The organism is Arthrobacter sp. P1_B4 (assembly GCF_056406555.1).
The window spans coordinates 111,509-168,129 of record NZ_JBFTZW010000003.1 but is presented as its reverse complement, the minus strand read 5'-3'; the positions used below and the strand labels follow the sequence as shown (position 1 = coordinate 168,129).

General features: G+C 66.2%; 52 protein-coding genes (2 of these 52 running past the window's edge). 20 read left to right on the top strand and 32 right to left on the bottom strand.

Annotated features, from left to right (window positions below):
- From AC1D1W_RS03075 to AC1D1W_RS03050, 6 genes are all read left to right on the top strand, one after another.
- Positions 1–167 carry the 3' end of a Gfo/Idh/MocA family protein gene (locus AC1D1W_RS03075; RefSeq protein WP_476942904.1) on the top strand. The gene continues 874 nt to the left of window position 1, outside the view, so 167 of the gene's 1,041 nt are visible here — the last part of the coding sequence; the start codon falls outside the window, past its left edge; the stop codon is at positions 165–167.
- On the top strand, positions 164–961 hold the full coding sequence (locus tag AC1D1W_RS03070) for a hypothetical protein (protein WP_476942903.1): 798 nt from the start codon (positions 164–166) through the stop codon (positions 959–961). The genes AC1D1W_RS03075 and AC1D1W_RS03070 overlap by 4 nt, the downstream gene beginning before the upstream one ends.
- Positions 962–1,147: 186 nt before the next feature.
- Complete coding sequence (locus tag AC1D1W_RS03065) at positions 1,148–2,629, top strand: MFS transporter (protein WP_253906699.1); 1,482 nt, start codon at positions 1,148–1,150, stop codon at positions 2,627–2,629.
- Positions 2,630–2,645: 16 nt separating this feature from the next.
- The gene (locus AC1D1W_RS03060; RefSeq protein ID WP_476942902.1) at positions 2,646–4,223 is read left to right on the top strand and encodes a GMC oxidoreductase; all 1,578 of its coding nucleotides are present in this window, start codon (positions 2,646–2,648) and stop codon (positions 4,221–4,223) included.
- A gap of 75 nt (positions 4,224–4,298) precedes the next feature.
- Positions 4,299–5,261, top strand: a complete 963-nt coding sequence (locus AC1D1W_RS03055; RefSeq protein ID WP_243180843.1) for a LysR family transcriptional regulator — start codon at positions 4,299–4,301, stop codon at positions 5,259–5,261.
- A 72-nt stretch (positions 5,262–5,333) separates the two neighbouring features.
- Positions 5,334–6,116, top strand: coding sequence for an SDR family NAD(P)-dependent oxidoreductase (locus AC1D1W_RS03050; RefSeq protein WP_243180845.1), 783 nt, complete (start codon positions 5,334–5,336; stop codon positions 6,114–6,116).
- Positions 6,117–6,134: 18 nt separating this feature from the next.
- Here the strand turns inward: AC1D1W_RS03050 and AC1D1W_RS03045 are convergent, their stop codons facing one another.
- The 13 genes from AC1D1W_RS03045 to AC1D1W_RS02985 all read right to left on the bottom strand — a co-directional run bounded on the left by AC1D1W_RS03045 (position 6,135) and on the right by AC1D1W_RS02985 (position 20,157).
- Positions 6,135–6,911, bottom strand: coding sequence for an SDR family NAD(P)-dependent oxidoreductase (locus AC1D1W_RS03045; protein WP_476942901.1), 777 nt, complete (start codon positions 6,909–6,911; stop codon positions 6,135–6,137).
- A 1-nt stretch (position 6,912) separates the two neighbouring features.
- Entirely contained in the window at positions 6,913–7,911 is a 999-nt protein-coding gene (locus AC1D1W_RS03040) for a fumarylacetoacetate hydrolase family protein (RefSeq protein WP_476942900.1), read from the bottom strand.
- An 11-nt stretch (positions 7,912–7,922) separates the two neighbouring features.
- Positions 7,923–8,996 carry an amidohydrolase family protein gene (locus tag AC1D1W_RS03035; protein WP_476942899.1) on the bottom strand — a complete coding sequence of 358 codons (1,074 nt, stop codon included), beginning with the start codon at positions 8,994–8,996 and terminating at the stop codon, positions 7,923–7,925.
- Positions 8,993–10,117 (bottom strand): FAD-dependent monooxygenase, encoded by a 1,125-nt coding sequence (locus tag AC1D1W_RS03030; protein ID WP_476942898.1) that lies wholly within the window; start codon positions 10,115–10,117, stop codon positions 8,993–8,995. The genes AC1D1W_RS03035 and AC1D1W_RS03030 overlap by 4 nt, the downstream gene beginning before the upstream one ends.
- An 87-nt stretch (positions 10,118–10,204) precedes the next feature.
- Positions 10,205–11,248, bottom strand: coding sequence for a cyclase family protein (locus tag AC1D1W_RS03025; RefSeq protein ID WP_476942897.1), 1,044 nt, complete (start codon positions 11,246–11,248; stop codon positions 10,205–10,207).
- Positions 11,245–12,207, bottom strand: a complete 963-nt coding sequence (locus tag AC1D1W_RS03020; RefSeq protein WP_476942896.1) for a fumarylacetoacetate hydrolase family protein — start codon at positions 12,205–12,207, stop codon at positions 11,245–11,247. Before AC1D1W_RS03020 ends, AC1D1W_RS03025 begins: the two co-directional genes overlap by 4 nt.
- Positions 12,208–12,213: 6 nt before the next feature.
- Complete coding sequence (locus tag AC1D1W_RS03015) at positions 12,214–13,233, bottom strand: VOC family protein (protein ID WP_476942895.1); 1,020 nt, start codon at positions 13,231–13,233, stop codon at positions 12,214–12,216.
- Between the two features lie 326 nt (positions 13,234–13,559).
- Positions 13,560–14,399, bottom strand: coding sequence for a hypothetical protein (locus AC1D1W_RS03010; protein WP_476942894.1), 840 nt, complete (start codon positions 14,397–14,399; stop codon positions 13,560–13,562).
- A 214-nt stretch (positions 14,400–14,613) separates the two neighbouring features.
- Positions 14,614–15,924 (bottom strand): MFS transporter, encoded by a 1,311-nt coding sequence (locus AC1D1W_RS03005; protein WP_476942893.1) that lies wholly within the window; start codon positions 15,922–15,924, stop codon positions 14,614–14,616.
- Positions 15,921–17,006, bottom strand: a complete 1,086-nt coding sequence (locus AC1D1W_RS03000; RefSeq protein ID WP_476942892.1) for a sugar phosphate isomerase/epimerase family protein — start codon at positions 17,004–17,006, stop codon at positions 15,921–15,923. Before AC1D1W_RS03000 ends, AC1D1W_RS03005 begins: the two co-directional genes overlap by 4 nt.
- Positions 17,007–17,117: 111 nt before the next feature.
- The gene (gene pdxR / locus AC1D1W_RS02995) at positions 17,118–18,608 is read right to left on the bottom strand and encodes a MocR-like pyridoxine biosynthesis transcription factor PdxR (RefSeq protein ID WP_476942891.1); all 1,491 of its coding nucleotides are present in this window, start codon (positions 18,606–18,608) and stop codon (positions 17,118–17,120) included.
- Positions 18,609–18,758: 150 nt separating this feature from the next.
- Positions 18,759–19,460 (bottom strand): SCO1664 family protein, encoded by a 702-nt coding sequence (locus tag AC1D1W_RS02990; protein WP_243180918.1) that lies wholly within the window; start codon positions 19,458–19,460, stop codon positions 18,759–18,761.
- A gap of 13 nt (positions 19,461–19,473) precedes the next feature.
- Positions 19,474–20,157, bottom strand: coding sequence for an MSMEG_4193 family putative phosphomutase (locus AC1D1W_RS02985; RefSeq protein ID WP_476942890.1), 684 nt, complete (start codon positions 20,155–20,157; stop codon positions 19,474–19,476).
- Between the two features lie 139 nt (positions 20,158–20,296).
- On the opposite strand from AC1D1W_RS02985, the gene AC1D1W_RS02980 reads away from it, so the two are divergent.
- From AC1D1W_RS02980 to AC1D1W_RS02970, 3 genes are read left to right on the top strand one after another with little or no spacing between them, the layout of a single operon-like run.
- A complete protein-coding gene (locus tag AC1D1W_RS02980; RefSeq protein ID WP_476942889.1) occupies positions 20,297–21,685 on the top strand; it encodes a sigma 54-interacting transcriptional regulator in 1,389 nt (462 codons plus the stop codon).
- Positions 21,686–21,710: 25 nt separating this feature from the next.
- On the top strand, positions 21,711–23,714 hold the full coding sequence (locus AC1D1W_RS02975) for a vWA domain-containing protein (RefSeq protein WP_476942888.1): 2,004 nt from the start codon (positions 21,711–21,713) through the stop codon (positions 23,712–23,714).
- A 32-nt stretch (positions 23,715–23,746) separates the two neighbouring features.
- Complete coding sequence (locus AC1D1W_RS02970) at positions 23,747–25,204, top strand: MFS transporter (RefSeq protein ID WP_279294212.1); 1,458 nt, start codon at positions 23,747–23,749, stop codon at positions 25,202–25,204.
- Positions 25,205–25,244: 40 nt separating this feature from the next.
- Here the strand turns inward: AC1D1W_RS02970 and AC1D1W_RS02965 are convergent, their stop codons facing one another.
- From AC1D1W_RS02965 to AC1D1W_RS02920, 10 genes are all read right to left on the bottom strand, one after another.
- A complete protein-coding gene (locus AC1D1W_RS02965) occupies positions 25,245–25,850 on the bottom strand; it encodes a hypothetical protein (protein WP_476942887.1) in 606 nt (201 codons plus the stop codon).
- Positions 25,847–26,242, bottom strand: a complete 396-nt coding sequence (locus AC1D1W_RS02960) for a PEP-utilizing enzyme (RefSeq protein WP_476942886.1) — start codon at positions 26,240–26,242, stop codon at positions 25,847–25,849. The genes AC1D1W_RS02965 and AC1D1W_RS02960 overlap by 4 nt, the downstream gene beginning before the upstream one ends.
- Before the next feature lies 1 nt (position 26,243).
- The gene (locus AC1D1W_RS02955; RefSeq protein WP_476942885.1) at positions 26,244–26,657 is read right to left on the bottom strand and encodes a hypothetical protein; all 414 of its coding nucleotides are present in this window, start codon (positions 26,655–26,657) and stop codon (positions 26,244–26,246) included.
- Positions 26,658–26,864: 207 nt separating this feature from the next.
- Positions 26,865–28,568: a phospholipase C gene (locus AC1D1W_RS02950; protein WP_476942884.1), complete on the bottom strand. Its 1,704-nt coding sequence runs from the start codon at positions 28,566–28,568 to the stop codon at positions 26,865–26,867.
- Positions 28,569–28,648: 80 nt separating this feature from the next.
- Positions 28,649–29,656: a DUF6454 family protein gene (locus tag AC1D1W_RS02945; protein WP_476942883.1), complete on the bottom strand. Its 1,008-nt coding sequence runs from the start codon at positions 29,654–29,656 to the stop codon at positions 28,649–28,651.
- A gap of 172 nt (positions 29,657–29,828) precedes the next feature.
- Positions 29,829–31,376: a glycoside hydrolase family 32 protein gene (locus tag AC1D1W_RS02940; RefSeq protein ID WP_476942882.1), complete on the bottom strand. Its 1,548-nt coding sequence runs from the start codon at positions 31,374–31,376 to the stop codon at positions 29,829–29,831.
- 36 nt (positions 31,377–31,412) lie between these two features.
- On the bottom strand, positions 31,413–32,300 hold the full coding sequence (locus AC1D1W_RS02935; protein ID WP_028275775.1) for a carbohydrate ABC transporter permease: 888 nt from the start codon (positions 32,298–32,300) through the stop codon (positions 31,413–31,415).
- Position 32,301: 1 nt separating this feature from the next.
- A complete protein-coding gene (locus AC1D1W_RS02930; protein ID WP_476942881.1) occupies positions 32,302–33,261 on the bottom strand; it encodes a carbohydrate ABC transporter permease in 960 nt (319 codons plus the stop codon).
- Between the two features lie 83 nt (positions 33,262–33,344).
- A complete protein-coding gene (locus AC1D1W_RS02925) occupies positions 33,345–34,640 on the bottom strand; it encodes a sugar ABC transporter substrate-binding protein (RefSeq protein ID WP_243180885.1) in 1,296 nt (431 codons plus the stop codon).
- Between the two features lie 163 nt (positions 34,641–34,803).
- Positions 34,804–35,826, bottom strand: a complete 1,023-nt coding sequence (locus AC1D1W_RS02920; protein WP_476931932.1) for a LacI family DNA-binding transcriptional regulator — start codon at positions 35,824–35,826, stop codon at positions 34,804–34,806.
- A 225-nt stretch (positions 35,827–36,051) separates the two neighbouring features.
- Here AC1D1W_RS02920 and AC1D1W_RS02915 point away from each other — a divergent pair, with 225 nt between their 5' ends.
- Genes AC1D1W_RS02915 through AC1D1W_RS02905 form a run of 3 tightly spaced genes read left to right on the top strand, consistent with a single transcriptional unit; the run spans position 36,052 to position 39,496 of the window.
- On the top strand, positions 36,052–36,828 hold the full coding sequence (locus tag AC1D1W_RS02915; RefSeq protein WP_243180888.1) for an electron transfer flavoprotein subunit beta/FixA family protein: 777 nt from the start codon (positions 36,052–36,054) through the stop codon (positions 36,826–36,828).
- An 11-nt stretch (positions 36,829–36,839) separates the two neighbouring features.
- Positions 36,840–37,823, top strand: a complete 984-nt coding sequence (locus AC1D1W_RS02910) for an electron transfer flavoprotein subunit alpha/FixB family protein (protein WP_476942880.1) — start codon at positions 36,840–36,842, stop codon at positions 37,821–37,823.
- Positions 37,824–37,825: 2 nt separating this feature from the next.
- The gene (locus AC1D1W_RS02905) at positions 37,826–39,496 is read left to right on the top strand and encodes a cytochrome b/b6 domain-containing protein (protein ID WP_476942879.1); all 1,671 of its coding nucleotides are present in this window, start codon (positions 37,826–37,828) and stop codon (positions 39,494–39,496) included.
- Between the two features lie 16 nt (positions 39,497–39,512).
- Here the strand turns inward: AC1D1W_RS02905 and AC1D1W_RS02900 are convergent, their stop codons facing one another.
- Together AC1D1W_RS02900 and AC1D1W_RS02895 are read right to left on the bottom strand one after the other, a co-directional pair.
- Positions 39,513–40,181: an alpha/beta fold hydrolase gene (locus tag AC1D1W_RS02900; RefSeq protein WP_476942878.1), complete on the bottom strand. Its 669-nt coding sequence runs from the start codon at positions 40,179–40,181 to the stop codon at positions 39,513–39,515.
- A gap of 102 nt (positions 40,182–40,283) precedes the next feature.
- Complete coding sequence (locus AC1D1W_RS02895) at positions 40,284–40,898, bottom strand: TetR family transcriptional regulator (protein ID WP_476942877.1); 615 nt, start codon at positions 40,896–40,898, stop codon at positions 40,284–40,286.
- Positions 40,899–40,981: 83 nt separating this feature from the next.
- On the opposite strand from AC1D1W_RS02895, the gene AC1D1W_RS02890 reads away from it, so the two are divergent.
- Positions 40,982–41,761 (top strand): SDR family NAD(P)-dependent oxidoreductase, encoded by a 780-nt coding sequence (locus tag AC1D1W_RS02890; RefSeq protein WP_476942918.1) that lies wholly within the window; start codon positions 40,982–40,984, stop codon positions 41,759–41,761.
- A 177-nt stretch (positions 41,762–41,938) separates the two neighbouring features.
- A complete protein-coding gene (locus AC1D1W_RS02885; protein ID WP_476942876.1) occupies positions 41,939–42,421 on the top strand; it encodes a hypothetical protein in 483 nt (160 codons plus the stop codon).
- Positions 42,422–42,750: 329 nt separating this feature from the next.
- Here AC1D1W_RS02885 and AC1D1W_RS02880 read toward each other — a convergent pair whose 3' ends face one another.
- Entirely contained in the window at positions 42,751–44,094 is a 1,344-nt protein-coding gene (locus tag AC1D1W_RS02880) for an MFS transporter (protein ID WP_476942875.1), read from the bottom strand.
- Between the two features lie 267 nt (positions 44,095–44,361).
- Between AC1D1W_RS02880 and AC1D1W_RS02875 the strand changes: the two genes are divergently transcribed.
- The 3 genes from AC1D1W_RS02875 to AC1D1W_RS02865 all read left to right on the top strand — a co-directional run bounded on the left by AC1D1W_RS02875 (position 44,362) and on the right by AC1D1W_RS02865 (position 47,254).
- Positions 44,362–44,943 carry a PadR family transcriptional regulator gene (locus AC1D1W_RS02875; protein ID WP_459385646.1) on the top strand — a complete coding sequence of 194 codons (582 nt, stop codon included), beginning with the start codon at positions 44,362–44,364 and terminating at the stop codon, positions 44,941–44,943.
- A 173-nt stretch (positions 44,944–45,116) separates the two neighbouring features.
- Positions 45,117–46,214 (top strand): aromatic ring-hydroxylating oxygenase subunit alpha, encoded by a 1,098-nt coding sequence (locus AC1D1W_RS02870; protein ID WP_476942874.1) that lies wholly within the window; start codon positions 45,117–45,119, stop codon positions 46,212–46,214.
- A gap of 35 nt (positions 46,215–46,249) precedes the next feature.
- Positions 46,250–47,254 (top strand): PDR/VanB family oxidoreductase, encoded by a 1,005-nt coding sequence (locus AC1D1W_RS02865; RefSeq protein WP_476942873.1) that lies wholly within the window; start codon positions 46,250–46,252, stop codon positions 47,252–47,254.
- A gap of 67 nt (positions 47,255–47,321) precedes the next feature.
- Here the strand turns inward: AC1D1W_RS02865 and AC1D1W_RS02860 are convergent, their stop codons facing one another.
- Together AC1D1W_RS02860 and AC1D1W_RS02855 are read right to left on the bottom strand one after the other, a co-directional pair.
- Positions 47,322–47,798 (bottom strand): hypothetical protein, encoded by a 477-nt coding sequence (locus AC1D1W_RS02860; protein WP_052355105.1) that lies wholly within the window; start codon positions 47,796–47,798, stop codon positions 47,322–47,324.
- A 134-nt stretch (positions 47,799–47,932) separates the two neighbouring features.
- Positions 47,933–50,143 (bottom strand): hypothetical protein, encoded by a 2,211-nt coding sequence (locus AC1D1W_RS02855; RefSeq protein ID WP_476942872.1) that lies wholly within the window; start codon positions 50,141–50,143, stop codon positions 47,933–47,935.
- 355 nt (positions 50,144–50,498) lie between these two features.
- Here AC1D1W_RS02855 and AC1D1W_RS02850 point away from each other — a divergent pair, with 355 nt between their 5' ends.
- Both AC1D1W_RS02850 and AC1D1W_RS02845 read left to right on the top strand, forming a co-directional pair.
- Complete coding sequence (locus tag AC1D1W_RS02850; protein ID WP_476942871.1) at positions 50,499–50,891, top strand: hypothetical protein; 393 nt, start codon at positions 50,499–50,501, stop codon at positions 50,889–50,891.
- A 303-nt stretch (positions 50,892–51,194) separates the two neighbouring features.
- Complete coding sequence (locus AC1D1W_RS02845) at positions 51,195–52,370, top strand: zinc-dependent alcohol dehydrogenase (protein WP_459385641.1); 1,176 nt, start codon at positions 51,195–51,197, stop codon at positions 52,368–52,370.
- A gap of 152 nt (positions 52,371–52,522) precedes the next feature.
- On the opposite strand, the gene AC1D1W_RS02840 is transcribed toward AC1D1W_RS02845, so the two are convergent.
- Together AC1D1W_RS02840 and AC1D1W_RS02835 are read right to left on the bottom strand one after the other, a co-directional pair.
- On the bottom strand, positions 52,523–52,915 hold the full coding sequence (locus AC1D1W_RS02840; RefSeq protein WP_476942870.1) for a VOC family protein: 393 nt from the start codon (positions 52,913–52,915) through the stop codon (positions 52,523–52,525).
- Between the two features lie 97 nt (positions 52,916–53,012).
- Entirely contained in the window at positions 53,013–54,272 is a 1,260-nt protein-coding gene (locus AC1D1W_RS02835) for an NYN domain-containing protein (RefSeq protein ID WP_476942869.1), read from the bottom strand.
- A gap of 105 nt (positions 54,273–54,377) precedes the next feature.
- Between AC1D1W_RS02835 and AC1D1W_RS02830 the strand changes: the two genes are divergently transcribed.
- A complete protein-coding gene (locus tag AC1D1W_RS02830) occupies positions 54,378–54,686 on the top strand; it encodes a hypothetical protein (protein ID WP_476942868.1) in 309 nt (102 codons plus the stop codon).
- An 83-nt stretch (positions 54,687–54,769) separates the two neighbouring features.
- On the opposite strand, the gene AC1D1W_RS02825 is transcribed toward AC1D1W_RS02830, so the two are convergent.
- Together AC1D1W_RS02825 and AC1D1W_RS02820 are read right to left on the bottom strand one after the other, a co-directional pair.
- Positions 54,770–54,949, bottom strand: a complete 180-nt coding sequence (locus AC1D1W_RS02825; protein ID WP_018775517.1) for a hypothetical protein — start codon at positions 54,947–54,949, stop codon at positions 54,770–54,772.
- Positions 54,950–55,314: 365 nt separating this feature from the next.
- Positions 55,315–56,621: the 3' portion of a cation:proton antiporter gene (locus tag AC1D1W_RS02820; RefSeq protein WP_243181650.1), read on the bottom strand. The gene runs 34 nt beyond the window's last position; only the last 1,307 of its 1,341 coding nucleotides appear in the window; its start codon lies beyond the right edge, outside the window; it ends in the stop codon at positions 55,315–55,317.

Below are 56,621 nucleotides of genomic sequence, written 5' to 3'. Positions count from 1 at the left end.
ACAGGCGGGATCCGGAAGACGGCTATATGGCGCAGTGGCGCCTGCTTGCCTCACTCCTTGAAGGCGGGGTCCCAGTCGAGTACGACGAACTGCTGGCTGACTCGCACTTTGCAATCGACCTGGCCGATGCTGCCGCAGCGAAGGTTCTGGAAGGGGTGCCGCAATGAGTTCAGCAAATCCAGGGCTCGGCATCTTCACCGTGTTGCCTTCCTATGTCGCGGCTGTCGCCGAGCTTGCCGTCAGTGCTGCACTCACCAGAGACGTCAGTGGGGCGGTGGCTGTGGTGCCTGGATCCGGCGATTGGTGGCAGGGCATGCTGGACGCCCGGGCCAGGGGAGCGGCAGCGGTGGTGATTGCGGACCCTGCTGCGCTCCCGCAGAAAGGACTCCGAGCCTGTCCATGGCCCGGTGACATCCCGGTCATCGTTGAGCGTCCCCGGCTGCGCCCGGATGTGGTTGCCGACGCGGTCCGGGCAGGACGAGGCAGGCCGGCCCGGATCGTCACCGTTGAGTGCGCCGCCCCCGCGGCAGGTCTTGAAGCGGTAATCCGCGACGGCTTGGGCTGGGCGCGGTCACTGGTCCGGGGCCCGTTGACGCTCCAGGTGTGCAGTGCCACGGCGCAAGCCAGGATTGCTCTGCTGGATTCAGGGGGATCCGCGGGCGGGGCAATGCCCGTCACCCTGGGGGCGACGGCGGCAGCGGGCCTTCACGCCGACGGCCTGCTCCAGGTGCTGGCCCTCGGCGAGGTGCGAACCGAAGTCACCGTGGACCAGCGGGCCGGGCTGACGCGGCTGGAGACGTCCACCGAGGACGGGACACTAAGGGCTCCGGAGCGCTATGAATCATCAGCCCGTCTGGCGCTGCGCCGGGCCATCGAGGCGCAGTCTTCGGGTCAGCCCGGAACGGACCTGGATGAGCTGCTCGAGGACATGTCCCTCACGCGCGCCGTACTTGCTACATAAGGGATGCCCGCCACAGGTGTCTAATTCACGCATTCTTTTGTTGCTTTCAAACTAAAGTGGGGTAGCATGAGTTTCGGCGCCGGGGTTCCTTCCGAACCCGTTCTCCGTCGTGATGGTGCGCCGGAGGCACAACACGTCGCGTCGACGGCCCGATCGTTCGGGTAGATCACTATGCCACTTTCACCTTTGAGACTCCGTCTCCTTGTTATCTCCCTGCTCACGGTTTCGTTCCTCGGGGCCCTGGACCACACCGTGGTGTCCACATCCCTGGCCACGGTTGCGGGTGAGCTGGGCGCGCTGAAGCTCATGAGCTGGGTTGTTGTGGGATACACCCTCGCGAGCACTGTGCTGCTGCCGGTGCTCGGCAAACTAGGTGATGTCCTGGGAGCCCGCCGGATCTTCCTCAGTTCGCTGGTAATGTTCCTGGCGGCCTCCCTGGCCTGCGGCTTTTCGCAGGACATGGCATGGCTTATCGCCGCGCGCGTCCTGCAGGGGATGAGCTCCGCGGGCCTGCAGCTGATGTCGCAAACCATCATCGCCAGGGTCACCTCGCAGCGGGAACGTCCGCGCTACATGGCCATCATTGGCGCAGCTTTCCCCATCGCGGTCCTGGTTGGCCCCGTTCTCGGCGGCGCCATCACCGATTACTGGGGCTGGCAGTGGGTTTTCTGGATCAACATCCCGGTGGGCGCTGCAGCCCTGGCCCTTGCCCTGGTTGCCGTTCCCCACCTGGAGCCCGGCCCCATGCCCCGCCACTTCGATGTTGCCGGGGCGGCTGTATTTACCGCGGCACTGGTGGCCCTTGTCCTCGCCGCCACCTGGGCCGCAGAACGCAGCGCGGGCCCCGCCACCGCTGCCGCGCTCGCGGTCAGCATGCTGGGCTTTGTTGCCTTCTACTTTGTTGAGCGCCGCGCACCCGAACCCATCGTCCCCCTGCATTTCTTCGCCAACCGGACCATCGCGGCAGGCACCGCACTCTCGGCGATTATCGGCGTCGGCCTCTTCTCCATCACCGCCTATTTGCCGACGTACGTCCAAATGGCGTACCAGACAACCGCCACCGTGTCCGGGCTCGTGCCGATCGCAACCGTGTTCGGCATGCTGACCAGCAACCTGCTGACCGGATGGCTGGCCAGCAGGACGGGGCGGTACCGGATCTTCCCCATCCTGGGAACATCATTGGGGGCCGCCGGACTGTTTGTGATGGCGGTGTTGCCCGCCGGGCTTCCGCTGTGGGTTCCCATGATCGTTATGGCCGTTGTTGGGATGGGCACCGGCGCGTTCATGAGCCTGATCGTCACTGTGGTCCAGGGAGCTGCTCCGGCCAGCCAGACCGGCACCATCACCGCGACGATCAACCTGGTGCGGCAGGTGGGGTCAACAGTGGCGACGGCGATTATCGGCGGGGTGATCGGCTTCGGCGTGGCGGCCCTTTTGCCGGCGGGCCTGGATGCTTCCACCCTGACCCCGCAACTGGTCAAAGGGGCCGCCCCGGCAGTACAGGCCAGCGTGGCTCAGATCTACGCCTCAGTCTTCACCCCCATCTTTATTGCCTTGGCGGCCACGTACGCAGTGGGAATAGTCGCGGCGGTCCTGCTTCCGCACGGGCGCCTCTCCGACGAACCCGTTCCCGCCCCCCAAACAACTTCCGAATCCCTTTCGGCCTGATTTCAAAGGAGACATCATGTCCAACCCAACCATCGCCATCGTCGGCAGCGGGCCCATCGGCTCCACCTATGCCCGGGTGCTCCTCGAGCAGGTCCCGAACGCGCGGGTGGTGATGTTCGAAGCCGGCCCGCAGGTGACGGAGGTTCCCGGCGCGAGCGTCCGCAACATTGCCGACCCTGGCGAAAAGGCTCGTGCGCGCGAAATGTCGCAGGGGCCGCAGGCCGGTGCCTACCGGGAGTCGCTCGGCATCCCGGCAGCCACGGTCACCGAGGGAATGTTCACCGCCCGCCAGGGCACCCACCTTCTCGACTTCGGCGGCGCGGGCTCCGCCCACGCCTCGAGTTTTCCCGCGGCGGCTGCGGCCACCAACGTCGGCGGCCAGGGTGCGCACTGGACCTGCGCGACGCCGTCGCCCGCCTTCAGTGAAAAAATCCCCTTCATAGCGGACGACGAATGGGACGGGCTGATTGAGGACGCGAAGCAGCTGCTGCACGTCCACAGCGCAGCGTTTGCCGACTCCGCCGTTGGTGAGGCCATTCGGACCCTCCTCGATGAAGAGTTCGGCGCGGAGCTGCCGGATGGGTACGGCGTGGGCACCCTTCCGGTTGCCGGGGACCCGCAGCCCGACGGCTCCGTGCGCTGGGCGGGGGCCGACGTCGTCCTCGGCCCGCTGGTCGACAAGGACAGTCCGGTCTCGAAGCAGTTCGAACTCCGTGACCTCACCCTGGTCCGCCGCGTGGAACTGGACGGACACCGGGTCACCGGTGTCACCGTCGAGGACCTCCGCACCGGGGAGAAGTCATTCGTGGCAGCGGACATCGTGGTGGTGGCCGCCGATGCCTTCCGCTCCCCGCAGCTTCTCTGGGCATCCGGTGTGCGGCCGCAGGCCCTCGGCCACTACCTGACCGAGCATCCCGTGGTCATCTCCACGGTGGCGCTGGACGCCGAAAGGATGGGGCGGTACGCCACCGAAGAGGACCTTAAGGCCGAGCTGGCCCGGCGCGCACTGAACCTGGCAGACCCCGTCGCGGCGGTCAACCGCATCCCGTTCTCAGAGCCGGAACACCCCTTCTCCGTCCAGGTGATGTACACCGAGACCACGCCGTTCCCGATGGAGCCGGGAACCCCGTACTCCGAGAACCGCTGGGGCTACGTCAACATGGGCTACGGCATGCGCAAGCACCCGCGTTACGAGGATGCCGTCACGTTCGACGACAATGAGCCGGACTACCGGGGATTCCCCAACATGAGCATCGAGTACGCGCTCACAGAACGGGAAAACGCGGAAATCGCAGAGGCAACCGAGCGGCTGCGGCGTGCCGGCAAGGCCCTTGGCGCCTTCGTGGCCGAGCCCAGGCTCATGCCGAACGGCTCGAGCCTGCACTACCAGGGCACCATGCGCATGGGTGAAACCGACGACGGCACCTCGGTGGCGGATCCGTGGTCACGCGTGTGGGGCTACAACAACCTGGTGGTGGGCGGAAATGCGCTCATTCCGACGGCAACGGCCATGAATCCCACGCTGATGAGCGTGGCCATCGCTGTCCGCGGCGCCCGGAAGGTTGCTGAGGAGCTTAGTTCGCAGAGTGCCTAGGTCAACTGTTCATAGGGGCGCAGACGCCCGCCAGCTGTGGCTGGGCTGACGTCGAGGCACGGATAACCTGTGGGTATGAAGAACCTGGACCTCAACCTGCTGCCCCAGCTGCAGGTCCTGTTGGAACTGCGGAACATCTCCCGGGCAGCCGAGAGGCTCCAGCTCAGCCAGCCGGCCACCAGCGCCGCGATGGCCAGGCTCCGGCGCCATTTCGACGACGAACTCCTGGTGCGGAACGGCCGCACCTATGACCTCACGCCCTTCGCACAGTCCCTGGTCCCGCTGGTTGATGAAGCCATGCTTCACATCCAGCGGGCCACGCGCGTGCGGTCCGGCTTCGACGCCGCCACGAGCGAGCGGGAGTTCATTATCGCCGCCTCGGACTACGCGGCGGCCCTGATCGTGGGGCCGCTGCGGGGGATCCTGCGCGAGGAGGCCCCCGGAGTGTCGGTGGATTTCGTTCCCACCGCCAAGTCCGGGATCCAGGGCCAGATGGCCGACTACTCAAAAATCGACCTGCTCGTCGGGCCCACGGGGTACCAGATGCAGGGAGCAAGCAAGCAGCTGTTCCGGGACAGCTTTGTTGCTGTGGCTGACACCGGAAATCCCCTGCTCCAGCAGCCCCGGCTCACTGTGGAGGACCTGGCCACCGTTCCCCACGCCGTCGGCTATTTCGGCGAGGGGATCAGCACCCCGGCGGACAAGCTGTTCGAATCGCGAGGTATTCAGCGCCGCGTGGCGGCTGTGGTGGCCGGGTTCCTGTCCCTGCCGCTCCTGGTGGAAGGGACAGACCTCGTGGCGCTCGTCCCCGGGATGCTGGCAGCACGGGCCCAGCGCGGCGCGGATATCGTTGTGCTGGCGTTCTCCGAAGACGCTGAAGCGTCCCTCGTGGAAGCGATGTACTGGCACCCGTCCCAGGCGGAGGACCCCGCCAGCGTCTGGCTGCGTTCCGTGGTCCAGCGGGCCTGTTCGCGGCTGCACGAACTCTTCCCCATCACCGCCCACCCGGTAACTATCCACGCGGCAGATACCACCTAGAACCAAAGCGCCGTTCCCGATCCGGACCATCCCTGCGAAAGTCGAAGAAACGCACTTCGAAAGGGATCCCCCATGCCTGTCTCCAGCCTGCGCCTGGCCGGCAAAACCGCCGTCATCACCGGAACGGCCAGCGGCCAAGGCAGGGCGGCGGCGCTCGCCTTCGCCGAGGCGGGCGCCGTGGTGGTGGGCTGTGACATGGACGACGACGGCGCCGCGGCCACCGTCCGCCAGGTCACCGCAGCCGGGGGCCGGATCAGCAGCAGCCGGGTCGACCTCACGGACGAGGCCGCTGTGGCGGCATGGGCGCAGGACGTAGCCGCAAACCACGGCCAGGTGCACATCCTGTATGCCAACGCGGCGGTCACCCGCTTCGCCCCGGTGGAGCAGCTCACGTTTGCCGACTGGAAGTGGAATGTCGAACACGAGATGGACGTGGTGTTCCTGCCGGTCAAATACTTCTGGCCACAACTGATCCAGGTGCGGGACGCCGCCATCGTGTTGGTGGGATCCACGGCAGGAGTTACCGGTTCCATGACCAACGGCCGGCTGGCCCACACCGCCACGAAAGGGGCCGTGGTGGCAATGACCAGGCAGCTCGCGGCCGAAGGGGCTCCGCATGGACTCCGCGTCAATACTGTCAGCCCCGGAATGATCCGCACCGCAGCGACCGAGGGCAACCTCCTGGCCGCCGACCACCCCATGCGGTCCATCGCCGGCAGCATCCCGTTGGGCCGGATCGGCACGCCGGAAGAAGTGGCCAAATGCGCGCTGTTCCTGGCCTCCGACGAAGCGTCATACGTGACGGGCGCCAACCTGATGGTCGACGGCGGCTGGTCGGCCGTGCTGCCGGGCTAGTTGGAATCGTGCACCGCGTCAGCGCATGGCGTCGGAGACAGACTTTGCTCCGCCGTGGCCCGACTGGCCGCCGTCCACCGGGATCTCGGCACCGGTCACGAAGGACGAGAGCGGGCTGAGGAGGAACAGCACGACGCCGGCCACTTCCTCCACGCTTCCAGTGCGGCCCAGCGGGGTCTCGGCCAGGGTGGCCTGCCTGAATTCGGGCTTAGCGCTCGCCGTCATGGGCGTTTCGATGAAGCCCGGATGGACAGTATTAACCCTTATCCCCCGGGGGCCGAGTTCCATGGCGGCCACCTGGGAAAGGCCCCGCAGTGCCCACTTGCTGGCGGTGTAGGCCACGGGGTAGTGCGCGTTGAGGCCTGCGACGGAACCGACATTGACGATGGATGCGGCACTGCCCATCAGCGGTGCGAGGGCCTGGATCCCCAGCAGGCTTCCGGCGACATTGACTTCATAGACGCGCTGCAGGTCAGCCACGGAGGCATCCAGCAACCGGCTCCGCTGGGTGATGCCTGCATTGTTGACCAACCCGTCCACCTGCCACCCCTTGGTCTGAATCCAGTGCGCGAGATCGGACCAGCCGGAGGCATCGCAGACGTCCAGTTGGCGGTACACCAGCGCACCGGCCGAAGACGATGACACGGCGGCCAGCCCGGCTGGCATGTCCACTGCGAGGTCTGTGGCAATGACGCGGGCCCCGGCCTCCACCAGCATGCGCGCTTCGGCAGCGCCCTGGCCCTGGCCAGCGCCGGTGACCACCACGGTCCGGCCATCGAGCTGAAGGGAGACCACCCTACGTCCCGGAAGGAACCGTAGAGGCCACCCGGTTGCGCGGACGCTGTCGGGCACGCACGCGGGTCCCAGCGTTGCGGCGTTCACCAACCGTATTCACGATTGTCCCGATGCCTTCCACCGTCATGCGGACCACGTCTCCCGTCTTCAGCGGCGGGGGAGTCTTCGCGCCGTTCCGTCCCCAGAGCTCCGCGAGGCAACCGCTGCCGCAGGTGCCGGAGCCCAGCACATCGCCGGGCCGGACCACGGAGTCTTGCGAGGCGTAGGCGACGAGCTCGGCGAACGGCCAGCCCATGTTGGACAGCAGGTCCTGGCCGATGGCTTTCCCGTTGACTTCCACGGCCATGGAGATCGGCAGGAACCCCTCGGCGTCGTGCAGGTCCTCGAACTCATCCGCGGTGACAATCCAGGGCCCCAGGGTATTGGCGAAATCCTTTCCCTTGCACGGGCCGAGACTGACCTTCATCTCCCGGCGCTGCAGGTCCCGCGCCGACCAGTCGTTGAGAACGGTGTAGCCGAGGATGTGCCGGTGCGCCTCCGCTGCAGTCAGGTTCCGGCCGTCGCTTCCGGGGACGCGCCCGACGACGGCGGCGACTTCGGTTTCAAAGTCCAGATCCTCGCAGCCCGCCGGAATACCAATCACCTCACCGGTGCCGGTCACCGTATGCGGGTTGGTGAAGTAAAAGGTGGGCGCCTCGTACCATTCGGGCACCACGCCGGCCACGCCGTCGATGCTCTTCCGTACGCCTTCGACGTGTTCCTCGAATGCGACAAAATCCCGAATGGTGGCGGGCGCCAGTGGGGCGAGCAGCTGCACGTCCGCCAGCGGAACGGCCGGGCCAGACCCGATGATCCGCCGGGCCAAACCCAGCGTCTCTTCGAGCCCGGCATCCAAAAGGGTCTGGGCACTCTGGCCTGCGGGCAGCGCGTAGCAGTTACCGCCGTCGACGAAGCCGGACTGCGTCCCGCCGTCGTGGTTCCAGCGAGCAATCTTGACCATGAAAGGGTTCCTTAGGCTGTGCGGCGGGCAGTGAGGATGGAAGCGGGCGTGATGCCCAGGGCAGCGGCGTTGCCGGCCAGCACCCTGGCCTCGTCCTCGGCGGAAAGCTGTGCCTCGATGACCTCGGCCACGGGGCGGTCGGAGCCCATGTCGAACGGGTAGTCGGTACCGACCAGCACCTGCCCCGGGCCAGCGGCGGCCACGAGCGCCCGCAGTTCAGCCGGGCTGTGGACCAGGGAGTCGAAGAACAGCTTCTTCACATACGACGACGGCGGCTGGGCGCAGCCGTGTGCCTCCGGCCGGACCCGCCAGGCGTGATCGGAGCGGCCAAGGCTGGTGGGCAGGTAGCCGCCGCCGTGCGCGGCCAGAACCCTCAGGTCCGGGTGCCGGTCCAGGACACCGCTGAAGATCAGGTGGGACAGGGCCACCGCATTTTCCGCGGGCTGGGAGACGGTGTTGGCGAGGTAGAAGCGGTCCAGCCGCTCGTCCAGCGAGCATCCGAAGGGGTGCAGGAAGACCAGGGCACCAAGCTCCTCGGCCCGGCTCCAGAACGGTTCCAGCCTGGGGTCGGAGAGCTCAACGGTGCTGCGCTCCGGGTCGGTGGGGGTGGCGGCGAACGAGCCGATTTCCACGCCGAGCAACCCGCACTCCAGCATGGCGTGTTCCAGGGCTTCGACCATCAAGGAAGGGTGCTGCAGCGGGACCAGGCCCAGGCCGTTCAGCCGTTCCGGGGCGCGGTCCACGAACTCCCGCACCGCCTGGTTGGCGGCCTTGGCAACCTGCAGGGCCAGTTCTTCCGCGGCGAAATAGTAGAAGTGCGACGGCGACGGCGAGACGAGCTGCACGTCCACGCCTTGGGCGTCCATGTCCGCAAGACGGCGGTCCAGGTCCGTCAGTTGCGGCCAGCGCTCCTTGATCATTTTTCCCGAAGCGGCCATCGACGCTGGTCCGTTGCGCCGGACTTCCAGAGCCTGTTGAGCGCCGAAGCCCTCGGGATCAGCTTCGGCCACCAATTGCTGCAGGGCCGGAAGCAGGATGTGGGCGTGAACGTCCACGGTCGGTTTTTCAGCAGGGCCGGTGCTCATACGGGCTCACTGACCAAGCTGGAAACTGAATGCATGAGGCCCGGCACGTTGGCGTCCCGGACGCCGTCGAGCATCCACTGGCCCAGCTGGACGGAGGCGTCGACCACTGCTTTTGCCCGGTCCAGTCGGCGGTCGGTGAACTCTTTCCAGAGTGTCTCGGTGATGTCGTCGGCGCCTATCAGGAGATCGGCCAGCACGGCTGCGTCTTCCATTGCCATGGCAGCACCTTGCGCGATGGTTGGCGGGCAGCTGTGGGCGGCGTCGCCGATGATGACGGTGCGGCCGCGGTTCCACGGCCCGTCCACCAGGTGGGTAGTGAACCAGGTGTAGTTGATACGGGCGCTCTGGTCCAGGTTGGCGCGGATCTCATTCCATGGGCCGCCGTAGGCAGCGGCGAGGTCGGCCATAATGCGGGGGCCGTCCTCGTGTTTGCGCTCCTGGGCCCTTTCCACAAGGTAGGCATAGATGGTGTCAGGGCCGGTGGGGCAGTAGCCGGCGATAAAGCAAGGCCCGCCGTACGTCAGGTCGGTGCGGACCACGTCCTGCGGCCGTTCCACGAACGCGCGCCAGATGCCCATGCCCGTGGACCGGGGTTCACTATCGATGCCGATGGCCTTGCGGACAGCTGAGTGCAGGCCGTCGGCGCCGATCAGGAGGTCGTAGCGGGCGGTGCCGCCGTCGGCGGTGCTCACGGTGACGGAACCGCCGTCGTCCGTTATTTCGGTGACCGTCTTGCCGTAGCTGATCCGTGCGCCCGCCTGCCCGGCACGCTCGCGGAGGATGGCGGTGAGGTCGGGGCGGTACATGCCCAGGGTGGCTGGGAGGTCGTCACCGCCGGTCCGCATGTCATCCAACACGGCGATGACGGTGCCGGCGGGGTCCGGGGCGCGCAGGCCGAGGGTGCTGAACGCGTAGCCCTTCGCCTCGATTTGCTCCCAGACGCCCAGCTGGCGGAGGATCCGCAGGGCGTTCCCCTGCAATGTGATTCCAGAGCCAAGGGTTTGCGGGGCGTCGGCCTTCTCCAGGATTTCAACCTGGATTCCCGCGTCGGCCAGCAGGATGGCGGCGGTCAGTCCCGCGGCTCCCGCCCCGACGATTCCGACGTTCTGTACTGCTGCCATCGCTGACTCCTTTGTATTGACGGCGTGACTGATGATGGTTGTGGTGCTGTTGTATCTATCTTGCCGCTGGCGATTACCGGACGGTTATTACCGGAGGGCGATCGGGTTGACGGGCGATCCGACGGCGCCGGTAATGGGCAGGGGCGCCGCGGTGAGCAGGAAGTCGTACCTGCCGTCTGCCGCGCAAGCCTCCGCGAGGCCGTCCGGATCCCACATTTCGCCGAGGAACAGCCCGAGGTTGGGGATGGCGATCTGGTGGAGGGGCTGGAAGGCGCCGTCGAACTCGTTGGGCCGGACCTCGAAACCCCAGGTGTCCGTGGCGATCCCCGCGATTTCACTGCGGTGAAGCCAGGGTGCGGTGCTGAAGGACAGCCCCGGGGCCGAGCCGCCGGCGTAGTCGCCCCAGCCGTCGCGGCGCACCCGGGTGTGCTGTCCGGTGCGGATCACCAGGATGTCGCCCCGGCCAACCTTTGAGCTGGGGCCCTGCAGGTCGATGGTCCGCTGGAGGTGTTCGGGGGTGATGGCGAAACCGTCCGGCAGCTCGCCGTCGTTCCTTCCCAGGTCGGGTCCGAGCGCGCGGCCGACGTCCAGCAGGACGCCGCGGGTGACGATCTTGGCCGCGGCGGTTTCGATGCCGGTGACCAGGTCGCCTTCGGAGGTGACCACGTCCCCTGCGGCACGGCCGTTCCAGGCCTTGCCCTGGTCGAAGATGTGGCCGAGGCCGTCCCACTGGGTGGAGCACTGCAGCGGCATGGCAATGACGTCGTCCGCGCCGCCGAAGCCGTGCGGGAAGCCCTGGTTGCCGCGTTCGGCGTCCACGCCGGTGTCGGTCATGGTGTGGACAGGGTTGGTGCGTCGCCGCCAGCCTTTCTGCGGCCCGTTGGTGTCGAACGGCTGGGACAGCGAGAAGGCCTCGCCCGTCGTTACCAGGGCTGCGGCTTCAATGCGCTTGTCCGCGTCGATGAAGTTCAGGGTCCCAAGGACGTCGTCCTGGCCCCAGCGGCCCCAGTTGTTGTGGGATTCGGCCATGGCGCGGATGCTGCCGAGCGGATCGTCACGCCGGATGACCGGGGAAGCGGTGGCTGATTCGCCGGTGCCGGTGGTGATGGGTGCTGTGTCCTGGCTGGTCACTGCTGGCTGCCTTCAGTGACAACTTCGTCCTTGCAGTGGATGAGCTGGGTGCCCAGACCCGTAATGGTGCCCTCCATGACGTCGCCGTCCTGGAGCAGCCTGCCCCAGTGCTGGCCGTTGCCGGCGGGGCTTCCGCTGAGCACCAGGTCTCCCGGGCGCAGCGGCATGATCTGGGAGGCCTCGCTGATCAGCTTGGCGACACCGAAGATCATGTCTGAGGTGGACTCGTCCTGCATGGCCTTGCCGTTGAGCTTCAGCGTGACCTGGACGTCCTGCGGGTCGCCGAAGAACTTGGCGGGTACCAGCAGCGGTCCGGTGGGCAGGAAGCCGGGGGCGTTCTTGGCGCGGTACCAGTCCGAGCCGATCGCCGGCATGTCCTTGCGGAACACGTACTCACGGGTGGTGATGTCGTTGACCATGGTGTAGCCGAAGACGTAGTCCAGGGCTTCCTCGGGGGTGACCCGGAACGCCGTCCTGCCGATCACCGCGGCCAGTTCAAGTTCCCAGTCGTGGGACTTGGAATAGGCAGGCAGGGTGAGGTCGTCCGTGGCGGACGCGATCGCCGTCGGGAGCCCGATGAAGAAGTACGGCGTTCCCTGGCCCGCGCGCTTGTCCATCATCGCGGCGGTCCGGTCCCGGACTTCGTCCTCGTCCTCGCCGGGTTCGCGGTGGGCTGCAGCGAGGTCGATGACGTGCTTGCGGTAGTTGGCGCCGGTCTGAAGGACCTGGACAGGCTCTACCGGGGCGAGGACCTCGATGTCGGCCATCGCCAGGCCGGTGTCCTCGCCGGCCGATGCGGCGATGGCGTCCAGCTGGTTTTCGGTGGTGTCCCAGTGCTCGATTAGGGCGTTGATCTCCCCATCCAGCGGCAGGACGCGGTCGCCGACCAGCAGGCCCGCGCGGGCCTTGCTGTCACCGGTCTCCTGGAACCGGATGAGTGCATATTGTGTTTCGGCCATGGTGTCCTAGCCCCGTCCCTGCTTGGCGTAGGGGTTCAGGAGGGCTTCCTTCATTTCGGGGGAGGCGCCTTCTTCGGTGGCGGTGAAGCCTTCGGCGGGAGGGAAGGATTCGGTCATGGAGTGCGGCATGGCGCCGTTCTTGTAGAAGTTGTTGGAGCCTTCGGAGGGCTTCCAGGTGTTGGCTTCCCAGTCCGGGACGTAGTTGCGGTATCCGCCGGAGTTGAGTTCGACGCGCAGGCCTGACGGGTCGCGGAAGTAGAGGAAGTTTTGCTCGCCCACGCCGTGGATGGAGGGGCCGTATTCCATGGCGGTGCCGTTTTCCATCATGACGTCGGCGGTGCGGAGCAGGTCTTCGGTGGCGTCCACCCAGAAGGCGATGTGGTTGACGCGTCCGGCGCGGCTGGAGGTGTCCAGGACCACGCCCAGGTCGTGGGACTTTTCGTTGGTCGTGAGCACGGAGAAGACGGTGATGGGTGCCTCGTCCAGGTCCACGAAGGCCATGACGCGGAAGCCCAGGGCCTCGTTGTACCACTTGGCGAAGCCTCGGACATCGGAGGAGGCCACGGTGACGTGGTCCAGGAAGCGGGGCGCTGCGGCGTGGCTGCTGCGGCGCTCCGGCCGGTCCGGGTAGGTGGATTCAAAACCGGGCTCAGCCACGAACTTCTCAACGTCGAAGAAGAGGCGCATGGGGTGGCCATAGGGGCCGGTGAATTCGTAGGCCTTTCCGTAGCCGTGGCCGCCGGCGGTCCAGCTCCCCTGGACACCGGTTGCTTCGACGCGCTGGGCTGCGGCTTCCAGGGCAGCCTGGGAGTTGGCGCGCCAGGCCATCCGGCCCAGGGAAGCTTCCGGACCTTCGGTGAGGACCAGGCTGTAGCGGTAGTAGTCACCCCAGCAGCGCAGGTAGACGTTGCCGTCCACCCGGTCGATGATGCGCATGCCGAACTTTTCCTCGTAGAACCGTGCCGAGGCTTCGACGTCAGGGGTGGTGATCTCGAGGTGGGCAAGATGGGAGAGGGGAGTTTCCACGTTGAATTCCTTCTAAGTACTGATTGCCGTGAGTGGGTCGCTGCAGGTCTAGTAACCAGACTGAGGCAAAAGAAGTATTCGGTGAAGAGGCGTTTACTGATGCCACCTATTTGTATGGCAGATACCTGGCCTGAGTGCAGGCCCAACGTAACGAGCTGTCCGATCAGCGTCCGGCCACCGTGCAGCCGAGGGAAAGGAACGACGATGTTCACCCTGCAAATTAGCTATCCGGTCCGGGATTCCGATGCCTTTAAGAACGTCTTTGACAGCGATCCCGCAGGCCGCGCTGACAGGTTCCTATCGGTCCCTGATCCCCATCATCGCCATTACGGTGCGGGCTGCTCGGCCGATCCCGAATCCGAGGACACCTCGGGCTGCGGGGTCGGTTCGGTTGCGGGGGCGGGCTCCGGGCTCTGGCCGGTTTCGGGGGCGACGTCCGCTGGCGTGCTGTCGCTTGGTGCGCCGGCTCCCGGCACTGCGGTTCCGGCCGAGCCGCTGTCCGCGCCACTGGGGCTACCGTCCGTGGTCTGGCCATCTACTTTGTTGGCGCCTTCCTCGACCTTCGCAGGCAATTGCTCAACTTGCCCAGGTCCTTCCTTCACGTCCTTGGTGGATGCGTCCGTTTTGTCCGGGGCAGTCGGGGTGCCGCTCAGTGCTGTGCCCAGCGTCGTCGTGGGTCCGGTCGCACCGCCCTCGATGCTCGACGCCGACGAGACAAGGCTGGAGATGGGCTTGTTGGTTCCGAATTCGACCGCAGTGACACCGACCATCGCGATAACGAATGCGGCAGCGCTGACTGCCCCGATCTTGATCCAGGTCTTTGGGGTGAACTGCCTCTTCAGCCGTTTGGCTCGAGGTTCGTCGCTCTCGGCCGGAGCGTTGGCGGCCAGTACTTCGCCGTCGTCAGCGGGCAGTCCGCCCCTGCGTCGCTTTGGGATTTTCGTCAATGCCACGTTGGCGGCCGAACTGAGTGTTCGGGCATAGAGAGCGGCGCCCACCGTGGCAACGATAGAACCGAGTGCGGCGCCGATAAGGGTCCCGGCTACGCCTAGAAAGGACCCCACCAAGGCAGAGGTCACCGCGGCCAACGCCGAGCCAATAGTCTGGGCGCCACTTAGCCCCAGGAGCTGTTTCGGCTTGTCTTCGATAGTCGAGTCTGCAGGCATCTTCAAACACATTTCAGTCAGATAATGTTACGAACTGATAACTTTACCTGCCCTGACTGGCTCCCGGCTGTCGCCGTAATAATTTGAGACGCTTCTCACGGTAGATGTTCGGCGCCACCCATGCCTCCGACGGCGGCTGGCCCGCGCTGTCCAGCACCTCACCAAAACGGAAGCGGACGACGGCGGGAAGTCCCCGCCGTCGTCCGGTAAACGATCAGACCTCGGCCGCAGCCCGTCGGGCCCGGACGGCTCGCACGAGCCCGCTGGACACGGCCGCTCCCACGAGGGCGAGGGCCGCGAGCACGAGGAACACGATGTGGTAACCGGCGGCTCCCGGATTTGCGTCGAGGATTGTCCCGTAGACGATGAAAGCGAACATCCCTGGTGCATAGCCGACCAGGCATGCGATTCCGAAAGCCGTGCCGCTGGTCTCCTCCGGAATCCCGACCTCGTCCATCGGCGCCCAGAACACACCCCGCATGGTGAAGACGATAAGCGAGAACAGCAGGGTCACGATCATCGCCGGGATCTGGCTGCCCGGATCGGCCGGGAGGAGCAGCAGCACCGCCACCACCGGGATCAGGCACAGGAACGCCAGCCGGATGTACCGGCTCGCACCCTTGACCACCTTGTCCGCGAGGACTCCGCCGATCGGGCCACCGATGATTTTCAGGCCGTACTGGTTGATGATGCCGTAGGCGCCGACCAGCGCGACAGGCAGCCCGTACACGTAGGTCAAATACGGGATGAAATAGGTGAGGCCGCAGTACACGACGTACACCATGAACACGGTGAAGCTCACCCACCACAGCTGCGGCTGCTTCGCGGCACGCCAGATTTCGCCGAGGCCGGCCTTCTGCTTCTTCGCCACGGGCTGCTCGCCCGCCGGCTCGCTTGTCTGATTGCTTGGCTGACTGCGAAGCAGCAGGAACAACAGCAYGCCGACGACGACGTCAATGATGGCGTAGAAGGCAATGGCCGCACGGAATCCGCCGGTACCCGAACCGAGCAGGACGAAAATTCCCAGCGCGGAGAACGCCACGGCAGTATCGACGACACCGCGACCGCCCTCGAGGAGGCCAAAGAGCCGCCCCTGTTCCTTCGAGCCGCCAAGCTGACGGATGCTCTTCAGCAACGCGGGCCAGACCAGGCAGTCCGAGCACACGGCGAGCAGCGCGAACAGGAGCAGGAGTGTGCTGAAGCCGGGGAACGTGCTGAGGAACAGTCCCAGCGCTCCGGTGCCCACGAGTCCGAGCGGGATGAGGATCCGCGTGGAGAAACGATCGGCGAGGTAGCCGCCGACGATGAAGAGCGCCGTCGCGACCATCGAGTTGACGCTCAGGAGGGTGCCGATCTCAGTGTGGCTGAGGCCCATTGCCTCCTGCATGGGGACGTAGAACGCGTCCTTGAGGTTGGCGAGCTTGTAGATGGTGCCGCCCGCCATGACGAGCAGAGCGAAGCGGATCCACTTGCTCCAGTCGACGCGGTTCGTAGACTTCCCGGGGGTCTGAGTCAATGTGGTCATCGTGCACCTGCCAGGGAGTTCGTTGTGTCGAGCTGTGCGACGGCGATGTCGCGCAGCGAGGCGAGCAGCTCCTTCACGTAGGCCACCTGGTGGTCGGCCCAGCCGGGTTCTGCAGCGAGCAGTTCATCCCGGGTCCATCCGGGCGGGATGCCGGTAGTGCTCAGATCGCGGTACGGGATGAAAGGGTCCGCGCCTTCGCCGGCGTGGCGGAAGGCGGGAGCGTAGTAAAGATTTTCCTGTTCGAGGGCCAGGGCGATGACCTGGGGCTCGTCCTCGCCGAGCATCAGGAGCTCGAAGAGCATCCGCGCACCGGGCAAGTCGTCCTCAGGGCTTCCCTGCAGCACACCGCGGTGACCGTAGCCGTCCCCCTCGGGAAGAACATGGACCCCTTTCAGGTGCACCTGCAGGATGTGCGGCGCGAGCGCGGAGAGGGCATCCATGGGACGTTCGCAGGCATTGATCATGTTCCCGAAATCGAACATGGCGTGCAGGCGCGGATGGGAGACCCGGCGGAGCAACTCGGCGATCTCGGTGGAGCGCAGTTCCTCGTGCTGCTCGAAGGAGAAGTGCAGATCGTGCGCGTCTGCGAGCACGGCGAGCCGGCGCAGGTCCTGCTCGATCAGTGTCATCACCTGCGAGAGCGTGCCCTCGAAGCGCGAGTAGACGCGGATGTGCCGGACGCCGAGGACCCCCGCGATGCGGACTACCTCGTCCACGTCCGCGCGCAGGGTGGTGCTGATTTCGAGGTGGATCCCCAGACTCAGGTGGCGCGCGCGGTCGGCGAACTCGCGAAGCCTGTTCTCGCTCATCCGGCCCAGGCTCCGCTCCTCGCCGTCGAGGAGGTGGATGCAGGCGCCGGCCAGGCCGTGCCGATGCGCGAAGTCGAGCACATCATCGGGCCCGTACCCGCCGTAGGTCAGGTTGCCAAGGAGGGCGTAGGCGTGGGCGAACAGAGGGGCGCGGTCGATCCGTTCGATCAGGGTCCGGGCCAGCTCGTCGGTCAGGCGGGGCAGGGACTCGATCTCCTCTTGGTTGAGGCGGGATCTTAGGAGCGCCTGAAATTGGGCATCGGCAGGGGGCATCGTTGGCTCCTCGGGAGGCGGGTCAGGGGTGGTGGCGAATGTCACTCATCATTTGTACGCCGGTAATGGATCGCAAAAAAGGTCCATTAAGGCCACAGTTGTTAAGTCCATTCAGGAACCTGGGGCGATGCGCTCCCATCGGTTCCACGCGGCGGCCATCCTGCCGACAGCCTGCGGCATGTGCTCCTCCGCGGTGCCTGCGAACCCGATCAGCAGCGCCGGGGGGAGCTGCCGGGTGAGTCGGTACTCGCCGAGGGGGTAGGTGTACACCCGGCCCGCGGCCAGTCCCCTGGCTACCTCGATATCGTCGACCGGTTCACGGAGCCAACCCATGACGTGCAGGCCAGCGTCTACCGGGGCGGCTTCAATCCTGTGGCTCAACCGGTGATCGATCGCTTCGAGCAAGGCGTCCTGCCGTGCCGCGTAGAGACGCCGGGTGCGGCGAAGGTGGGCGTGCAGATGCCCTTCCGACAGGAAGTCCGTGAGGGCMATCTGGAGCACCATCGCGGGCGGGCGCCCAATGACCGATGATGCGGATGCGAACGGCTTCACCAGGTCCTCCGGCAGCACGCAGTATCCGAGGCGGATCGACGGCGCGAGCACCTTGCTGAAGGAGCCCACAGTGATCACCTGCCTGCTCAAATCGAGCCCGAACAGGGTTGGGAGGAATTTCCCGCGGTAGCGCAGCTCGCTGTCGCAGTCGTCCTCGACGATCCAGCTCCCGTTTCGTTGCGCCCACGCGATCCACTCCGCCCTTCGCCCCGGGCTCATCGCAATGCCGAGCGGATGCTGCCGCGCGGGGGTCAGACAGGCCAGGCGTGCCGGAGCCGCGTCGTCGTCCGGGAGGACTGCTCCCTCGTCGTCGACGGGGACGCCTCGGACAGGACAGCCCTGGGACTGGAAGGCGAGCCGTCCGGAGATGTGCCCCGGGTCCTCGACGACGACGGGGTCGCCGGCGTCGAGCAGGAGAACCGCCAGCACGTTGAAGGCCTGCTGCGCACCGGAGGTGACGACCACCTGGTCCGCCGTGCACCCCAGGGCTCTCACGTCGTTGACGTATTCCGCGATCGCTTCCCGCAGTGGGCGGTAGCCGTGGGGATCGCTGTACCCGATCGCAAGCGGATCGGTGCGCCCGGCATGGCGCCCCAACAGGCGCTTCCAGGTCGCCGCGGGGAAAGCCGAGGACGCAACCTGGCTGGCAACGAACGATTCGGTCTCTGCCGGCGCCCACGTGTGCGGCGCCTCGCTGAACAGGTCGGTGCCCCGCGAAGAGGTGGCGGCTCCGCGTTCGGACAGCGGCGGCCGGGACATCGGCCTGTGCGGGGCGGCATCGCTCCACAGGGTGTCGACGTACGTGCCGTCACCCGCACGTGAGCGCAGGAAGCCCTCAGCAGTGAGTTGCTCGAACGCAGACACGACAGTGATCCGCGATACTCCCAGCTCGGTGACGAGCGTGCGGGTCGAGGGCAAGCGGGTTCCGCTCGGCATTGAACCCGTCAGGATCTGGGTGCGCAACTGCGCATACAGCTGCTGGTGCAAAGGCTCAGCCGCTGCGCGGTCGAGCTCAAGTCCGGCCAGCAGTCGGCCGCCAGCGCTCTTCATCCCGCGAACCGCGGAGCTGATTTCACCATGGCCCCATTTTACGGGCCCGATTCCAGCTGCCGTCGGTCCGGACGTTGCGCCAGATGGCGGGATCGTTGGACAGGCCGCGGTTCCCGGCGGCATATCCGAGCCACCCGGACGGGCGGGTGCCTAAACCAGCGGCCACGGGTAGCGCATGCCGGTGCGGTCAACCGGCAGGACCCGTGCGTGCAGCAGGCGCTGGACGCGGCGCTGCAGGGCGGTGACCTCGTCGTCGTCGAGGAGCTCGGCCACCTCGGGAGGAGCGGCCTCGGCGAGCGGGGCGATGTCCTCGAGCAGGGCATCGGGGATGGGGTCGCCGGCGAAGTCCCAGATCACGGTGCGGAGTTTGAAACTCGCGGAGAAGCAGAGCCCGTGGTCGATGCCCCAGACCCGTCCGTCGTCGCCGCGCAGCACGTGCCCGCTTTTGCGGTCCGTGTTGTTGGCGACGTAATCGAACAGGGCGATGCGGGCCAGGTCGCGGTGCGTCTCTGGGGCGTCTTCGAACAGCGTGAAGTAGTGCTCGCCGAAGTCGCACTCGATGAACCACTGCAGCGACCCGACCCCCAACGGGGCTTCCTCGCGGATCACGGTCGGCGGCACGAGGCCCCACGACAGGGACTCGCTGAGCAGGTAGGCGGCGCGTTCGCGCTTGTAGAGTCCGGGCTCGAAATCGGACAACGGCCGTTCGCCGGCCTCCGGCTTGTAGACCGCGTACCCCTCGTCTTCGCCGCAGGAGACCTGGACCAGGAACGTCTCGTTGCTGCTGCGCGGGATGCGCCCGAGCAACTCGACGCGGCCCTCGGCGAGCAGGGTCAGCTCCCGGCCGGACACCGGCTGCCCCAATTCATGACGCCCTCAGCCCGCTGAGCGGTTCCGACGTCGAATTCACCATCAACACGGCCGGGTCCTGCCCCTCCACAAACGAGATGGCCGACACCGAGCCCGGGCTGATAACGATCCTTTGGAAAAGGTCCAGCGGCGTCCCCAGAGCGTGGGCGACGGCGGCCTTGATGGGATCGGCGTGGGAGAAGCAGACCACTACACCCCCGGCGTGGGCCGCGCACAGGGGCTCTAGTGCTCCGATGATCCGCGCCTGCATCTCCAGAAAGCTCTCACCGTTCGGGAAACGGAAGGCGGATGGGCTGTGCTGCACGGTCTGCCACTCGGGCAGGGCCGCCAGGTCCGCGATCGCGGCACCGGTCCATTCGCCGAAATCGCACTCCAGCAGCCCGTCGTCGTGCGCCACCGCCAGTCCCGTGCGGGCCGCCGTCGGCTCTGCCGTTTCGCAGGCGCGCTCCAGCGGGGAGGAATAGAGGGCGTCGACGGACAAGCCCGCGAGCCGTTCTGCGACCCGTTCCGCCTGGGCCCGGCCCCGGTCGGACAGATGCAGTCCGGGGGCGTGCCCTGGGAGCACCATGCCCGTGGTCGGCGTTTCCCCGTGGCGCACCAGAAGCAGGAGCGTGCCCTGCCGCTCGGGTGAGGTCGCGGGGGCCGGAGGTGCCGGCGCGGTTGATGCAGTCATCAGCATTAAGCGTAGCGGCAGGGGTCCCCGCCCGAGCTTGCGAGGGTGGGGGAGCTGCAGAGCGGTATTCCGCACTTCACGCCAACGCGCAGGAATCTGCAAGAATCCCTCGATTCCCTGCACGGGAGAGGTCTACGGTGGAGGAGTGAGTGATCGCCCCGATATCTTCACTGTTGGTGAACTGCGTGCCGCCGGCCACGTCCACAAAGACCTGCGCCGCGAAATCCGCGACAACCTGCTCGCGGCCCTTGCTGCCGGTCTGGATCCCTGGCCCGGGATGTTCGGGTTCAGCCGGACCGTCCTGCCCCAGCTCGAGCGGGCCCTGCTCGCCGGCCACGACGTCGTCCTGCTCGGCGAACGCGGACAGGGCAAGACGCGGCTCCTGCGCACCCTGGCCGGGCTGCTGGACGAGTGGTCGCCGGTGATCGAGGACTCGGAACTGAACGAACACCCGTACGAACCCATCACGGAGCACTCCCGCGCCCTGGCCCTCACCGAGGGGGACCGGCTGCGGGTGGCGTGGAGGCACCGCTCGGAACGGTACGTCGAAAAACTCGCGACGCCGGACACCTCCGTCGCGGACCTGATCGGCGACGTCGACCCGATGCGGGTTGCCGAGGGACGCCGTCTCGGGGACCCGGAAACCATCCACTACGGCCTGGTCCCGCGCTCCAACCGCGGAATCATCGCCATCAACGAGCTGCCCGACCTGGCCGAGCGGATCCAGGTCTCGATGCTCAACGTGATGGAGGAACGCGACATCCAGATCCGCGGCTACGTGCTGCGGCTGCCGCTGGACGTCCTGGTGGTCGCGTCCGCCAACCCGGAGGACTACACGAACCGCGGGCGCATCATCACGCCCCTGCGGGACCGCTTCGGCGCCGAGATCCGCACCCACTACCCGATCGAGCTCGACGACGAGGTCGCCGTCATCCGGCAGGAGGGGCAGCTGGTGGCCGGCGTCCCGCCCGTCATCCTCGAGATTCTGGCCCGCTACACCCGGGCGCTGCGGCAGTCGCCGGCGGTGAACCAGACCTCCGGGGTTTCCGCCAGGTTCGCCATCGCCGGCGCCGAAACCGTCGCCGCGGCGGCCCTGCGCCGGGCCAGCGTGCGCGGCGAGGACGAGGCCGTCGCCCGGATCATCGACCTGGACGCCGCCGTGGACGTCCTCGCCGGAAAGATCGAGTTCGAATCCGGTGAGGAAGGCCGGGAACAGGACGTCCTGGACCACCTCCTGCGCATGGCCACCGCGGAAGCCGTCCGGGCCCACTTCCACGGCCTGGACATGGGCCCGCTCGTGGCCGCGCTCGACGGCCACGCCACGGTCACCACAGGGGAACTGGTCACCGCGCGGGAGTTCCTCCACAACCTCCCGTCCCTCAACGGATCCAGCCTCTATGACGACATCAGTGAGCGCCTGGGCGCGACAAACGACGGGCAGCGCGCCGCCGCCGTCGAACTTGCGCTGGAAGGGCTCTACCTCGCCCGGCGGATCTCCAAGGAGTCCGACGACGAGGAGACGATCTACGGGTAGGCAGCTTTACGGCTAAGGAGGCCTCATGACCGCTCACAACCGGTCCAGGTACGGCCGGTACACGGGAGGACCGGATCCGCTCGCCCCGCCGGTGGACCTGGCGGAGGCGCTGGACGCCGTCGCCGAGGACGTCATGGCCGGCTACTCGCCCCGGCACGCCCTCCGGGAATTCCTGCGCCGCGGCGGCCGGAACCGGGAAGGCCTCGACGACCTCGCCGGTCGTGTCCAGCAGCGGCGCAGTGAACTGCTGGGCCGGCACAACCTGGACGGCACCCTCAGCGAAGTCCAGAAGCTGCTTGAGACTGCGGTGCTGGAGGAGCGCAAACAACTAGCCCGCGACGCCATGATGGATAACACCGACCGCGCCTTCCGGGAGATGCAACTGCAGAACCTGCCGCGCTCCACGGCGGCGGCGGTCAACGAGCTCGCCTCCTATGACTGGCAGTCCAGCACCGCGCGGGAGGCCTACGAGCGGATCAAGGACCTGCTCGGCCGCGAACTCCTGGACCAGCGGTTCGCCGGTATGAAGGAGGCGCTCGAGGGCGCCACCGAGGAGGACCGCGCGGCCGTGGCCGAGATGCTGCAGGATCTCAACGGGCTCCTCGGCAAACACCGCCGCGGCGAGGACACCGACGCGGACTTCCAGGAATTCATGGCCAAACACAGCCAGTTCTTCCCGGAGAACCCGCAGTCGGTCGAGGAGCTGGTGGACGCGCTCGCCCAGCGCGCGGCCGCCGCGCAGCGGCTCCTGCAATCCATGTCCGCCGAGCAGCGCGAGGAGCTGATGCGGCTCTCCGCCCAGGCGTTCGGCTCGCCCGAGCTTATGGCACAGCTGGGCCAACTCGATTCCAACCTGCAGGCTTTGCGCCCCGGCGAGGACTGGACCGGCTCCGAACGCTTCGAGGGCGAGGAAGGACTCGGACTCGGCGACGGCACCGGCGTGMTCCAGGACATCGCCGAACTGGACGAGCTGGCCGAACAGCTCTCCCAGGCCTACAGCGGGTCACGCCTTGATGACCTGGACCTGGACGCCCTCGCCCGCCAGCTCGGACAGAATGCCGCCGTGTCGGCCCGCACCCTCGCGGAGATCGAGCGGGCCATGCAGGATGGCGGCTTCCTCCAGCGCGGCGCCGACGGTGATCTCCGGCTGTCCCCGCAGGCCATGCGGCGGCTCGGCAGGTCGCTGTTGCGGGACACCGCCAAGCAGCTCTCCGGCCGGCAGGGCCGCCGGGACACGCGGGTTGCCGGGGCGGCCGGGGAGCAGACCGGCTCCAGCCGCCAATGGGAGTTCGGCGACGCCGAGCCGTGGGACGTCACCCGCACCATCACCAACGCGATCCGCCGCACGATCGCCGACGGCGGTGACCCGGGCCGCGGACTGCGGCTCGCCGTGGGCGACATCGAAGTCACGGAGACGGAGGCGCGGACACAGGCCGCCGTCGTCCTGCTTGCGGACGTGTCCTTCTCGATGGCCGCCGAGGGACGCTGGGTGCCTATGAAACGCACCGCACTCGCCCTGCACCACCTCGTCTCAACCCGGTTCCGCGGCGACCGGCTGCAGCTGATCACGTTCGGCCGCTACGCGCAGACCATGGACATTGGCGAGCTCACGGCCCTGCCGGCCCTGCGGGAGCAGGGAACCAACCTGCACCACGGTCTGCTGCTGGCCGGCCGGTTCTTCCGCCAGCACCCCTCGATGCAGCCCGTCCTCCTCGTGGTGACCGACGGCGAACCCACCGCGCACCTGCTGGCCGACGGCGAGTCCTGGTTCTGCTGGCCGCCGGACCCGGAGACCATCCGCGTGACGGTCGCCGAACTGGACCGCCTGGCCCGTGCCGGCACGCAGGCGACGTTCTTCCGGCTCGGCGACGACCCTTCCCTGGAGCGGTTCATCCAGCGGATGGCCCGCCGCATCGACGGCCGCGTGGTGGCGCCCGAGGCCGGGGACCTGGGCGCGGCCGTGGTGGGCGAATACCTCCGCGCCCACTTCCGCGGACGCCCCTACGACGACGCCGACTGGGCCCAATAGACGCTGCTCAATAGACGACCGCACCGGGAGTGATGCACGTGACCACCATGCCTGCCGAGGGAGTCGGGTTCCGCTCCAAACGCGGACCCGTCCTCATTGCCCTGATGCTCTCCACCGGCCTGGTGGCGATCGACGCGACCGTGGTGGCGACAGCCGTGCCCGCGATCGTGCACGACATTGGCGGGTTCACGTCGTTCCCCTGGCTGTTCTCCGCCTATCTGCTGGCGCAGGCCGTGTCCGTCCCGGTCTACGCAAAGCTTTCCGACACCATCGGCCGCAAGCCGATCATGCTGATCGGAATCGGCCTGTTCTTGCTCGGCTCGATCCTGTGCGGAGCCGCCTGGAGCATGCCGGCCCTCATCGCCTTCCGCGTCGTGCAGGGCCTGGGCGCCGGCGCGGTCCAGCCGATGGCCATCACCATCGCCGGCGATATCTACACCCTGGCCGAGCGGGCAAAAGTGCAGGGCTACCTGGCGAGCGTGTGGGCTGTCTCCTCAGTGGTGGGCCCGACGCTCGGGGGAGTGTTTGCCTCGCTCGGGATCTGGCGCGGCATTTTCCTCGTGAACATCCCTCTCTGCCTGGTGGCCGGATGGATGCTGGTCCGGTCGTTCCACGAGAACATCGAGCCCGTGAAGCACCGGGTCGACTATCTGGGCTCGGGGCTGCTCACTGTCTCGCTCACGCTGCTTATTCTCGGGGCCCTCGAGGGCGGCCAGGCCTGGGCCTGGGACTCCGGCATCAGCGACGCAGTGTTCGCCGGCGGTGCCCTCCTGTTCGTCGCGTTTATCCTTGTCGAACGGCGGGCGGCGGAGCCGGTCCTGCCTTCGTGGGTGGTGTCCCGGCGGCTGCTGGCGACGACGGCGTTGGTCGCTTTCGGCGTGGGAGCGGTCATGCTGGGCATCACATCGTACGTTCCGACGTTCCTCGTAGGAGCCCTCTCGACCTCCCCGATCGTGGCCGGGCTCGCCCTGGCGGCGCTGACCATCGGCTGGCCGATCAGTGCGTCCCAGTCAGGGCGCCTGTACCTGCGCATCGGGTTCCGGAACACTGCCCTGATCGGCATCACGGTCACCGTCATCGGCACGGGAGTCCTGGCCGTCACCGCCTCCGTCCCCAACGTTGCGCTCGTCGCCGTCAGCTGCTTCATCGTCGGGCTCGGACTCGGGCTGGTCGCGACACCGACCCTGATCGCCGCCCAGACGAGCGTCGAATGGAACGAGCGCGGCGTGGTCACCGGCACCAACCTTTTCGCCCGGTCGATCGGCAGCTCCATCGGCGTCGCCGTCTTCGGCGCGATAGCGAACGCTGTCTACGCCGGCACCCCGCACGGCGACACGGATCCCCACACAATCGTGGCGGCCTCATCCGCCGTGTTCCTGGCCGTCATGATCGCCGCCGTCCTCACCGTCGTCGCCGTCATCGGCATGCCCGCGACGAAACCCGTCAAGCAGACCCAGGCCGCCGCGCGAGGATCATCCAGCAGCGGATGACCGCGGTTCCGCTGTCACTTTTGGGGTCTTGCTGGGGCCTTCATCGCCGGATGCCGAGGGTGGCGATGAGATCTTCGTGCAATTCGAACCAGATGCGGTGGAAGGAGTCGCGGTCTGTGGCGGTGAGCCACGCCGGCTCCGTGGCTGCGTTTTCCACCGCCAGCTCGAGGCGTTCCGCGTATCCGCTGAACCGCGGCAACACAGCGGTCAGGCGGACTTCCAGACCGCTGAAGGACGCCAACGCCTGGGTGAAGGTTTGCTGTGTTGGCTCGTCGATCCCATCGTGCCGCTGACTTCCCTCGGCGAGCCAGCGGAGCTGGAGTTTGCTGCAGGCGGCCACGACTCCTGCGTTCAGTGGTGCAAACTTCGCGTGCACGGCGGTGACTGCTGCCTGGCCGCCCGCGCTGTCCAGCTCCTCGGCCAGGAGCCGTTCGTTTTCAGTCCTGCCGGCCACGGTCAGGGACCAGCCCCGGCTTCCGCCGAATGAGGAGCGCGACGCCCACCCGTTCGCGCCGGCGTCAATGAGGCGCCGTTCGACGTCGTGCGGATCCTGGCCAAACCGGGCGGCAACCGATTCAGTGTCAGCGAAGCCGAGCAGCCTCAGGGCGTGGAGGGTGAGGAGCATGGATGGCTGCTGCGGGCTCATGGGCCCGCTCCGGGACCTGCCGGTTTCGCGCGGACGGTTCCGTGGGTTCCGTCGACCACGAGCGTCGTTCCGTCCGTGATGCGGGTCAGGGCGCCGGCCACCCCCAGAACGGCGGGGATGCCCTGTTCGCGGGCCACAATGGCGGCGTGCGAGAGCATCCCGCCCGTTTCCGTGATGACGGCGGCGGCGATCCCGAACAGTGGCGTCCAGGCGGGGTCAGTGGTGCGGCAGACCAGGACGTCGCCGGGGGCCAGCGCGGAGAATTCGTCGACGCTGTGAACGGTCCGCGCGGTCCCGCAGGCGGTGCCCGGGCTGGCGCCGATGCCGGTGAGAACCGCGCCGGAGGGATCCCTGCCTTCTGCTCCGGCACTGGCCTCAGGGGTAAGTTCCACGTCAGCCCACCACGCCCGTCTCGGGCCTGCCGGACAGCCGATCCAGTCGCTGCTGCGCGGCCTGCGCCGAGCGGAGGCCCAGGCTCTGGGCAATCTGGGGCCAGGTCAGCCCCTCCGCCCGCGCCAGGAACAGGAGTGCCGTTTCCAGGCCATCCGTCTCTGCCCGCGCGGCTGGCACAAGGGTGAGGGCGGCCCGCACGTCCAGACCATCCACCGGCTCTCCGCGGTCTGTCCCGTTGGCCCGCCACAGGACGTGCTGGATGAGGTCACTCGCTGAAGGGGGCTGCCGCTCAACCAGCCAGGGCCGGTGCGGAAGTTCGGCGGCGCCCCGGTCCAGCAACATCCGCGTGGCCTCGCTTTGGCGCTGAGCCTCCGCAGCGTCGCCGCCCGGACGGGTCCCGTCGGTCTCGTTCATTCCAGACCCTCTTTCCTGTTGGTTCGGCGCCCCTCGACTCCACCAGCTTCTGGCATCAACATCCTGTTGTCAACAATCTGTTGATGCTTCGGGGGGAGGGCGAGTCGTTGAAGCGGCGCGGACAGGAACGCCACCCGGCCAACTGCCGGGTGGCGTTCCAAAGGGGGCTGTTTTGCCGTCGGTCCACGACCGGGCTGTTGCAGGAGGTTACTTTCCGGTGTTGCTGTTGCTGTTGCCGTGCTCGGTGGAGGCGACGGCGCCGGTCTGTTCGTTGAGCAGGACCTGGTCTTTGCGTTGTTTGTCGAAGTTGAACATGGCGTTCACCGATCCGGCGGTGGCGTCGGCGGAGGCGTCGCCGATCCGGCCGGTGCGCCAGTTGTCCTCGATGAAGCGCAGGATCGAGGCCTGGTCGGTCTGGGTGTGGTCCACGTAGTTCTTCTTCGCGTAGGGGGAAATGACTACCAGCGGCTGGCGCGGGCCGGGGCCGCAGCGGTCAGCGTAGCCGCCGGCCATCGGGACGCCGCTGGCTGCGGCGTGCTGGCACCAGGCGTCGTCGTCGGCGGTGTTGGAGGAGTTCTTTGCCTTGCCGGCGACGTGGTCGTACCAGCCGTCCGAGTCGTCGTAGGCAAGCACCACGGCAGTGTTGTCCCAGTTCCGGGATTTCTGGATCTGGTTCACGGTGCTGGTGATGAAGTTCTGCTCGTCGATCGGGTCAGAGTAGGCGGCGTGGCCGTCCTGGAACATTCCCGCTTTCAGGAAGGACACGGCGGGCATGTTGTCGGTGTTGACCACCTTGTTGAAAGCGGTGAGGTCGTACTGGTGGTTCGCCTGTCCGTTGTGGCCGATTTCCGCGTCGGACGCCGGTGCCAGGTGGTGCGGGTTGGCGGTGGAGGCGTAGTACTGGAACGGCTGGTGGTGCGGGGAGTAGTCAACCACGCTGGCGCCGGCGGCGTTCGTGTGGCTGGACAGGCACGACGCCGGGGAGTCCGCCGTCGCGGCGGTGGTCGGCGTGAAACCGCCCTGGAACCAGCCCCAGGACGTGCCCTTGGCGTTGAGCAGGTCGCCGATGTTCCTGCCGCTCATGCCGGCCAGGTTTCCGGTTTTGGCGTGGCTGCTGTTCGAGCAGTCGTCGTGGACAGGGTCCGGGTCGTTGATGACGGTGCCGACGCCGTTCGCATCCGGCAGGCTGACAGCACTGCTGCCGGCCGCCGGGGTGGCCACAGGTTGTCCTGCGGCGGTGTACTCGGTGGCCCCATGGGTCTGGCCGGATACCAGATTCAGCGCCCCGGGTGTGGAGGGTCCGAAGACAGTGCTGAAGTGGTTGTCGCTCATGGAGTAGTTCTGGGCGTAGTTCCAGATGCCGGTGACGGTGTTGCCGTCGTAGTAGTCCATGGTGAGGCCGGGGCGGCCGTACTGGTTGGTGCCGCAGGCGTCGCGGCTGGTGAACTCGACGAACTTGTCCATCGCCCCGCCGTTGTATGCCTTCTGCTCGGCGGTGTATCCGTGGTCCTGGTCGCAGGTGACGGCCTGCGCCGGTGAGAGCCGGGCAGGCTGCGCCGAGTTGGGGTTGTTCGGTGCCACGAGGCCGGCGGTGGCCAGAGTGTTGATGTCCTTGGGGGTGTTTTTCGCGGCGGTGAAGGAGGCCGTCGCGGTGCCGGTACCCTGCTGGGTTTCACCCGGGAGATTGGCAGCCTTGGGGTAGGTGGCGAAGTAGTGGTCGAAGGAGACGTTCTCCTGGAAGATCACCACCACGTGCTTGATTGGCGTCGCGGTACCGTTGTGGTTTTCGCCGGCGGAGGCCGGACCTGCGCCGATACCGAACATTCCGGCTGTCAGTGCCGAGGCGGCCAGGGCTGCCGCGCCCGTGGCGGCGACCCGCTTCCGGGTGAATCGTTGTGCTGGATGAGGCATGGGGGAGCCAATCGTTGGTGTTCAGGGATGCCGGCGGCTGATGGCAGGCATTCGTATGCTGCTTGGGTGACCGGCCTGCGTTACTTGGCCGGCGTGACCGTGGCCTCGTAGGTGAGGATTTCGGTGCCGTTGCCTTCCTCGCCGTTGTCGGGGGCCACCTTCATGGTGAGGTGCCCGCCGTCGGCCGTCATTTTGAACGGGTTGCGCGTGGCCACATGGCCTGCGGTGGACCACTGCTGGAAGGGGACATCGCGGATTACGCTGCGGGATTTGAGGTCGATCATCGCCATGCCGCCGAGTTCGTAGGTGGCGCCGGTGCCGCCGGCCGCCGGGGTCTGCGGGAGGTTGGTGATCCCGCTGCAGAGCATCCGGGAGTTGGGCACGTACTGGCAGTCCTGGTAGTCGATGAAGTAGTTCGGGTTCTGCCAGGTCGAGAGCTGCTTGCCCTGCAGATCCCGTTCGGCGAAGCGGCGCGAGCCCCAGGTGTTGCCGACCAGGTGGCCGGTCTGCTTGTCCATCACGATCCCACCGAAGTGGTCCTTCACCTCGAACTGCTTGTGCACGTCCAGGGTGGCCGCGTCGACCCGGTAGATGATGGCGCTGCTGTCCGGCCGGTACTGGGCCACGGGGATCCAGACGTTGGTGCCGTCGAAGTCGATGCCGCCGGGGTGGTACATGTCGCCCTCTCCCAGGACGATGTCCTTTTGCAGGGCGCCGGCCTTGTCCATGACGAACAGGTGGCCGACGCCCTTGCCGGGGGTGCGGTCGAAGCCGTTTTGCGGGGTCGGGAACTTCACGGTCGGTTCGATGATCTGAACGGCCGAGAGGAAGATGTGGTCCTGGCTGTAGGCGATTCCCTCCGTGTGATAGGTCGGGAAGTTCAGCTTCAGCTTGGACGTCTGCTGCCAGTTCGTGTTCCGGTCAACGCCGTTGAAGGCGTCGGCCAGGGCCGTGTTCCTGTCACCGTGGTTGCCGGCGCCGGTGGGGTTGTCTGCGGCTTGGGCGGCCGCGGTGATGCTGATTGCGGACGCGGCCAGGACGATTGCTGCGGCGGCCGTGAGGATGCCTCGGGTGTGAGTCGTGCTCATTCGGGAGCCTCTCAAAGGTTGGATCTCAACAAGAGATCGCAACGCTACTTCCCGGTAATTAATCCCCGATACGGGCAGGTGAACGGCAGATGGCCGGCAGCAGTCCGGCGGACCAGCTTCGTTTCACCACGGATCTGCTCCCCCCGTCGTTGGCTTGGACCCTTTCAGCCACTCAGGCGAGGACGGCGAGGCCCGCCAGGGTGCCGCCGTCGCCTTCGGCCAGCAGCCCGACGGCGGTGCCGGAGTTCGCGGGAAAGACCAGATCGGTGATGGTGGCCAGGCCGTCCTGCGCGAAGACCTCGACCGAGCAACGGTCCAGGAAGACCCGCAGTCTTAGCCGGCCGTCCTCCAAGGACACGGCAACGCGCTCCACCGACGGGAACGACTCGTGGAAGCCCACGTTGCCGGATTCGGTCCGGTCCAGGCTGAGCTCCGCCGTGCGGCAGTCGTAGGCCAGGACAGTGCGCGCTCCGGCTCCGGCGAGGCCGGCGGATTCCCCGCCCGCTTCGCTGCCGGTGTCCCCGCCGGCCCGGAGCACCAGACCTACCCTGCCGGCGGCGCCGGGCTCGAAGTCCGCATCGATGCGCAGCACATCACCAAAGGCCTCGGCCGGAAGCCAGGTCACCCCGTCCGCCAACGGCTGCCGGTCCAGCGCGAACACCTCGGTACCGTGGCTGTGGAACGGATCCACCGCCTCCTGCACCAGCACCGGGCGCCCGCCGCGGCACACCAGCCTGACCTCGCGGACCAGGGACATCGCGCTGCGCCAGCCGTCCGAAGGCGTTGAGGCGGCGTACTGCCAGTTGTTCATCCAGCCGATCATGAGCCGCCGTCCGTCCGGGACGTTGCTGAACGACACGGCCGCGTAGTAGTCCCGGCCCCAGTCGAGCCACCCGTAGTCGGCCATCCGGCTGTCGTCGGTCTGCACGCCGTCGGTGACGGTGGTTTCGGAACGGAACGTCACGCCGTCGAAGGTTCCGATGAAGTACTGGCCGCCCGAGCCGCCGGCGATGCCGCCGGGGCTCAGGTTGACCACCAGGACCCACCGGGTGTTGGAGGCGTCGCCGTCCACCGGCAGTTCGAACAGGTCCGGGCATTCCCACACCCCTTCCGTGGCGTTTGCCGGGCCGAAGGTGCTCAGGTACTCCCAGGTCAACAGGTCCGCCGACTTGTAGAGGACCACCTCATGGTGGACCGCCTCGACGGCGACCATCACCCAGTAGCTGCCGGCGGCGCCGGCGTGCCAAAAGACCTTGGGGTCGCGGAAGTCCGCGGAGGCGCGGTCCAGTACCGGGTTCCCGGCGTACTTGGTCCAGGTGGCGCCGTCGTCCGTGCTGTAGGCGAGGGACTGTGCCTGCCGTCCGGCGAGCGGTGATGCGGGCGAGTATGCGCTGGTGTAGATGGCCACGAGCGGGGGCACGCCTCCGACGCCGAAGCCGCTGGTGTTGTGGACATCGACCACCGCGGAGCCGGAAAAGATGGCCTCCTGCTCATCGCAGGCGATGGCCACGGGTTGTTCGTCCCAGTGCTGCAGGTCTGTGGAGGTGGCGTGGCCCCAGGACATGTTGCCCCACTCCTCGCCGTGCGGGTTGTGCTGGTAGAAGAGGTGGTAGGTGCCGTTGGCGTAGACCAGCCCGTTGGGGTCGTTGAGCCAGTTGCGCTCCGCTGAGTAGTGCCACTTTGGCCGGTACTGGCAGTCGAGTTCTGTGAGTGTTTTCATGAGGGTTCTTTGCAGGCTTTCGCGTGAGGAGGCTGGTCAGCCCTTGACGCCGCTGGAGGCGATGCTGTTGATGAAGGATCGCTGGAACGCGATGAACAGGACCACCACGGGAATGGTGATGAGGGACGCGTAAGCCATCACCTCGCCCCAGGAGACGTTGAGCTGGAAGAAGTACTGGATGCCGATCATCACCGGGCGGAGTTCTTCGGACTGGACCACCATGAGCGGCCACAGGTAGGAGTTCCAGGCGGGCAGGAAGGTCAGGATGGCCACGGTGGCGGTCGCCGGTCCCGCGAGCGGCATCACCACCTTGCGGTAGATGGTGAACCAGCCCGCGCCGTCGATCCGGGCGGCCTCGTCCAGTTCCTTCGGGATGGACTCGAAGTACTGGTGGAACAGGTAGATGGAGAACGCGTTGGCGATGAACGGGATGATCTGGACCTGGTAGGTGTCCAGCCAGCCCTTCGAGATCTCGAGGCTGAACCCGTTGAGCTCAAAGTACGGCAGCTGGTTGACCCACCACACCAGCGGCAGCGCCAGCGTTTGGAAGGGCACGATGAGGGTGGCGAGGATCGCGGTGAACACCACGCGCTTGCCGCGGACCTCCATCCGGGACAGGGCAAACGCGCAGAGGCTGTTGATGAAGATGCCGAGCACCACCGTGACCGCGGAAATGCCGATGGAGTTGACCAGGAAGCGGGCGGCCGGGACCCGGTCGAACACGGCCGCGTAGTTGTCCAGTGAAATGTTGCCGACCGGCAGGAACGCCGCCACCGAGGACATGTCGCCGAAGATCTGCTGGTCCGGCTTGAGCGAGGACACCATCATGAACACGATGGGGAAGGCGGCGACGGCGGCGAACAGGAGGCGGACGGCCGTGGTCGCGGCACTGCCGAGACCCCTGGAAATGAGTGTCTGTTTCACGTCAGTCCTTCTCTCGGGTCAGGTAGCGCTGCACTGCGGAGATCAGCAGCACGAGCACGAAGAACACGAGCGAGATGGCCGAGGCGTAGGAGGTCTCCTGCTGCTTGAAGCCGGAGCGCACCGCCTCGTAGATGATGGTGGTGGTGGAATCGAGGGGCCCGCCCTGGGTCATGACGCTGACCTGGTCGAAGAGCCCGAGCGCCTGGATGGTGATGGTCACCAGGACCAGGGTGCGGGTGTGGGTGAGGCCGGGCCAGGTCACGTAGCGGAACTGGTGCCAGCGGCTGGCCCCGTCGAGTTGGGCGGCCTCGTACAGTTCCCCGGAGATGCTTTGCAGGCCTGCGAGCCAGATGATCATGTGGAATCCTGCGGCCTGCCAGATGGACAGGGCGATGATGGCCGGCATGGCGGTGGCGGGATCGTTGAGCCAGTCCGGGCCGTTGATGAGGCCGAAACTGGCCGCCGACAGCAACTCATTGATCAGGCCGTCCTTGCGGTACATGAACATCCACAGCAGGGACACCACCACCATGGACGTCACCACGGGAAGGAAGTAGATGGTGCGGAAGAAGTTCACGCCGCGGAACTTCTTGTTGATCAGGAGGGCCATCGCCAGGGCGAGTCCGGACTGGACGGGCACCACCACGACGGCGAAGTAGCTGACGTTCAGCAGCGAGCGCCAGAACACGGGATCCGCGAAGAGCCGCGCGAAGTTGTCCGTGCCGACAAACTCGACGGGCCGCGGGGAAACAAGCCTGGCGTTCGTAAATGCCAGGCCGAAGCCCAGGATCGCCGGGAGGAAGACGAAGGCGAGCAGGAGGACCGCGGCCGGGGCGATCATGCCCCACCCGCTGATCTGTTCGCGCAGGTGGCGCGGCCGGCGGCGCGGTTTGCTGGGCGATGCGGCCGGGGCCGGATCCGCCAGACGGCGGCCGGGGGAGGGGAGTTGGGTGGTTGTCATGGTTTTCTCCGTCGACAGTCAGGGCCGGAGGTACTTTCGACGGCGGTTGCGCACCGCCGTCGAAAGTACCGTTTGGCAGCCGGCTAGTTCTTGTAGCCGCCGTTGGACTTGATATTGGCGTCGATGGCCTTGACCGACTTGTCCAGCGCCGTCTTGGGGTCGGCGCCGGCCAGGATGTCCTGGACAGCCTTGCCGTATTCGGTGGCGATGAAGGGATAGGCCGGGGTTTCGGGGCGCATCACCGCGTAGTTGCGGGAAAGTTCCATGAAGATCCGGTTTGTGCCGCCTTTGGCGAACGCGGGGATCAGGGCAGCGGCCTCGTCGGTGGCCGGGATGGTGCCCGTTGCCTTCGCCACCGCGGCCAGGTTTTCCGGCTTCAGCGAGTAGGACAGGTAGTCCATGGCTGCCGCGGAGTTGGTGCAGCCGCTGGTCACGCCCCACTGCCAGGAGGCGCCGCCGATCTTGGGGCCGTTCCCGAGGTCCACGGACGGCATGACCACGAGGTCCTTACCTACCGCTGCGCGTGCCTTGTCCGCGGCCCAGGAGCCGGTGTAGAGAAGGCCGCTCTTGTTGTTGAGGAAGTCCTGGGTGGAGTCCTTGCCGCTCTTCTTCGCCATGAAGCCCTGGTCGGCAAGGCCGCGGAACCACTGGGCCCATTCGACGGCCTTGTCGCCATTGAGGACGCCGTCTGCCGACTGGAATCCGTCGCGGTTAATCAGGTCCCCACCGAAGGACTGCAGGAACGGGGAGTAGGCGTAGGGCAGCCATTCGCCGGTTCCGGCGGTACCCATGTCCAGTGGGTATTCCCACTTGCCCAGGGCCTTGAGCTTGGTCAGGGCGTCCTGGAACTCGTCCTTGGTCCACGGCTTCTCGACCGTGGCGACGCGGACACCGGCTGCCTTGAGGTCGGAGGCACGTGCGAGCATCGCCAGTGCGACGTCGTAGGTGCCAACGGCGTAGGTCTCGCCCTCCCATTTGGCCACCGTGCTCGGCAAGTTCTTGGAAACATCCGCGTCGAGTTTCAGGGGTGTCAGGTACTTCGCCCAGGCCCAGTTGGGAACATTGGGGCCATCGATGTCAACAATGCAGGGGAGCTTCCCGGCGGCCGCGGCCGAGACCACGGAGTCGTTGTAGGAGTCCTGCGGGAACGCCTGGACCTTGATCTTGGCCTTGGCGCCGGCGCTCTTGTTGTAGGAATCGACGATGTTTTCAACCGCCTTGAGTTCTTCGGCGTTGCCCGCGTTGTGGGTCCACATGGTGATCTCATTGGAGCCGGCGGACGGGGCAGAGGCGCTGCCCTTGCCGCAGGCGCCCAGGGAGCCGACAAGTGCCACCGCAGCTACACTGGTGGCGAGGATCCGGGTGAATCGCTTGTTCATGATGGTCAATCTTTCTGCTGAATTTGGGCGTGGGAGATTGCCCCGGGTCCTTCGGGACGCGGCCGGTGCAACGGCTGCGTCCCTTCTTATTGCGGTCCCCCGGGCGGCGGAGCAGTGGAACGGTGGAACAGTGTGGTGATGCCGGCTTGGTGCCGGCAATCGGCTAACGTGGCGGCGGGCCGAGCGACCCCCGCTCAATCAGGGGGCAGTCCAGTTGCGTCTGGACTGCGGGTGCGCCGGGATTTTCGATGTCGTCCAGGAGCCGGTGGACCGCCCAACTGCCCATTTCGTAGTGGGGAAGGGCGACGGTGGTGAGCCCCGGCCACAGGGCGTCCGCGATGATTTCGAGATTGTCGATCCCCACAATGGACACGTCTTCCGGAATGCGCAGCCCCAATGCGGTGGCCGCCTGGTAGGCGCCCATGGCAACCCTGTCACTGAAGCAGAACAGGGCGGTGGGGCGGTCGGGCTGACCGAGCAGGCCCAGGGCGGCCTCGCGGCCTCCCGCGGTTTCGGGTTGGCCGATCACGAGGTGGCGGGGGTCGTGCTGCAGGCCGTGCCGCCGGAGAGCATTGAGGAAACCTTCCCTGCGGCCGTGCGTGGCTGGGATGTCGTCGATGTTGTTGAGCATCCCGATCCGGGTGTGGCCCGCTTGGATGATTGCTTCAACGGCCGTCTCGGCGGCGCCCACCTCGTCCGGGGTAACCGAGGAGATGGAACTGTCGCGAGTGACGGAATCCAGCAGCACGGTGGGAAGGCCCTCCAGTTCTGCGGGGACCTGCACGCTCTGGTGGTACATCCTGGCATAGACCACCCCGTCCACCTGATGCTGCCGCAGCATGTTGATTTCACGGGTTTCCAGCTCGCTGTCCAGGCCCGAGTTGACCACCATCACCACGTAGCCGCGGTCATAGGCTGCGTCCTGCGCCCCGCGGATCATGGCCCCTGCAAAGGGGGTGGTGGTGATTTCGTCACTGACCAGGCCAAGGATCTGGGAGCGCTGGTTGCGCAGGCCGCTGGCCATCTTGTTCGGGGCATACCCAAGATCCCTGGCCACGTCACGGACGAGTTGCTGCGTCGCTGCCTTCACCCGGAAGCTCGTGGCGTCGTTGAGGGCATGCGACACCGTGGTGACGGAGACCCCGGCGGCCTTGGCTACGTCGCGTATTCCCACTCTTGTCGTCATTGACTTCCCTTTGCAAAACGTTTTGTATCTGGTGTGAGACACGTTACACAAAACGTTTTGCACTTGTCAACGGGACGTCCGCCTTTACCTTGATCCCGGTCCCATGGCGAGCACTTCACGTCACGACACGGGCTCTGTCAGCCTGAAGGGGCCCCGGTTTCGTAGACTCGATGGGTTCGACAATGTCTCCGCTCCAGGGACAAGCCGCCACAGGAAGAGCCATCGATGAAGATTATCGTCCTAGTAAAGGAGGTCCCCGACACGTACGGGGACCGAAAACTGAACCTTGAAACCGGCCTCGCCGATCGAGGAGCAAGTGAGGCAGTCATTGATGAGATCGGTGAGCGGGCCCTGGAGTTGGCCCTGACGTACGCAGACTCGAACGAGGGCACTGAGGTCGCAATCCTTTCCCTCGCCCCGGAGAGTGCGACGGCAACCATCCGCAAGGGGCTTGCGATGGGCGCGGGAAGCGCCACCCACGTCGCTGATGAGGCGCTCCGGGGTGCGGATCTTGGACTTACCGCTGAAACCCTCGCCGCAGCGATCCGTCGCATGGGGTTTGACCTGGTGATCACCGGCAACGTCTCCACTGACGGATCCGGCGGCATGATTCCCGCGATGCTTGCAGAATTGCTTGACGTGCCGCATGCCACCGGCCTCAGCTCCGTCGAAATCGGCGACGGTGCGGTGTCTGGCTCCAGGGCCGTTGACTCCGGCGTGCAGAAGGTCTCGGCGAACCTGCCCGCGGTGATCTCCATTACCGAGGCACTTCCCGAGGCGCGCTTCCCGAACTTCAAAGGCATTATGGCCGCGAAGAAGAAGCCCCTTGAGGTCCTGACCCTGGCGGACCTCGGGGTCACGGCCGACAATCCGGAGGCGGCGCGTTCGATCATGCTGACCGTTGCGGAGAGGCCCCCGCGCGCGGCAGGCGTGAAGATCATCGACGAGGGTGATGCCGGCGAGAAGCTCGCTGAGTTCCTGATCGAAAACCGACTGGCCTAAGGATCAACGACATGACTGAATTCCCTCGTGACGCAATCCTCGTTGTCGTGGAAGCCCGGGCATCCGGTGAACTCGAGAAGGCTGCGGCCGGGCTCTTCGGTGCGGCCGCTGCCGTTGGCACCCCGGTTGCATTGGTACTTACCTCACCCGGCGCCGGGAGCGCCGCCGCCGCGGAGGCCGCGGCCCTTGGTGCCGCGCGCGCACTCATTGCGGAGACTCCGGATCCTTCCGTGCTTGGGGTGCCGGGCGTTGACGCGCTTGCCGCTGCCGCGGAGCAGGTGCAGCCGGACGCGATCCTGATTTCGCATTCCCTGAACGGTCGCGACCTCGCCGGCCGTTACGCTGCCCGTTCGCGTGCGGCGATTTCCGCCGATGCGGTCGGTGTGTCCCGTGATGACGAGGGCGTCGTGGCACACCACTCCATCTACGGCGGCGCCTACAACGTGACGTCGACGTCCACGTTTGGGGCGCCGGTGATTACGGTCCGCCAGGGCTCCATCGAGGCGCGCGCGGCGGCCCAGCCGCAAGCGACGGAGACCTTGGCCGTGACGGGCTCCGAGAAACCGGCCGCGCGGATCGACTCCTTCGAGGAGGCAACTGCCGCCACCTCGCGGCCGGAGCTGCGTGGTGCCGCGAAGGTTGTCGCCGGTGGCCGCGGCCTCGGCTCGGAAGAACAGTTCGCACTCGTTGGACAGCTCGCCGATACCCTCGGTGCCGCCGTTGGTGCGTCGCGCGCCGCGGTGGATGCCGGCTACGTCCCGACGTCGCATCAGGTCGGCCAGACCGGGGTTTCCGTGTCACCACAGCTGTATGTCGCGCTGGGCATCTCCGGCGCGATCCAGCACCGGGCTGGCATGCAGACCGCGAAGATGATCGTCGCCATCAACAAGGACGGGGACGCACCGATCTTCGAGGTCGCGGACTACGGTGTGGTCGGCGACGTCTTCAAGGTTGTTCCCCAGCTCATTAGCGCACTTGAGGCCCGGAAGAAGTAGCGATGGCAACTCTGTCTCGGTCCATCCGGCGGGGCCTGCCGCGCGTCGAAGGTGGCGAACCCTGGCCTCCAACAGGCCAGGCGCCCGCCAGCATTGCCGCGGCGGAAGCGGTAGAAGCGGCCGATCTGTCGGCGTCCGTTTCCGGGGCGGAGGCCGCGGCCGCCGTGCCCTCCGCCCCGGCTGCTGTCCAGGAAACGGCGCCGCGTGCGGCGCTGTCAGCGCCGGTCCCGGCGGTGAACCCAGGCGCCGCGGTGGCGCGGCAGCTTCGCCGCGGCCTGCCGCGCGTGCCGGGCGGCGAACCTTGGCCGCCAGCGGGCGAAGCTCCGGTCGCGGTGGCGGCTCTGTCCGGGGCCCCGGCCCCCGGCGCCGCGACGGCACCTGCCGCAGATGCAGCCGCAGATACTGCCGTGGCTGGTGCTGCCGAGGAAGCAGCGGTGTCGGCAGCGGAGGCGCCTGCAGCGGCTCCGGCAGACACGCCCGCCACACGGACGACGGGAACCACCTCGCTGCGGCGCGGGCTTCCCCGTGCCCCCGGCGGCGAGCCGTGGCCGCCGGCTGGGCTTGCTCCGGCGGCCGCTGCCGCCCCTGCGGTGCAGGCAGGTCCCCAACATATTGCTTACGCCGAGCTGGAGCCCTCGGGGTCGAGTGCACCCGCGGCCACCACCGCCCCGGCGCCCGAAGCGCAGCCCGCCGCCGCCGTCGCGGCACCCGCCGCACCCGCGGCACGGCCCGCCGCCGTCGAAAAGCCCGCGAAGCCCAAGGCCGAGGCAAGGCTCTACGGCTCGCGTACCCTTGGCCAGTGGATCAAGCTCGTCGTGCTCTTCGCCGTCGGCGGAGTGGCCGCCGCAGCGATTCTCGTGCTCGCCGCGCGCGGCGTGACGACCCTGCCGGGCGTGCCCGAGTTCCTCGAGAGATACCCCGGCGCTTATGACCTGCCCGATACGGTGGAGCCCGGCTTCCCATGGTGGGCACAGTGGGCGCACTTCCTGAACATCTTCCTGATGGTGCTCATCATTCGCTCCGGCTATCAGGTGCGCATGCAGCAGAAGCCGCCGGCGTACTGGACGCCGAAGCGCGGTGGCAAGAAGATCAGCATTAACCTGTGGCTGCACCAGTCGCTCGACATTTTGTGGCTGGCCAACGGGCTCATCTTTGTGGTGCTGCTGTTTGCCTCTGGCCGCTGGATGCGGATCGTGCCGAGCAGTTGGGAGGCCGTCCCGAACGCGCTCTCCGCGCTCCTGCAGTACATGACACTGGACTGGCCCGTTGAGACCGGTTGGGTGAACTACAACAGCCTGCAGCAGATCATGTACTTCGTGGTGGTCTTCATCGCTGCCCCCGTCGCTGCGATCACGGGTGCGCGCATGAGCGAGTTCTGGCCGAAGAACGCGAAAACGCTGAACAAGATATACCCGGTGGAGGTTGCGCGCGCGGTGCACTTCCCGACCATGCTGTTTTTCGTGCTGTTCATCCTCATCCACGTGTTCCTCGTGTTCGCGACCGGTGCGCTGCGCAACCTGAACCACATGTTCGGCGGCACCGACGTGGTGAACTGGGCCGGGTTCTGGCTCTTCGCGGCCGCCATCGCCATCACGGCGGCCGGATGGTACGCCGCCCGCCCGCTGGTGCTCGCGCCCATCGCGAAGCTGTTCGGCCAGGTGAGCAGCCGCTAGGCCGGAATTCCCGCGTTCAGCGGCGCAGCAGGTAATCGGCCACGCCGTCCGGGTTTGCCAGGGCGAGGAGATGGCCGCCGGGCAGCACGTCGGGCTCTATGCCGAGGCGTTCGCGGGCGAGCCGTTGTTGGAAGGCCAGGGGAAAGAACCGGTCTCCCTTTCCGGTCAGGACGCGGGTCGGGATACCGGGCCAGGCCGTGAAGTTACAGGCCGACTCGAACACCGCCTCTGCTTCGGGGCGTTGGTGCGGTTCGCCTTCCGCGGCGACTTCCGGCGGAACGTCGTGCAGGAAATAGGTGTCCGTGTCGAACTCAGTGCTGTACCCGTGGGCCTGGGCCGCGCTTTGCTGCGCCGCAGCCCAGCCGGTGGTGTCCCACCATGCGCCGGGGGTCTCGCCCGGTACGGGGATCATCGCATTCACGAGGACAAGCCCGGCGACGGGGGCTTTTTCGCACACGAGCGGGGCGGTGAATCCACCCAGCGACTGCGCAACGAGCACCACGTCCTGGCGTCCACCGACGGCTTCGAGCACCCGGCGCGCGTACTCGGGCAGCCCGGCGCTTTCATCGTCGCCGGGCAGATCGACGGCAACGGCTTCGTGGCCGGCTCCCTGCAGCAACGGAACGACGCGGCTCCAGTACCAGGCCGCGCCGCCCGCTCCGGGGATCAGGACGAATCTGCTCACCGCCGCACCAGCCAAAGCACGACGGCGGGGCCCCGGGTCCGGACCGGCAGGCGGCGGCCGTTGGGCCGCCTTCGTTTCGATGCGGATCTCATCTCCCCATTGTCACCCCGCCCGCGTCGACTCCGGCACCCGCAATACCCCCACCGCCGCCAACAAATACGGCACCGGATCCGGGTCCGTCCCGGCGGCCCACTGCATCCAGGCCTCGAACGTCGCGCCGATCAGGGCGGCACAAAGATACCCCGCGACGTCCCCGGAGACGCCCGCGGACATCAGGTAGGCCCGGGTCCGTTCGCGCTGCGGGGCCAGGGACTCGTAGCTGCGGCTGGCCAGCTCGGGGTGCTCGGCGATCAGCCGGAGCCGGCCGCGCGTGACTGCAAGGTCCGGCAGGACAGTAACGCCCGCGACGGCCGCGTCGCGCAGCCCCGCCTGGATGTCGCCGCCGGGACCTTCAGCGCGGGCCGAATCGAGCACGAGACGGGAAGCCTCGACCACCGGCTCCATGCCGCCCCAGACGAGCTCGGCCTTGCTGGAGAAGTAGCGGTACAGGCTCTTGCGCCCGATCCCCGCCTCGCGCGCGATGTCCTCCATGGAGGTCTGCTCGTAGCCGCGCTCGGCGAACAGCCGCAGCGCGAGGGCGGCCACGGCGTCGGGATCAATCGTCACCGGGCGCCCGGCGGGGCGCGGGACGGCGGTGGTCACAGCATCCGAAGGCATCCCACCAGTATTCACCCTTACATAATGACACAGAGTGTCATAAGCTGGGCCGCATCAGGATGAGCAACGTCTGGAAGGACATCATGGGCAACGAAGCTTCATGGCAGGAAGTCACCACCACCGGCCGGTTCGCCGGCAAGACCGTCATCGTCACCGGCGCAGCCTCGGGTATCGGCCAGGCCACCGCGCTGCGCATCGCCAGGGAAGGCGGCCGCGTCATCGCCGCCGACATCAGCAAGGAACGCCTGGATGACCTCGTGGCCGAGAACGCCGGGCTGGACCTGGTCCCGGTGGCCGGCGACATCTCCACCGAGGAAACCGTGGCCGCCGTCGTCGCCGCCGCCGGCGGACGCATCGACGCGCTGGCTAACGTCGCCGGCATCATGGACAACTTCGCCCCGATCCACGAGGTGGACGACGACACCTGGAACCGTGTCTTCCGGATCAACGTCACCGCCCTCATGCGCCTCACCCGCGCGGTGGTGCCGCTGATGCTGGACGCCGGCACCGGCTCCGTGGTCAACGTCGCCTCCGAGGCCGGCCTGCGCGGGTCCGCCGCCGGGGCCGCCTACACCGCGTCCAAGCACGCCGTCGTCGGCCTGACTAAGAACTCGGCCGTGATGTACGGGCCCAGGGGCCTGCGCTTCAACGCCGTGGCCCCCGGCCCCACCATCACCAACATCGTGGCCAACTGGGGATCGCAGCTCGCGGCCGAACGCCTCGCCCCGCTGATGCAGGCCACCGTCCCGACGCCCGCCACCGCCGCGCAACTCGCCGCCTCCATCACGTTCCTGCTCAGCGATGACGGTACCAACATCAACGGCGCCATCCTCGCCTCCGACGGCGGCTGGTCGGCCCTGTAAAGCACCTCACCAAAACGCAGGCGGACGACGGCGGGAGCTCCGCCGTCGTCCACCTTCCTGTAGGAATGGAGCGCACTAAGGAACCCCGGCGTTCGTGGTGGTTGCGGCCGGGAGGGCCTGTTTCTATGGTGCCGACCGCCGTAGGCTATGGGCATCCACCACATCGAGGAGGCACTCATGCGCACGGCAACACCGAAGAACCAGGCCGACCAGATCCGCCATCTTTCAGAGAATCTCATCTCTCAGCTCACCGAGGGGAGGGAGTGGGCCACTCCCGGGGTCGAGGCGGCATTGAAAAGAGTGGTGGCCGGGCTCGATGCCGGGATTGAATCGGCGTCTCCGAGGATCCAGACCGGACTACGGCGGCTCGCTGACGACCTCGCCGGTGGAGTGGAAACTCTGGCTCCCCGTGTTCAAGAGGGCCTGAAACGGGTTGCACCGAGTGTTGTCACGGCACCCGCCCGGGCTAAGTCGCGGCGGACGGCGTCCGGGAAAGCCTGGGTGATTGCCGGAGTGGCGGCCGTTGCGGTGACCGCGGGAGTCGCGGCCTGGCTCTATGTTCGCCGTGCGGATAACGAGCCGGTGCCGTCCGTGGATACGCAGCGAACCAGGGGCGTGGACCCCGACCTGCGCGCCGCCTCCACAGAGGACCAGACCTGAGGGACCCTACGACACCAGGGAGCCCTCCGCGTCAGACGCGGACAGGCCCGTCAATCCTCATGCGCTGCCGAATACCTATGGGGCTCTTCCCCCGCTGGCCTAGCTGCAAGACCGTCGACTCGGTCAAGGGATGGCGGGCCGCAGAGTTGTGTGCCGTGGGTTCCGCAGGAAGGAGCGGACGACGGCGGGAAATCCCGCCGTCCTCCGCACTGTGTGGGTCTGGTTTCGTCGGCGTTGAGGCGCATAGCGTTGTGCTGCCGTGTGATTCGGCGGGAGCATTCGGAACAACATCGCCTACGGCCGCCTGAGCCTCGCACGTTGACCCTGGATTATGCAGGCAGAGCTAGTTCCTTCTCTCCGTCGATTAGGGCGCCGTCATCTTGCTGGGATGGCCGCATTGCCGCAACTGCGCCGCCTGCCACCAGGACTACGACGCCGACGCCCATGTACAGCATGGACGCTGTCCAGTGCGCGTCGAGCAGGGCTCCGGTGATGAGCGGAGCGACGATGGCACCAACGCGGCCTATCCCGATGGCCCAGCCCACGCCGGTGCTCCGGACGGAAGCGCCATAGAGCGCCGGGGTAATTGTGTACATGCCCGCGATGCAGCCGTTGATGAGCATGCCGACAACGCCGCCCGCGACGAAGGCGAGGACCAGCATACCCGCGGTGGAAATGAACATCACCATGGTGGCCGCCGACAGGACGGCGAAGATGACCATCACCTTCCGGCTGTTCCAGCGGATGGTCAGCAGTCCATAGAGCAATGACCCGAAGGTGCCGCCTAAGGTCAGCATCAGCCCGCCGACGACTCCCTGGCTTTCGGTCATGCCGGCCGTGACGAGGAGCCGCGGGGTCCAGCTGTTCACAAAGTAGAAACCGAACATGGTGGCAAAGAAGGCAAGCCAGACGAGCCAGGTGGAGCGGCGGTTGCCGGCTGTGAACAGTTCGGAGACCTTGTTCCTGCGATCATTCTTGGCCGCCACTGCGGGCAGTTCGGTGACGGCGGGCTGTCCGATCTTGCGCGCGATCCTGTTCAGGCGGTCCAAGACATTGCGGGGACGCCGGTTAGCGAGGAACTCCACAGACTCGGGCAGAAGGACAGCGAGCAGTACGAAGACGGCGGCAGTGCAGATGCCGCCGAATAGAAACACAGAACGCCAGCCGAAGCTGGCCTGCAGAGTCACCGCCGCTGCGCCGCCGAGCGTTGCCCCGATGCCATATCCCGCGGTGTAGATGCTGATGGCCAGCCCGCGCCAGCGCTTGGAGGAGTACTCGCTGGCGATGACATTTGTGCAGGCGAGTATCCCGCCGATACCGAGGCCCGTGACCACGCGCCAAATCCCGAGTTCCACGGCAGAGTGCGCTACGGAGGCCAGCAGCATCCCGGCAGTTGCGAGACCGACCGAAATCAGGACCATGGGCCGGGGCCCGATGACATCGGCAAAGGGCGCGAGGCCCAGCGAGCCGATGGCCATCCCGACCAGCCCGGCGCTTAGCAGGATACCCAGTTCGGCGCCGCTAAGGCCGAAGTCCCGGGTCACGCTGTTGGCGGTGAAGGCCATGGCCAGCACATCGAAGCCATCGAGGGCGTTTAGGACGATGCACAGGCCCACGATCAGCCATTGATACAGAGACATACGGGACGCGTCGATGCGTTCTTGAAGTTGCATGGGACTACTTTCTAGAGGCCGCGGACGGTCCGGGCAGATGCTGAAACTGAGGTGCAGAAGATCTGGTGGCTCTTCTGGAGGCGGAGGCCGGGCCTCGTCGTTGAAGGCTGGCAGCCGGGAAACTATCTATACTGATAGGTAAATGTGGCGCGGGACACAGCATAACTATGAACGTAGTTAGTTGACAAGGGGTTTAATGGAGGCGGCGCCCGGCCCTGCCGCAAGGCATCGGCAGCAGGGCGCCCTGACGGAGAGGATCGGTGACGGGTGAGTTTGCGTTATGCCCTGCTTGCGCTGCTGACGTCTCAGCCCCTCACGGGCTATGACGTTTTCAAGCACTTTGAACAATCCGTCGGCTACGTCTGGCACGCACCGGACTCGCAGATCTATCCCGAACTCCGGCGAATGGAAAAGGATGGCCTGCTGAGCGGAGTGGAAGAGCCCTGGGGCAAAAAAGGCAAAAAGAAGCGCTATCACATCACTCCGGAAGGGGTCGAGGCTTTCCGGGCATGGATGAATACCACCCTGGACTACGCCCGGGAGCGTGACCCGATCCACCTTAAGGCGGCCTACCTTGAATGGGCCGACCCCGAAGCCGCGCGAGCGCAGATGCGCGCCCATATTGCCTATCACTCCTCCCGCGCGCAGCAGTGGCAGAACATGGTTGCCGCCCTGGAAGACCGGAGCAACCCCACGCTTGCGCGCCGCCTCGAGGCGGCGCCTGAGGAGGACCGGGCCAAGATTGCCGGCTACAAAATCTTCACCTATGAAGGCATGATCGAACGCGCCAAAGCGGAGATCGAGTGGGCCAGGCGCGGCCTGGAACTGATCGACAAGCTCGAGTCTTGAGTGCCGAAAGGCCCGGATGCCCGCCTGGGTGTCCGGGCCTTTTGTCGTTCCCTTCTGCGGTTTCGCTTATGGGGGCAGCCGGAGGGGCCTTGCCACTACCTATCAACATAGTTATGCTGTGATCCAAGCCACTACCTATGAGCATAGGTATACCGTGAGGGGAAGGATCGATCATGACCGCGCTGATGCAGTCCATGAGCTCTACAACGAACAAAGTGCTTGGTTATCCGCTTAACGCCTGGTATGTCGCCGCGTGGGACCACGAGGTAACCCGCAAGCCGATGTCGCGCCGGATTGCGGACCGCCCGCTCGCCCTGTACCGCACCGAGGATGGCAAGGCAGTGGCGCTGGCGGACGCCTGCTGGCACCGCCTGGCCCCGCTGTCCATGGGCAAGACCCTCGGCAAGGACCAAATCCAGTGCCCGTACCACGGCATTATCTACAACTCCGCCGGCCGCTGTGTCTCCATGCCCGCCCAGGAAACCATTAATCCCAGCGCCACCGTACCGTCTTTCCCTGTGATCGAGCGCTACCGCTATGTGTGGGTGTGGCTGGGGGATGCCACCCTCGCGGATCCGGCCCTTATCCCGGACATGCACCAAATGAGCTCGGATGATTGGGCCGGTGATGGCGAGACCATTTTGGCGCCGTGCAACTACCAGCTCGTTCTGGACAACCTGATGGACCTCACCCATGAGGAATTCGTCCACTCTTCCTCGATCGGCCAGGACGAGCTGAGTGAGTCCGATTTCGTCGTGACCCATGACGACAACACCGTCACGGTATCGCGCTGGATGCTCGACATCGAGGCTCCGCCGTTCTGGCTCAAAAACATGCGGGACAAGTTCCCGGGTTTCGAAGGGCGGGTTGACCGCTGGCAGATCATCACCTTCCAGTCGCCCTCGACCATCAACATCGACGTCGGAGTAGCCAAGGCGGGCACTGGCGCCCCCGAAGGCGACCGCAGCCAGGGCGTCAACGGCTTCGTGATGAACACGATTTCGCCGGAAAGCGCCAAAACATGCCACTACTTCTGGGCCTTCATGCGCAACTACCGGCTGGAAAGCCAGCTGATCACCACCCAGCTGCGCAACGGCGTACACGGCGTGTTCGGCGAGGACGAAGAAATGCTGGCGGCCCAGCAGAATGCTATCGACGCCAACCCGGACTACGAGTTCTACAACCTCAACATCGACGCGGGCGGCATGTGGGTGCGACGGCTGATAGAGCGACAACTCGCCGCCGAAGGCCGACTGATCCGCACCGCCTGACCCGATCGCCCGATCCCAGGAAGTTAGAAGAAGACATGGCTGCAACGAACATCGAAGTCTGGCAGATCGGCACTGTGGTCGAGGCGGAGGACATTACCGCAAAGACCCGGCGCCTGGTCCTGGAACAGTCCAGGCCCATGAAAGCCGAGCCGGGCTCGCACATTGACGTGATGGTCTCGATCAACGGCGAGCAGCACAGGCGCTCCTACTCCATCGTCGATTCGAGCGGGGACGGCCGACGTGTGGCGATCAGCGTCTTCAGGGCCCCTCAATCCCGGGGCGGCTCCCACTTCATGCAGGCCCTAGAGCAAGGCGACCGGCTGGAGATCACGCAGCCGCTGCAGAATTTCCCTCTGCGGATCGGCGCTCCGCGCTACGTCCTGCTGGCCGGCGGGATCGGCATCACCGCCATGATCAACATGGCCCGGGTGCTCCAAAACATCAAGGCCGACTACACCTTCGTGTACGCCGGCCGCAGCCGCCCCGCCATGGCCTACCTGGCGCAATTGGAGCAGCTGCATGGCGACGCGCTGCGAGTCCATGTGGACGATGAAGGCACAGCCCTCAACGTAGATAAGCTGCTGGCCACGATTGAGCCGGACACCGAGCTGTACATGTGCGGCCCCATCCGGCTCATGGACGCCGTCAAACGGGGCTGGGATGCCCGGGCGCTCAACGTGACAAACCTCCGCTACGAGACCTTTGGCAACAGCGGCTGGTTCGACCCCGAGGAGTTCGTGGTGCGCGTGCCCCGGCTGGGCGTCGAGGCCACCGTCCCCGCCGGAAAGTCCATGCTGGAAGCGCTCGAGGACGCCGGCGTCGACATGATGTTCGACTGCCGCAAGGGCGAATGCGGACTGTGTGAAGTGCGTTTGCTCGGCCTGCGGGGCTCCATCGACCACCGCGACGTCTTCTACAGTGAACGCCAGCAGCATTCCGCAGCCAAGATGTGCTGCTGCGTCTCCCGGGCCGTCAGCTTAAAATCCGGCGCCCGTGCAGACTCGGCAGCCTCCTGTGCCATCGTCACAATCGACGTTTGAGTGCCCACAACTCCGCCGCTCGGGGTGGACCTGGAGTCCGCTGGCGAACCTGGACCACTCTCCGCTTCTACACTTCGACGGCCCCGCCCGTTGACACCCCGCTCAGGGTGTCAATGTAATCCAGCGTTTTGGGACTGACATGCCGCACGGCCCCAAGAGCCTCCCGGAGAACGGTTCTGCTGGCGTGGGCACCAAGTGCTCCTCGGAGTTCGACTACCGTCTCGATGCCCTGGCTCTCGAACACGCGCGTCATGTCCTCTACCTGGGCGAGACGGCCAGGGGACGGCCAGCTGATAACTTCGGAAAGCGTCCCGGTATCGAGGCGCCGCCGGAATCCGCTGGTCGTGGCGGCATCTGGCCATGCCCCGACCAGAGCGACAACGCGCGGCCTGACGGTMGCGTGGTAGTTCTGTCGCCGCTGCAGGGTCGCATCGACAATGATGGCCCCGATGTGGTCCCAGCCACGGCTGACTTCGAGCGAGTCGTCTGTGCCGTGAGAGTCCAATTGCGCCGGGAGGTTGGCAGCATCGTTATCGATAGTCATAGGTGAATACTCCCATGTGACAGCACTGAGCGTGCGGCCGCGGCAGCCCAGATCGGAGCGAAACCGGGGGTATTCCGCTATGAGCAGTCCTGGCTGCCGTCCGACTGCTGGTTATGTGCGACCGCCGGCAGGATTCATCCGGGTGACTGACATCTGATGGAAGCTGAAATTCGATCCTCCATGGCTCGAACGCCGCCGACCGCCGCGGGCCCCATCTGCTGCCTTGCACGGTTCACCGCGTCACGGACTTCGCGACGCACTACCCGTTCATTCTGGCTCGACGACCTTTCTCGCGTTTCCCTGGCTAAATCGAGCAGAGCCTGCGGAGCGTAGTGATTGACGCTCATGTCCGTGAGCAGGGGGAGCTGCACCCTCAGATCCTGTTCGATGGCGGTGCGGAGCGGGCCCAAGCGAAGCAATTGAGTGAGGAAATCCGGACTCAACACCGGCGACGCAGGCGCTTGCGGGCCAAGGCGCTCCCGTAGGTGGTCCTTCATCTTCATGGCTGTTCTGTCGAACGTCAGCCACCATGCAAGGTAGCCCATGGGCGATGGTCCAATCGTCCGCCGATACTCGATGACGCCGACTGAGTTTTCGACGTCGTGGGCAACCAGGCGAGACCGGGTCCCTCGCTCGGCTCCGTAGTCACCTCGTTGACGCCTTCTCTCGTGAGTCTCATTCCATAGTTCCTGAACCGCACCCCGGAGTTCGGTCGAGGCGGCATTCGAGTACTCAAGGAGACTCTTGGTCTCGATAGAGAATTCGTCGGCAAGGTAGTCGCTGACGTCCTGCAACGGCTGTTCTCGTCCACAGATGTTCCGTTGCCAGTCCAGGAACTCAGTCTCTGGTCGGCCCGAGAGCACGAAGGCCGAATAAAGGAAGGGCACTCTTCCCGACCAAGGCGACGTTCTGTTGTGACCATAAGCAACGGCCAGGTTGAGGTGTCTTTCAACTTCTTCGACGACTCCGTCCGTTACATATAGAAGCAACCCTGCGTCGACCGCCGCGCGCATCAGAATCGTAAAGTGGCGCTCTTCCGGATCGTCTACCAGGCTCTCTCCGATTAGGGGCAGGATCGCGGTGGTGTCCATCCATATGTCGCCTTCGCTGAAGACGTTGAGCACGACTTTCTGGACGTCCGGGGTTTGTTTCAGGAACGCGAAAAGCGTGTATGCGTCGGCTAGTCGCCGAAGATGCGATTGTGTTTGCGGCGAGGGCTGTTCCAGTACGTGCATTATGGCCGCGGCCGCTGCATCAGAGCTGAGCTCATGGATGCCGCCATTTGCTGTGATTCGGTCCGCTATGGCTACAGGGCTGAGTTGGAAGGGTGCTCCTTTTTCCACGGCTTCGGCAAAAGACTCGCCTCGTTCCAGGAGTGTTTCTTCCAACACTGTTCGCAGTTGCCGAGAAATCTCCGTCAACTGTGCTTCGCTCAGTGCCTTCGGTGCTTCGACGGCTCGAACCGCCGCAATGAGTTTCGCATCGAGGGCAGCTTCATCAAGAAGGAACTTGGCTGTCTGACCATTTATCCTCTTGGCCTCCTCAAAACTGAGATGGTAGGTGTCCTCGGCCCCGGACGCTGATTTGTGTTGTTTGACGGGGCCCTTCCGAGACAGGCGGTTCAATGCGCTCAGGGTCAGAGCGTCGACCTGCCCTCGCTTCCCCACGGGCATGCGGAGTGCGACGCCGTCTTTGATTTCGCTCAGGCTGAGCCTGTTGTATGTGCTCGAATCGTGAAGCGCCGCCAAGACCAATGACTCGAAGCAGCTCTTGGTAAGGCTCTGCTCGGTTGCCTGATCTTCGCCGTCGAGAGCCAAGTGCAGCACCGCGACCTTGCTCTCATCGGCGGTCAAGGTCGATATTCTTTCGAGGACCCCTCGTTTGGACAGGAGCGGATCCACAAATCTCTGAGCCAGCTCTTCACTGGCCACTCGTCGTTGCGGATAGGACTTCTCGCGGTCCACAAACCACGACCGGTCCCGGATGTCCACGGTTATATTCCGATCACGTCGGGACTCTTCCCTGAGTTCATCGGCGGCCGGACCAATCACCTGGTTGGTCAGGTAGATCATGGTGCTGACCGAAGGAAAATTCCTCTTGAGGGTGTCCAGTGTGCTCGTAATTTTAGTCTTCCAACTCACCGTGACAGAGTACTGAAATGCAACTTTTGGCACCCCATCAATCGTGAATATTTCGGCGTCCCTGCCCTTGTCTCCGTTCGGAGCTGCCATCGTCCGCAGGGCTGGATATTCGACGGCTAAGAACTCCGACGCGAACGATTCGAATATCGCCCAGTCTCCAGGGCCAATCCGTTCTAAGGCGAGAGACAATCGCGGGTTCGGCATGACCGAATCATAACCACCACAAACCTTTCTTGAACATCGCCCCTGGGTTCGACAGCCGATTGTTTTTCGGGGGAGCGGCGGCCCGGTTCCGGTGCTTGCCTCGCGAGCGGCTTGGTCAAAACTTCCGCGCGGAATCAGGTGTAAACAGCCCGTTGACTTTCGTGTCTCCTGCGAGGACCATGACGAGTGAAAGTCAATGATGGGGGGATAACTCAAAGTCTGACGTGCCAAAAATACACATTTGTGCCGATTATTCCCGCACCAAATTTTAGGCTGCCGCGGAATATCATTTACGCGAAGCTTGTGCTTCCGCGTCTGTTAGACAGCTCCGAATCTGGGGATCAACGGAGAGAAAATGATTAGCAATTCCTTTAAGCCGGTTGCAGACGTGCCCGGTGTTTTTACATCTGAACCTCTAGCGTTCGGCCAGAGCGATCGAATTCGTGCAATGGTGCACGGTCGGACAGCAGTGTTAACAGCCGAATGCGATGCAGAGCGCAAGACGCCAGATTTCGTGGTCTCAGGGCCAGCGAGCCCTGGGTTTGACGCAGCTGCGTTCAGTCTGTCGGGTATATGGGACGCGGCTAAGGACCTCACCGGTCGCGCTTGGGACGCAATTAACGATGTTCTGACTAACGAGGGCGGCGGCGGCGGTGGCGGTGGCGGTGGCGGTGGCGGCGGCGCCCTCATAATAGCGAGCCCGGACGAAGCCGAAATCGTCACAACCACTCGCACGCCGGCACTGTAGGTAAATGACACCAAAGGCAAGCGGACGACGGCGGGAGTCCCGCCGTCGTCCGCTTTGTACGAAGGTGCCGCTGACCCGCCGGGCGGCTATTTGGGGCGGGCGGCCAGGGCGGATGCCAGGCCGTGGCCGCACCCTGTCCTCAGCCGCGGGCTTCCGCCCTTCGAACGCGCTTATCGCCAGCCGGCCCGAACTCAGCCACGGCTATGTAGGACTCAGGCCGACGCTCCTTCCCATCCGGGCGCGGACAAGGCATGCTTATTGATCAGTAGACTTACTAATTTGGTTGCGACTGAAGGAGCGAACATGAAGGCACTTACCTGGCAGGGCAAGCGGTCGGTCAGCGTGGAGATGGTTCCGGATCCGGTCATTGAGAAGGGCACGGACGCCATCGTCAGGATCACTTCATCGGCCATATGCGGCTCGGACCTCCACCTGTACGAGGTCCTTGGCCCCTACATGAAGGCCGGCGACATCCTGGGGCACGAACCCATGGGCATCGTTGAGGAGGTCGGCTCCGAGGTCAGGAACCTCAAGCCGGGCGACAGGGTGGTCATCCCCTTCAACATCTCCTGCGGCCATTGCTGGATGTGCAAACAGGGGCTGCAGTCCCAGTGTGAAACCACCCAGGTCCATGCCCACAACAGCGGGGCGAGCCTGTTCGGGTTCTCCGAGCTCTACGGGTCGGTCCCCGGTGGACAGGCGGAATACCTGCGAGTGCCCCACGCCGACTACGGGCCGATAAAGGTCGGGCACGAACTGCCCGATGAGCGGTACCTCTACCTCTCCGATATTCTTCCCACCGCCTGGCAGGGAGTGAAATACGCCGATGTCCCCGCCGGCGGCACACTGGCCGTCTTTGGGCTCGGCCCGGTGGGGCAGTTCGCCAGCCGGGTCGGTCGACACCTCGGCCAGCGCGTCATCGCCATCGAACCGGTTCCGGAACGCCGCCGCATGGCCGAGCGGCACGGGGTGGAAACGATCGATTTCACAGAGGACGTCAGTGACCAGCTTCGCGATATGACGGATGGAAGGGGCCCTGACGCGGTCGTCGACGCCGTCGGCATGGAAGCGCACAATTCGCCCGTCGGCGCCTTTGCACAGAATGCGGTGGGGCTCTTGCCGGATGCCTTGGCAAAGAAGGCCATGGAGACTGCGGGCGTAGACCGCATGACGGTCCTCCATGCAGCGATCGACTCCGTGCGCCGGGGGGGCACCGTTTCGCTAAGCGGGGTGTACGGGGGTACAGCGAGCCCCATGCCCTTGCTGAGCATGTTCGACAAGCAGATCCAACTCCGGATGGGCCAGTGCAACGTCCGCCGGTGGACGGACGAGCTGCTCCCGCTCGTGGAAGATTCCGCAGACCCGCTCGGCGTCATGGACCTGAAGACTCACGAGGTCGACCTCGACGGTGCCGCGGCCGCCTACGAGATCTTCCAGAAAAAGGAAGACGGCTGCATCAAGGTGGTCCTGAAGCCGTAGCGAAGATGTCCCCGCTCCGGGAGATCTCCTCAGGTCTTCCGTCAGCCGGACCAAAGCGCAGCTGGGCTCCCCATTCGACAGGAACGGGAGCCCAGCTAGCGACCTCGGTGAAGAGGAATCCCGCCGTCGTCCGCTTGCGTGTGAAACGGCCGCTATTCGCCGGCGGGTTGGAATAACTCGACAACGTTCCCGGACGGGTCCTCCAACAGGATCTGCTGTCCGCCTGGGCCCTTGACTATGTCGTTCCGGAACGTGACGCCTGCGGCGCGCAACCGTGCCACTTCGGCCGCGATATCGCCCACGATGAGGTGGATCCGGTTCCATCCTCCCGGGATGGGCACCGTGCCGTCCGGCATGGGACGGCCTGCCGAGCTGGCCGGCCCGCTCAGGAGGAGCCGCAACCGGCCGCGGGTGACATCGGCGAACGCCGGCGCGGCGCTCATCCTGACGGTGAATCCGAGATGCGTTGTATAGAAGTCGACCGCGGCATCGACATCGGCCACCATGTACCGGACGCTGACCAGTTCCGTAAGGTCGTTGGGCATTTCCAGCTCCTTTCCGAATTCGTTTGGGGAGGTGTAGATAGATCACACTGTCGATCGGTTTGGCACCCAACGCAAGCCCACGACGGCGGGAGGTTCGCTACGCCCGGGAGCCGCCGGGGCCAGACTCCAGCAGCCCGCCGCCGGCCCAGCGCCTGAGCGCGAGCTTTTCGGCGTCGTCGAACTCCATGAGGGCCAGCCGGCACAGCTCTTCCACGTTTCTGGTCCATGCGGCGGCGAGTTCTGCCGCCGATATCTCCTCTGCGAGGGAGCCGCCGGCGTACACCACGCCCTGGATCACGAAGTTGACGGCCGAACGGGACACCGGCTGTCCGGCCGCCACACAGTCGTCGCGGACGGACCGTGCCAATTCGCTGCGGTTGCCCGAATGGTCGCGCAGCTTCGCCGCCAGGGAAAGGAAGACCTGCCGGAACTGTTCTGCCGACAGTGCCGGAACGTCCGTGACCCGGGTGACCTGCTCCTCGATCGCGGGCCGGGCGTCGGAGGCCAGCGAGGAGGGCTCCGGGGAAAACCGCTTCGCGTCCCACACCCAGCCGGGCGACGGCGTGGACGAGTATTGGACGCCCTGGCCGATCTGGGCGATCCAGGCCCCGAACTTGCCGTGCCCGCCCCAATCGGTCTTCAGTGACGGGTCCGCGGTCAGGGCCCGGTGCGCCGCGACCGCTCCCGTGACCGGACCAGGCGCGGCCTGCACCAGGGCCCGGACCTCATCGGCCGCCGACGTCGCGGACCCGGGAGTGCCCTGGGCGGTGCGGAGCGGGGTGCCAAGTCCGGCGGACGGGACCATGCGGGGGACGCCGGCCGCGGTCCCGTTGAGGATTGCCACGAAATCGTGGGACTCCACCACGCTGTCGGCCATCTCCCGGTACGCGAATGCCACAGCGCCGGCAGCGATGACGGTGGTCATCCGGTCGGCCGCCCGGAACCGCTGGACCAGCGAGGTGAAGTCGGCGTCCGCAGACGCGACGAAGAACTCCTCAACGTGTGCCGCGCCGGCCAGGGCATCCATTGCGTCCAGCACCAGGTTGATATCGGTGCTGGACTTGCCCCGCTGGGTCAGGGAGGGGCAGTCGATCACGCGGAAGCCCGCGCGGGTCCAGTACGGCCGGTACTTGGAGTAGATCACCGGATTGAGATAGCAGTTACGGATCAGGAAGCGCCGGGATTCTTCGCCCGCGCCGCCGGCGGCCAGCGCCTCCGTCCAGTGCTTGGGGTCCTCGGCGAATCTCTTCGCGGCCGCCGGGTCCAAGGCCATCAGGCCCGTATAGACGTTGTCGAAGTCCACGAACATCGCGGCACGGATGCCAGGCCGCCGGGAATGGGGGAGGGGTTCACTCATCGGCTCAGTGTGCCAGCAGGAGGGCGGCGCGGGCCAGAGGTGCCCGCTTGGTTGCCCATTTGCCGTCGTGTGCCGGACCTCCTGGCGGGAACAGGAGGTCCATAGGTGTGTCCGGGATCAGCCGCGCGCGCCACGCTCCTGCGGGAAGCCGACACCCCGGGCCACGCGGCCGGCGACCAGGTCCTGGAACACGTGGCGCTGATGCTCTCCCAGGCCGTGCGCGGCGCGGACACCGTCACCATCGGGGGGAGCGGGCTCCGGCTGGGCATGTCCGTTGGCCAGGCGGAAACGGCTGTCCCGGCGGACGCCGATTCGGCCGCGCACAAAGAACTGGCCACGGCCCTGCTGCTGGCCGCAGATCAGGACATATACCGCGTCAAGACGGAAATGCGCGGGGCCGTGTGCACCGGTTGATCCGCGGGCTTTAACGCCAAACGACGACGGCGGGAGGTGGCTCCCGCCGTCGTCGTTCGGCCTTGCTGCCTGGAACCCGGGCTTTAGGCGCCGTGGTTCAGGCTGAGGGTAAAGGTGTTCGGGCCGCTGGCGTGGACCGCGATGTTGCTCTTGGCGGTGTTGTGGCGCTCGGAGAGCTCGTGGACCAGCGCGTCCAGCTCGTGGTGCATGGTGGAGCGGTCCCAGAGCTTGTGGGTTACAGAGTTGGCAGTTTCAAACGTCATTGTTCAGTGCTTCCATTTCATGAATCCGGATGTCCGGCTGCCGCACCGATGCGGAGCCGCCGTAGGGGCCAAACCAGGAACGCCTGAGACCGTGGGCAGCTCTGCGAGCTCACCGGTTTGGCCTCATTGCGTCCACCAGGATGGGTGCCCGGCGTTTACTGCGGACGCGGAACGTCGCAGGAATTCGTCAGGCTGCACCGGCAGGAACGTCGCAGTCCCTGCCTTGCCTTTCCATAGTGCACAGCGCCGCGCGGGCGGCTCAAGCCAGATGGCGAAATATGCGCGTGAGACTCATCACAGCCGCTGTGCCGGAACGTGGACGGCGACGACGGCACCCCAGTCCAGCGCGGACGGTTCAGCGCGGTCTAGGGACGGGACCGCTTTGACCGAAAATGCGGAGGGTGGATGTGCATGCGGCTCAGCCCCCGGGCGGGGGCCGGAGAGACCGGCACCGGTCCGCCGGGCTCCGGCCCGGCAGCGGCAGCGGCCCGTCCGTAGCGGGCAGCCAACGGTGCGGCGCTGAAGCCGTGGGCCAGGACGCTGAGCAGTACGGTGGCGGCGATGACGGCCACAGCCTGATCGGACACTGGTCCAAGGGCTTCCAGCGCCAGCAGCGCGAACACGAGGGACGCCAGCCCGCGCGGGCCGAACCAGCCCACGAACAGGACGGTCTTCCGGTCGAGGCCGGCGCCAATCGAGGCCAGCGCCACCGGCAGCATGCGCACCACCGTGAGGCTAAGCACGGCATACGCGATGGTCAGGGGGAGGGAGTGCTCCAGCATGATCGGCACGGTGATGGCTCCGAACGCCAGCCACACGAGCAGGGACACCAGGCCGCTCATCTGCTCAACGAAGGCCAGCTCGGCCGGCCCCCGTTCCCCGGCGCAGGTGCCGAACGCCAGCCCGGCGCAGAACGCGGCGACGAAGCCGTTGCCGCCCACCGCGAGTGCGGCGCTGTAGGAAAGCAGGCTCAGGGCCAGGACGCCGATGCCGGCGAAGTCCTCGGTTGCGGTCCCGCGCCGGCGGGCCAGCTGGAGCAGCCACCCTCCCGCGGCGCCGGCCGCTGCGCCGACGCCGGCGCCGATGAGCAGCTCCATGGCCGCGCTGCCTGGGCCTTCGGCGCTCTCCAGGCCTGCTGCGGCGGCCGCGCCGGCGATGGCGAGCATGACGACCGGGGTGGCGATGCCGTCGTTGAGGCCGCTTTCGACCGTGATCAGCTGGCGGATCCGCGACGGCACCGCCGGATTCGTCACCACGGGTATTCCGAGTGCGGCGTCGGTAGGGGCAAGCGCGGCGCCGACGAGGAGGGCCAGCCAGAACCCGAACTGGGGAAAGAACCAGGCGGCCAGGGCCCACCCGAACACAATCGTCAGCGGCAGGCCGACTCCCAGCAGCCGCACGTAGCGGCTCACGTCCCGGCGCAATTGCTGGAGCGGCAGGCGGGCGGCGTCGGAGAAGAGCACCCACACCAGGGTGACCTCGACAACCGGGGTGATACTCGCCAGGGGCGACGGGCCACTGACCAGCCCGGACCAGGCCAGGGCTGCGCCGACAGCGGTGAACACAATGGGAGCGGTCAGGTCCGCCTGCTGCAGCCGCGCCGACACCAGCGCCCACGCGAACAGGAGGGCGGTGATGAGGACAATGACCGTCAGCTCCATGACGGATCGGC

Bases quoted from the DNA above. Each gene is read 5' to 3' on its own strand.
- AC1D1W_RS03000 (WP_476942892.1), bottom strand. From the start codon at position 17,006: ATGCCCCCTGCCGATGCCCAATTTCAGGCGCTCCTAAGATCCCGCCTC.
- AC1D1W_RS02950 (WP_476942884.1), bottom strand. From the start codon at position 28,568: ATGCCTCATCCAGCACAACGATTCACCCGGAAGCGGGTCGCCGCCACG.
- AC1D1W_RS02915 (WP_243180888.1), top strand. From the start codon at position 36,052: ATGAAGATTATCGTCCTAGTAAAGGAGGTCCCCGACACGTACGGGGAC.
- AC1D1W_RS02985 (WP_476942890.1), bottom strand. From the start codon at position 20,157: ATGCTGATGACTGCATCAACCGCGCCGGCACCTCCGGCCCCCGCGACC.
- AC1D1W_RS03020 (WP_476942896.1), bottom strand. From the start codon at position 12,207: ATGGCCGAAACACAATATGCACTCATCCGGTTCCAGGAGACCGGTGAC.
- AC1D1W_RS02880 (WP_476942875.1), bottom strand. From the start codon at position 44,094: ATGCAACTTCAAGAACGCATCGACGCGTCCCGTATGTCTCTGTATCAA.
- AC1D1W_RS03035 (WP_476942899.1), bottom strand. From the start codon at position 8,996: ATGAGCACCGGCCCTGCTGAAAAACCGACCGTGGACGTTCACGCCCAC.
- AC1D1W_RS03060 (WP_476942902.1), top strand. From the start codon at position 2,646: ATGTCCAACCCAACCATCGCCATCGTCGGCAGCGGGCCCATCGGCTCC.
- AC1D1W_RS02930 (WP_476942881.1), bottom strand. From the start codon at position 33,261: ATGACAACCACCCAACTCCCCTCCCCCGGCCGCCGTCTGGCGGATCCG.
- AC1D1W_RS02955 (WP_476942885.1), bottom strand. From the start codon at position 26,657: ATGAACGAGACCGACGGGACCCGTCCGGGCGGCGACGCTGCGGAGGCT.
- AC1D1W_RS02865 (WP_476942873.1), top strand. From the start codon at position 46,250: ATGGCTGCAACGAACATCGAAGTCTGGCAGATCGGCACTGTGGTCGAG.
- AC1D1W_RS03070 (WP_476942903.1), top strand. From the start codon at position 164: ATGAGTTCAGCAAATCCAGGGCTCGGCATCTTCACCGTGTTGCCTTCC.
- AC1D1W_RS02905 (WP_476942879.1), top strand. From the start codon at position 37,826: ATGGCAACTCTGTCTCGGTCCATCCGGCGGGGCCTGCCGCGCGTCGAA.
- AC1D1W_RS02845 (WP_459385641.1), top strand. From the start codon at position 51,195: ATGAAGGCACTTACCTGGCAGGGCAAGCGGTCGGTCAGCGTGGAGATG.
- AC1D1W_RS02895 (WP_476942877.1), bottom strand. From the start codon at position 40,898: ATGCCTTCGGATGCTGTGACCACCGCCGTCCCGCGCCCCGCCGGGCGC.
- AC1D1W_RS02890 (WP_476942918.1), top strand. From the start codon at position 40,982: ATGGGCAACGAAGCTTCATGGCAGGAAGTCACCACCACCGGCCGGTTC.
- AC1D1W_RS02970 (WP_279294212.1), top strand. From the start codon at position 23,747: ATGCACGTGACCACCATGCCTGCCGAGGGAGTCGGGTTCCGCTCCAAA.
- AC1D1W_RS02965 (WP_476942887.1), bottom strand. From the start codon at position 25,850: ATGAGCCCGCAGCAGCCATCCATGCTCCTCACCCTCCACGCCCTGAGG.
- AC1D1W_RS02850 (WP_476942871.1), top strand. From the start codon at position 50,499: ATGATTAGCAATTCCTTTAAGCCGGTTGCAGACGTGCCCGGTGTTTTT.
- AC1D1W_RS02910 (WP_476942880.1), top strand. From the start codon at position 36,840: ATGACTGAATTCCCTCGTGACGCAATCCTCGTTGTCGTGGAAGCCCGG.
- AC1D1W_RS02945 (WP_476942883.1), bottom strand. From the start codon at position 29,656: ATGAGCACGACTCACACCCGAGGCATCCTCACGGCCGCCGCAGCAATC.
- AC1D1W_RS02835 (WP_476942869.1), bottom strand. From the start codon at position 54,272: ATGAGTGAACCCCTCCCCCATTCCCGGCGGCCTGGCATCCGTGCCGCG.
- AC1D1W_RS02825 (WP_018775517.1), bottom strand. From the start codon at position 54,949: ATGACGTTTGAAACTGCCAACTCTGTAACCCACAAGCTCTGGGACCGC.
- AC1D1W_RS03050 (WP_243180845.1), top strand. From the start codon at position 5,334: ATGCCTGTCTCCAGCCTGCGCCTGGCCGGCAAAACCGCCGTCATCACC.
- AC1D1W_RS03030 (WP_476942898.1), bottom strand. From the start codon at position 10,117: ATGGCAGCAGTACAGAACGTCGGAATCGTCGGGGCGGGAGCCGCGGGA.
- AC1D1W_RS02925 (WP_243180885.1), bottom strand. From the start codon at position 34,640: ATGAACAAGCGATTCACCCGGATCCTCGCCACCAGTGTAGCTGCGGTG.
- AC1D1W_RS02855 (WP_476942872.1), bottom strand. From the start codon at position 50,143: ATGCCGAACCCGCGATTGTCTCTCGCCTTAGAACGGATTGGCCCTGGA.
- AC1D1W_RS03010 (WP_476942894.1), bottom strand. From the start codon at position 14,399: ATGCCTGCAGACTCGACTATCGAAGACAAGCCGAAACAGCTCCTGGGG.
- AC1D1W_RS02840 (WP_476942870.1), bottom strand. From the start codon at position 52,915: ATGCCCAACGACCTTACGGAACTGGTCAGCGTCCGGTACATGGTGGCC.
- AC1D1W_RS02885 (WP_476942876.1), top strand. From the start codon at position 41,939: ATGCGCACGGCAACACCGAAGAACCAGGCCGACCAGATCCGCCATCTT.
- AC1D1W_RS02920 (WP_476931932.1), bottom strand. From the start codon at position 35,826: ATGACGACAAGAGTGGGAATACGCGACGTAGCCAAGGCCGCCGGGGTC.
- AC1D1W_RS03055 (WP_243180843.1), top strand. From the start codon at position 4,299: ATGAAGAACCTGGACCTCAACCTGCTGCCCCAGCTGCAGGTCCTGTTG.
- AC1D1W_RS02940 (WP_476942882.1), bottom strand. From the start codon at position 31,376: ATGAAAACACTCACAGAACTCGACTGCCAGTACCGGCCAAAGTGGCAC.
- AC1D1W_RS03040 (WP_476942900.1), bottom strand. From the start codon at position 7,911: ATGGTCAAGATTGCTCGCTGGAACCACGACGGCGGGACGCAGTCCGGC.
- AC1D1W_RS02870 (WP_476942874.1), top strand. From the start codon at position 45,117: ATGACCGCGCTGATGCAGTCCATGAGCTCTACAACGAACAAAGTGCTT.